Consider the following 46,435-nt stretch of genomic DNA (forward strand, 5'->3'; position numbering starts at 1 on the left):
AAAAAAAAAAAAAAAATGCTTGGTATAAAAAAATTTTAGGTTATAATTAAACTCACTTAAGAATAATTAATAAATTTGGATTTTAGAATTAAGGGGGAATTAGTGATGTTTTTTGTCTAAAAAAATCAGACAGTGCGAATTTTCCATTATATTTTTAAATATGATGGGATGCCTTAAATTTGACCGTTTAGAAATCTACAAATTTATGGCATTTGATTATTGTTCTTTCAAAACTTCATATATTTTTTTAGGCTCGATGTAAATAAAAACGAGTTTTCTATTTGCATTGAGTTTAAATAGTAGTTGTTTTTTTATGACTTTTTGCTTTTAAGTTTGTCTAATAAGTGATTAAAATCTAAATTATTTTCTGATTTTTTATCAGTTTCTTCGATAAAACCATTATTTTTCGTTAGTTCAAGTTTGGTGTTATATTCGATAGTTAATTCAGAAATAACCGCAAAAATAGAGTCAATTAGGTTTTTAAAGTAATTTGTCTGATTGGTTTGGTCGAGTTTCTCAAGAACTTCGTGTGGCAAAATTTTAGCAAAAACAGACTTAAGTGCATTTAAAACTTTGGTGTTGTTATGGTTTTTGTCAATAAACTTATACAAAATTGGTTTTAATTTTTGGGAATTATTAGACAATAAATTAAAAATTATGGCGTATAAATCGGGACTATTTTGATATTTATAATTATTAATCAAGAAAAAATCATCCATAATTGTGCTAATTAAATCACTTAATTCTTTAAAATTATCTTGTGCTAAGAAATCTGAAAAAGACTCAAAAATTAAATTTAAAGACTGATAATTTTCAGAATTTTTGTCAAGAATAAAGCTTAAATTAATTTTTGAAATAAATGGTAAAAATTTACCAAGTAAAGACTTAACAGAATCTATTTGTCTAGCTGAAGGAGAAAAAGAGATAATATCTTGGAAAAAATTATAAATATTGTCTTTATCTTTGATAAAATCACTAACTTTATTGGTTAAATTAGAAATAATATTAAAAAAGAAAGAAAAATCAGATGGATTATTGCTTATTCCGCTTTTTATTCCATAAATAACTTCGTTAGATAGCAAATTAATTAAATTATTAAAAGTTTTAGTATTAACTATTATATCGCTAGTACTTGTAATCAAAGTTATAAGTGAATTTATGTCTTCTTTTTCAATATTAAAGCCAAATTGACTTGATAAGGCGTTAAAAATAGTACTCAAAAAATTAGGTCTTTTAAGCGCTTCTATTACAAAACTTTTAATAAAAGCTACTGATTTATTGTAATTATTTGAATTTTGGAGAAATAAATACAAAATTTGACCAAAAGATTTAGCTGATATATAATCTTGATTATTTCGTATTAGTTCTGTAAAAATAAAAGTGACAAATTTTTGAACTGAATTAAATTGAAGTACTTCTTTTATTACTTGTTGAATATTTTCTTGACTTGAAATTGAACTAACTAGTAATTTAGAAATTGCCGGTTGGTTAAATAATAAATTATAAAATAAATTAACTGATTTAGTACTATGGGTCTGAACATATTCGCTAGACAAAATTTCGTTTAAAAGTGCAAGAATATTTTCCTGAGAAAGGACTTTTTCCTTCAAAAAACTTATTAAATCAGGGGATGTTTGTGTTTTATCCGACTCAGACAACTCAGAACTATCTTGCTCTGAGTTGTCGTCAGATTCATTTATTTCAACATTTTGGATGGAAGAATTTGCAATAAATTCTTGTGCATATTGTGTTATATTTGTGAAAAATTCACTTTTTAAAATTACTTCAACAATGTTATTAAATGCCTCAAAATTTGGTTCAGATTTATTACCAAAAGTGTTAATTAAACCTTTAAATAAGTCGGCAAAATCGCTCTGTTCAGAACCAAAAAACCCGACAAATTGATTCAAAGCGCTAGCATAATTTGTTGATTCTGGTTGCTGAAATGAAATTGTATGTAGATCCTTAATGCTTTTTTCTTCAAAACTAGAATTTTCACTAATAAAATTTTGAAGCGAACCATTAACAGTGATTTTTTCTAAAATTTCATTGTTGGAACCAAAATCTATTTGCTGAGACTCTAAATTATTAGCGGAAAAATTAGTTTGTAAAATTTCATCATTTTCATTGAGTTTTTTAGATTTATTAAGGTCTGTAGGAGATAAAGCTAATGAAATAATTAAATTTTGAGCTATTTGTTTGTTGGCTTTTATTTGAGGTCTGAAATCTAAATCTGTATCAAAAAATGGACCTGATTTTTCATCTCAAGATTTTTCAAAAAATGGGTTTATGAAATTAACGCCCATTTGTTGTGAAACTTCTTTTATTTCATCGTTTAGACGACTTACTGAAAGTAAATTAGGTTCAAATTCTGACAAATAATTTTTAAGCAAATCGTTTAAAAATTTATCAATTTTTGGATGCTCATTATAATATCCAATTAGATTTATGTAAGTTTCAGGATTAATATTTTTAATTAAAGTTATTAACTTTTTCAAGTTATGTTTAATTTTTATAAATGCGTAATTAATATTTGTTGTTATTGAATCGTATAAATTTCGGGGTGTATTGCTTGAAAGAATATTGTCAAAAAAATTACTATTAAATTCATTAAGAAAGTCTTTGAAACCAATTGAAATTGTAATTAAATTAGCGTTTCGAATTTCTTGTCTTAAGTTTGAGAAATCGCCGGTAAAATTTTCAAATACCGAACGAATTGTTTCGGCAAAATTTGAAGAATTGTATGTTTGAGCCCTTAAATTAGAAAGATTTTTATCACTTATAATATTATTTTTTGGGTCTAGAAGATATATTCAATCTAGAATTGAGGAATTATTTAGCGCTAAATTTTTAAAAGATTTTACAGAATTGGGTTGAATACTTTGAGCAAAATTGGCAAAAAAAGCAGGAAAAGAGATCCCGCTAATTGAACCGTTAGTCATTTTACCGCGCCCGTCAAGATTACTTTCTCAATCAAAACCTGAGCTTAGGGAATCACCTAAAGCTAAATAGTTTAATTCTTTTAACAACGCAGTTTCTGATTTTTTTAACAAATTTGATCCTAAATTAGTTTGTTTTGCACTAAAAAAAACTGCGCCCGAAATAATTCCAACGTTTAAGAGAATTGGCGTGGATGTTTGAAAGAGAATTTTTAAAGCTTTTTTCATTAAACCAAACCTCAATATTTAAAAGTAAATTATACTACATAACCGCTAAAAACGTATGTTTTTTATTTGATTATAAGAATTTTAATGATTTTTTTGAAAAAAGGGAAAAATTAAGGAATTGCTAGGGAAAAGGTTTCTCCTTTGTTTTCAAAAATTATTTTATCATCAAGTAATTTTTGAAAACATTGATCTAAATAGTCGCGAGTCTTTTTCTTTAAGAATGAAAAATCTGTTATTTCGAGAATTAATGAATATATATCCTCTTTTGAAATTGATTTAGTTTTTTCAATTATTGTTATAATCAAATCCTTAATTTCAAAATAATGTATGTCTCTTATTGGTCTTTTTGGTTCAAGGAAAAAATTGTATTTTGTCACATTTTTTAAAAAATAATGCGACGGACTTTCGAAAATAATGTTATTTTCTATAAAATTATGTGCAATTTTCACACTTTTTGCTTTTATAGAGTTGGTAATTTTTGAATTTCCGGATAATCAAAGAACAATTTTTTGGTGTTCTTGCTTGCTGAGAATTTTAACTCTATTAAAAATTTCCTCAAAAAAAGAATATTCAGTTTTAGTTTGATTTCATAAGTCAGTCAAATTTTCATCCGTAAATAAAAATCTTTTTTCAAAAAAGGATCTAAAATCAATTGGTTGTCTTTTTTTAATAATAGCTAATGGGGCGCTAAATGGTTCAGCTGTTTTTGGCGGTAAATCAGAAGGATTTTCTTCAACACCCAGCGGTTTTTCTTCTTGAGATTTAAGTTTTTTTATTATTTCTTTTATTTTTTTAAGTTGACTGCCTCTATTTTGGAATCAATCTAGCGACCAAATTCTAAGGATATTTCAACCTCGCGACATTAGGACATTTTTTCACAAAATTTCACGATCACGGGCATTTTTATGCTTTAAATAACCAGATCCATCACATTGAATTCCTAGTAAATAACTATTTTCGTTTTGTGGGTTTAAAACTGCTAAATCGATTTTGTAATCTGAATATCCGACGTTTTTTACAACTTTTAGACCCATATTTGTTAATTCTTTGTAGACAGAATCTTCAAAACTTACTTGTGAATCTGAAGTATTATCAGGTTTATTTTCTACAAACAAATTATGTTTAGCAATTTCTAGATATTTTTTAAGAAAACTTGCCCCGCGTGTGCGGACTTTTTCTAAATCAATTTGCTCAGGATCAAGTGATGTAACCATTATTGTTGAATATTTTGCCCGAGTAAAGGCAACATTTAGACGTCTGTAACCATTTTTTTGGTTAATGGCTCCAAAATGAAGTGAAACTTTGTTTTGCTCATTAGGACCAAAATTTAATGAAAAAATGATTATATCGCGCTCGTCACCTTGAACTGATTCAATATTTTTGACAAAAATTTCGGTAGATGATTCATCGCTAAAAAACTGGGAAAAATAAGGTTTATTTGCTTTAAATTTTTCTAATTTTGATTGAATGAGGTTTCGCTGTACTGAATTAGTTGTAACAATTCCTATCGAAAATTTGTTTTGATATTTTGTAAGAATTTGGTCTAGTATTTCAATAACAGTATCTGCTTCTTTTTCATTTCTTCGCTCTTTATAAAGCGCATTTTCAACTTTTACAAGCTTAATACCTTGTAAATCATGAGGTTTTTGACTTGTTGGAAAAGTGACTAAATCATTATTATAAATTTCAATGTTAGAAGGTTGAATCAATTCTTCAAACTTTGAGCGATAATGTCATGTTAGTCTGTAAGATTTTAAAAATGTTTGACTGACATCAAGAATTGAGAGATAATCTGAAACATTGAAGTCGGTAAAATCAGATTCTTCATCCTCGCTTTCAGGAATTGTGTCAAAAAAATTTGTTGGGGGCATTTGTTCTTTGTCACCAGCAATTATATACTGTTTTGCACGGACAATTGCTCCAATTGCGCTTTCAGGTTTTACTTGTGAAGCCTCGTCAAAAATAACAAGATCAAACTCCATATCACTATTTTTAATATAGGAACTTACTGAGAGCGGCGACATCATCAAACAAGGCTTTAATTTTCTTAATAAATTCGGAATTCTGACAAAAAGTTCGTGAAACGGCATTAAACGTCGAGATTTATTAGCTTCTTGTCTTAAAATTCTAATTTCTGGAGTATATTCAGAAACTGAGTCAATTTGGGGAATTTTTTCAAGAAGAATGGCATCAACTCTTTTTGCCGACAGTAAATCTAATTTTTCTTGGGCAAGTTCAAATTTGTTTTGATTTGAACTTAGTGTTTGTCAATCATAATTATTAAATTCGGCGCTAACTATTTGATCTATTAAAATTTTGTAAAATTTTTTTGCAAAAGTTTTATAAAAATCAATTTCTAAGTTTGCCTCAATTGCTTTATTTATAAAATCGTCAATTCCAAAATCAGATAAAAGGGAAATATTGGCATTAATTTGGGCAATTTCATGAATTTTATCTATTTTATATAGCTTTGTTTGAAGATTGTTTTCGAATCTCTTCTTTTCTAAGAAATTAAAATTAACCACTTTTGAATCAAATTCAAGCGAAAATTCTCGCCAAATTTCAACGAATTGACTAACAGGTTCAAATAATTTCTTATTCAAAAGCTCTCTTGTATACTTTGAATCAAGAAAAAAATCAACAAATTGCTTGTCTTGAACTTTTATTTTTGTTGAATCATTCAAGATTTTTAACTTTTTATAAAACTTTAATTGATAAAAATTTGACTGGATTTGGCTAGGATTTGTTTCTCCAGCTTTAAATAAAAGGGTTGAAAGCCATTTTTCAAGCGAGATTTTTTTATTTTTTAAGGTAATAATTTCTGATGAGTTTTCAAGAAAAGTTGTGTCAGAAAAATCTTTGTTAAAATACGGAGTTAATTTTTGTTTGATTTTTTTGTATCTAAAGTCTAAAAATTTAAGTTTTTTATTAAGATGATCTTCAATAATTTGACAACACTCTTTGATAGGAACATCTAAAGGAATTTGCTTAAAATGAACGTAAAGTTTTTTTTCTAAGGTAGAAATTTCTGACTGAATTTGCAAAATTTGTGAATATTTTTGAATTTCTTGGGACAAATTTTGTAACTTTTCCAGTTCAGGTAAATCAATTTTTTCCAGATTATTTAAAATTTTTAAAAAATCAAACAAGTAAAGAATGTTATTTAAATGTTGATCTGGATGCATCAAGAAAAAATTAAACTCTTTAATGTTATTGAAAATAGTAGAACTTAAATTTGTCAAGGTTAAAATTCAGGTTTTAAATTTGTCTTTTTTGAATTCGTCAATAGTTTTTTGACTAAAACCATATCAAGGGTGTTTTTTTAAATTAAAGTTAATAGTTTTTATTTTTTGAAATAAATCACTAAGCTCTCATTCAATTTTTTGAAGGGCCAAATAGTCAATTTTTTTTAGTTTTTCTTCTGGAATTGAAAATTCAAAATTTGGAATATCAATCAAATTTTGATATTCAGCAATTAAGTCATACACACTTTTTTGTAACGGAGGACGAATTTGAGTAAGTTTTTCACCGTAATTATTCAGTTTTTGACGTAATTCAATATAATTATTTTCAATTAAAGCCGACTCTGAAGCATTCAGTAATATTGAATTAACACCTTTTTCGAGCGTGGTTAAAAGATTGTCAACTACATCTTTTTTGTTAATATTTTCGTTGTGAATAGCTATAACTGAATCAGAAAGTCCGATTTTTTTAAGGTTTGAATAAACAACATTAAGTGCTGCTAACTTTTCTGAGACAAATAAAACTGTTTTATTTCTTGCTAAAAATTCATTAATTATATTAGTGATGGTTTGGGACTTTCCAGTTCCAGGTGGGCCATCAAGAATGAAATTTTCACCACGAATTGCAGCCTGAATTGCTTTTTCCTGAGATGAATCGGCTGGCAAAATATGAAAATAATCTGATGGGGCAAGATCATTATTAGAGCTAGAACCGACGACAGTTTCTTGATTATTTTCACCGATAGGGGCGACAGTATTATTTGGTTTGGGGGTAGAATTACCAATTATTTCATTATAAAAAGGATTATTAATTATTTTTTCTTCATTTTCAACTAAGTCAGTGTAAATTTCAATTTTACTATAATCAAAAAGGCTCAATTGAATTGAGCGAATTATTTCTCAATTTGAATTAGTGTTATTTTTGTGAAATAATTTTTCAAAATTTAGAAAATTTTCCCTAATTGAGATTGATGTATCGATTTTAAATTTAGATAATTGGCTGTCTAAGTTTAAAATTTGCAATTTTTTAAGAAGAGTTAAATTTATGCTTAATGATGAATTATCAAGAAATTCAAGTCAATATTTCTCTTTTCCTTGCTCTAACATTCGACTAAGTTGGGCAGGAAATAAAAAAATAGGACTATAATAAGGGGTTTTTTCATCATCTTTTTCAAATCATTTCAAAAATCCAATACCAAGATAAAGAATATTTATCGCTTTTTCTTCTTTAAAATTTTTGGACTTTGAGTACAAATTTTTGATAATTAAATTCTCTTGCTCAACGGGGAAGTCTGATATTATCAAATTTGAGATGTTTTTAGTACTTATTAATTGTTCTTGAATTTCTTCTAGTGTTAGAGGCGTAAAATTTTTAGGCTTTGATTTTGAAGTTGACTGCTTTTTAGCATTTTTTTCGGGGTACCGAAAAAATATTTTTACTTTAGGCTCTACAACATTATCAAGAAAATCATTAAAATTAGGCAATAAAATCCCGAGTTTTATTGGCCTTGTTTTTGTTGGGATGTTTAAATTAAAATTGATTAATCGATTTCTTTTGGAAACATCGAGCAATTTATTTTGTCATTTTTTTAGATCTTCACGAACATTATCAACTTCCATATTTCCCTTATTAAATCAAGTTTTATTATAGTATTATAAAATATTTTTTGTAATTTTATTTAAATTAGCTCGAAAATAAAGAATTGTTTCTTGCCTTTTTTAATTAAAAAGAGGTTGTTTTGATCAGCTAGACTAGTATTAATTTCAGAAGAAGATTCAATTTTTATACCGTTAATTTCGAGAGCTTTATGTGAAATAAATTCATTCAATTCACGTTTTGAGCTAAAAATACCAGATTCAATTAGACTATTTTGGTCAAAAAATTTTGCACTAAAATAGGGCAAAATTTTTTTTAGTTCTAATTTATCATCAAAAGTTATTTCAAAATAATTTATTTTATTAAATAAAATTTGGGTTATTTTTTCTGCAATTTCAAGTCCTTTTTGGCCGTGAATATTAAAAACAACCTCTTTTGCCAATTCTTTTTGTAAAATTCGGTCTTTTTTATTTTGATTGTGCAAAGAAATTAATTGCCTAATTGAATCTAGATCTAAAAACGACAGCCAGAGCATAATTTTTTCGGCCTGAGAATCGCTTTGATTCAACAAAAATTGATATAAATTAAAAGGTGAATACATATTTTTATCAAGCCAAATCGGTTTTCCAAGACTTTTGCCAAATTTTTCATTATTTTCATCAGTAAGTAAATTTGTTGTAAAAACAAAAGTCTTGCCCTTATTTTTTAGGTTTGATTTTTTAATAAAATCAAGGCCAGTCACCATGTTGCCTCATTGATCAGACCCCCCTGATTGGGCAATTATGTTGTGATTTTGGGCTAAAAATGTAAAATCTCACCCTTGAATTAGTTGATAAGAAAATTCTGTATATGAAAGTCCAGATTCAATACGCGAAGAAACAGAATCTTTTGCCAACAAATAAGCAATATTAATATTTTTACCAATATCACGCAAAAAGGTTAAAATATTCATATCTTTGTAAATTTCAAAATTATCAAAAACAGGTAAATTAAACGATTTTAGTTGGTTTTTGATTTTTTCAGTGTTATTTTTAACACTTTCAAAGTCAAGTAACTTTCGCTCATTAGGTTTAAATGACGGATCGCCAATCATTCCAGTCGCCCCGCCGACAACGGCAAGAACTTTAATCCCAAAATTTTGAAGACGTTGTAAAAGATTTATTGAAATGTAATTACCCAAATGAAGCGAGGGCGCCGTTGGATCAAAGCCGATATAAATTCCATTTTCAGAAGAAAGATTTGAAAATCTATCGGAATTAGTGATATCTTTTAAAATTCCTCTTTGCTTTAGCTCATCAAGAAAATCAATTTTATTTTTGTCAGACATAGAAAAACTCTCCAAAATTAGTGCTATTTTTTCAATAAAAGGGCGATTTCTTGATCATAAATTGGTTTATTATCAACATAAGGTGTTTCTAAAATTATTGGAATATTATCAAAAAGTGGGTCATGAACAATTTTTTGAAGAGTTTCAAGACCAATAAAGCCTTTGTCAATATTAGCATGACGATCTTTTTTTGAACCAAGCGGATTTGCTGAATCATTTAGATGAATAACTTTTATGTGATTTATTATTTTAGTTTTTATTAATTCTTGTTGAAATTCAGCATAATTTTTAAGATCATAACCAGCATCTCAGACATGACAAGTATCAAGACAAACCCCAATTCTTTCTGAATTTAAGTCTTGAATTATATCGACTATTTCCTCAAAACTTGAGCACATTTCAGTACCTTTTCCGGCCATAGTCTCAAGTAAAATTTCGACATTTTTTGTTTTTTCAAGTATAACTTTAAGTGACTTTACAAGCTGATTTTTTGCTTCTAATCTTGTATAGGTTGTGAAAAAACCTGGGTGCAAAACTAAGAATTTTGCGCCAATAAAGTTCATTTTTTCAATCTCTTTTACCAAAAAATCAATAGAAAAATTAGCTTTTAATGGATTAGCCAAATTTAAAATATAAGGAGCATGAACGACTATATCGGCAGGAGGAATTTGCTTGGAAAATTCAGCGACATACTCGTCAAATTTATAATTTTCAGGCTGAGTTCTCGTTGTTGACTGAGGTGGACCTAAAAAAATCATTGCTGTATTTGCTTTATTTTTTAGAGAAATATCGATTGCACCAAAAAGGTAATCTGGTTTTTTGAAAGGTACATGTGATCCAATTTTTATCATTTAATTTTAACCTCGCTTAAAATTTCAGGTAATTTAAAACTGTGAATTTCGATGTTTTTAAATTTTTCTTGTAATATTTGGGCAATTTTATCAGTAAAAACTTGCTCAATAAGGTGGGGAATTTCTAAAACTTTGATTTTATGATGCATGATCGTAAGTTGATCTGATCATTTGAGATCGGAAGTTATAACAAGATTGGCTTTTTGTTTTTTTGCTAAAAGACATGCTAAAATTCCACCTGAACCTGGAAGAATTGCCACTTTTTTTGGCAAAAAATCTTGTGAAAAATTAGCTCGAAAAGTCGCTAAATTACTATTTAGTGAAATTCTTTTTAAAATTTCAGAAACTTTTAAATTATTTTCAATTAGAATGTTAAAATCATCAATTTTTATAGCGCTACTTGCATCTAGACCTCACTGGTTGGCGATTGAAAATGCAGTTTGGTTGTTTGTTGAGTCAAAATTCGTGTGGAGCGCAAGCACGTTAATTGAGTGTTTCTTTAAAAGACTAGAAATTTTTTTCTTGTAGGGCGAATTTTGAAATTCTTCCTTTTTTGTCGGATAAAAAAAGAAAGGGTGATGTGAAATTATTAAATTATAATTATTTTTAATAGCAAAATCTAAAACACTTTTTGTAAGATCAATGCAAATAAGAACTTTGAAAATTTCAGAATCAAAAAAGAGATTTCAACCGCAATTATCTCAGTCTTGACAGTTTTCTAAGGGAAATTTTTCAAGCAAAAAATTGCCAATTACTTTTGTTTTCATACTTTTTTAGTTAAAATCACGTAGTGACCATCTTTTTTGAGGGGTTCTTAATTTTTTAAGAATTTTACCCTCTATTTGACGTACTCGCTCCTTTGTAACGCGACGCATCGCCGCCAGTTCTTCAAAACTATGAGCCTGATACGGAACGCCATTTTCATCAACGCCAACTCCGTAACGGCGTTTGATAAAATCTTTTTCATCATAGTCAAGTGTTGCCTCGATTATTTCAAGTAAAACCTTAGCTTTTTCCTCCCGCTCGGCATATTCAGCTGGCGAAATTATATTTTCATCCTTAATAAAATCAGAAAAAGAGCTATCTTCTTCTTTCCCAATTGCTTTGTCTAACGAAATCGGGTCGACATTTATTTTTTTAATATAACGGACTTTTTCGGCTGTAAATTCAGACCCAAGACGCTGAGCAATTTCTTCAGCTGTTGGATTTAGCCCTTTTTCTTGCTGTAATTCGCGTTCTGCTTTATTAATTTTATTAATAGTTTCGACCATATGAACCGGAATTCTAATTAGTCTTGCCTGATCAGCCACAGCTCTTGTGATTGCCTGACGAATTCATCAAGTTGCATAAGTTGAAAATTTAAATCCTTTAGTGTGGTCATATTTAGAAACGGCTTTGATAATTCCTAAATTACCTTCAGAAATTAGGTCAATAAAATTTAAACCACGGTTTTTATAGCGTTTTGCGCTGTTTACAACTAGTCGTAAATTACGTTTTATTAAGGTATCACGAGCTTTTTTACCAATTCGACCTTTAATTTGCATTTTACGGGCGAGTTCTTGTTCTTCTTCTTGACTTAATAATTTTCCGTATTTTCCGATTCAACGCATGTATCATTTGATCATGTCGTTTGTGTCGGTGAGTTTATTTCGGTAAACATCGTCGCTGTAAATTTTAGGTTTACGAAATTGACTTGAATTTTCATCATTAATATAATCAAGATCGTCAATATCTTGGATTCTTAGTGATTCATCAACCGAGTGGCCAAATTCAATTTCGCCACTATCATCTTGAGACAAGTCATCAAAATCTTCTTGGTCATCAAGTCTGTCTAGGCTCAAATCTTTATCATCATCTAAATTATCAAGATTTTTCTTTGTTTTATTTTTAGAATTTTTTTGACTAATCTGATCAACAAAATCTGAACTTGAAACATCTTCAAGATCTTCTTTGTCTAATTCATCGCTTATTATTTTTTTCTGCATTAAAATTTGAAAAAACTCGTCTAACTCGTCCTCTGAAACTGAAAGGTTTAAATTTTCGATATATTTATAAACTTCTTCATGGCTTAAAAATACATTTTCAGCAGTTTTTTTCGAACTTTTTTTTGTCGTTTGTTTCTGTTTTTTTTCTAATTGTTCTTGTAACTTTTCAATAACAAACTGATAACGTGACTCGGGACTATTAGCTGATTCTGAAAAATTATCAGAATTTTCTAGCTTGTGGTTATTTTCAAAAAGTTCTTTATTTTTAGAGGTTTTTTTCTCTTTTGCTGTTATTTTTGTTTGTTTTGTCTTTTTTTTGGGTTTTTCTAATTTTTCTTGTTCTAATTCTAAATCCTCATTTTTTGCGGTTTTAGATTTTGTGGTTGAAGCCACTTTAGCTTTTGCTTTTAAACTTTTATTAGTTGAGTTAATATTTTTTGATAATTGATTTAAAGTTTTAGTTCGAAATGCCTCAATACTTTTTAGAAAATCAGATTGATGCTTGGTTGTTTTAATAACATTAAAAAAATTCTCAATTTGTTCATATGAGTTTTTTCTTTTTTCATTAACGATAATTTTTTTTGAATTTTTAGCGTTCAAACTGTCAGAATCGACATTCAAATTTAAATTAGAATCTACTTGGACTTGCTCCTTTGTTTTTTTATGTGAAGTTTTTACTTTTTTTTCAGCGGTTTTAGTTGCTGGCTTTGTAGATTTTTCAGAAAAACTATAAGCTTTTTGGGAATTTTTAGGTTCTTGTATTGCCAATTTATTACCAATTTTCATTATCGGCGCCCCCTTGAATTTCGTCGTTATACAAATCAATTACAAAATCATTTTTATTATTTTTTAAATGCTGATGTAAAATATCGTTATTTATTTTTCTTCTTCTTTCATTAATATTTTTAACATAGTATTTAACGTCATCTATTGTTTTTTCATGTACATTAAAATTTATAATGTCATGATCTGATATTTGTGAATATTCATCTAATAAATATTTTTTTAATAAAGCGCCTGCTTCATCAATTTTTTGTATAGTTTGCCTGCAAATTTCGGGATTTTTTCTATCGCTAGAATATAATTTGTCAACAAACCTATTATTAAGTGGATTTGAAAATTTAAAATTTAACCTTTTAAACTGATTAAATTTTTCCCGATCACCTTCAAGAAAATCCTTCAAAATAATTAAAAATAATCTTAACTCATTAGATTGAAGTTGATATGGCCGGTTTTCATAGCTATTCCTTTTATTTTGTTGTCTATTTTCAAAAAGATCTTCATTTTCTTCAAGTTCCCGACCAGATTTAGATGGATACTGAATTTGTTTTATTCAGCGAAAAGCACTTTTTTCAATACCTAAGTCCTCATTAATTTTTTTCAAAAAAACGCCTAGTAATGGGCTATTTTGAGCATGCAAACTTTGCAAAAACGGCGTAAATTTGTTGACAAATTCGGTAATTTCATCGCTAGAATTTTCTTTGATTTGATTTTTGTAAAAACTATAAGCAAAATCAAAGCAATTTTTTCGGTCTGAAAGTTTTTCTAAAAAACTGTCAGCACCAAAATTATTTAAATACTCATCAGGATCTTTTCCGTCAAAACCTGATATAATGTAAGTTTTAATTTTGTTTTGCGAAAGTATGAGTGCCGATTTTAAGGTAGCCTCAAGACCAGCCCGATCACCATCAAGGGCAATGACAACTGTAAAATTATTCAATAATTCACAGTGTTTTTTAGTCAAAGAAGTGCCCATAAGCGCAATTACATTTTTAATATTGACCTTGTAAAATGCAATAACATCAAAAAAACCTTCAGTAATAAAAATTTCTTTGGGATTGTCAGCGATTGCATTTTTATAATTATAGAAAATTTCAGATTTAGAAAACAGCTTACTTGATGGTGAGTTTAAATATTTTGGTTCACATTTAGTATTAGGCAAACAACGACCTGAAAACCCGACAACTTTTCCTTCTAAATTTTCAATAGGGAAAACAATTCGATTTTGAAAAAAATCAAAACCTTGTTGATTTAAAAGTGAATAATCTTTCAAAGTTTCCTCATCAAATAATTTTGAATCAACAAGTCGAGGTTTTAAAAATGAACTTGGCGCAAAGCCGATTTTAAATTTTTCAATAATTTCGCGACTTAGCCCTCGCGAATTTATAAAGTTGTAAATTTCCAATTCTTGTCGGTTTTTAGGGCTTTTTTTGGTTTTTGATATAATTGTAAGTAGTTCTAAAAGATAAAGTGAGACCGAATTTTCAAAAGCGCGCAATGCTTGAAGTTCAATTTCAGAATAAACTTTTTCAGGAGCAAAATTATTTGCTAATTTAAGGTCTAAATTGTATTCTTTGTTAAGATATTCAATAGCTTGAAAAAAATTCAAATTTTTTCAAAGCATTACAAAGCTAACAACATTTCCACCTTTTTGACAAGAAAAACACTTAAAAATTTGTTTAGAAATTGAAACTGACAGTGATGGATTTGTGTCCTCGTGAAATGGACAAAGTCCAACAAATGTGTTTCTTCCATTGGGCGAAAGCTGGATTGCTTGTGAAATTAACCCGTAAATATCGGTGTTTTTTAAAATATGAGCTAAAATTTGCTGCTTATTCATTTGAAGAATTTTCCTCTATAAATTGGATAATTTCGGTGATTTTTATTCTTTTTTGTTCACAAGTATCGCGAAATCTAATTGTTACACTTTGATTTTGAATTCCTTCTTCATCAACTGTAATGCAAAAAAAAGTTCCAATTGAGTCTTGATAATAATATCTTTTGCCAATAGTTCCTGTATTTACAAAAGTAGCGGCGATTCCGTGGCTAACAAGCATTTTTCATATTTCTTCTGCTTGAGGTGAAAATTTCTTTAAAAGCGGTAAAACCGCAACTTTATATGGGCTTAAAATAAAAGGAAATTTAAGAAAATAACGGTCTTTTTCGATGTCGTGAACAAAATTTTGCTCTAAAATCGCTAACATAAGTCTGTCTAAGCCAATTGATGGTTCGATTATATATGGTAAAATTTTTTGACCGGTTGCAGAATCAACAAATTCAAGATTTTCGCCACTTTTAGCCATATGATTTTTAAGATCAAAATTTCCACGGTTAGAAATTCCGATTAGCTCACCTCAACCAAAATTAAAAAAATACTCAAAATCAGTGGTTGCTTTTGCATAATGGGCTAATTTTTCGGGTTGATGATTGCTAATTCGGATTGAATCTGGCGAAAAACCTAATTTAGATAAAAAAAGTTGAACTTTTTTTATTTCAGAGTGAAAAATTTCATCTGCTTGTTCAGGTCTAACGAAAATTTCCTGTTCTAGTTGAGTAAATTCACGGGTCCTAAAAATGAAATTTCCAGGTGAAATTTCGTTTCGAAACGATTTTCCAACCTGAGCGATTCGAAGAGGCAAAGCGTTTTTAGTAAATCTTAAAAGTGATTTAAAATTTATAAAAATTCCCTGTGCTGTTTCAGGTCGCAAATACAATGTTGTTTTTTCATTTTCAACAACACCTTGTTCAGTTTGGAATAAAAGATTGAAATTTTTAGGAATAGATCAGTCGGTTTTTGATCCATCATAATTTTCAATTTTAGCCAAATATTGCTGAATTTCTTGTTGATTTAATTTTTCAAAAATTAAATTTGGAAAATTATTTTCAAACAAATGGTCAACACGATAACGTTTTTTATTAATTTTATTTTCAACTAATAAGTCGCTGAAATTTTCAAGATGACCTGAGGCTTCTCAAACTTTTGGGTTTAGCAAAATTTTTGTATCAATAAAAAAGGCATTAAGATCTTTGTTTATGAAAAAATCAGCCCAAAAATTTTCAATATTTTTAGTTAAAAGAACACCAAGGTGGCCATAATCATAAGAATTTGCTAAACCTCCATAAATTTGTGAACTAGGAAAAATAAATCCTAAATTCTTTAGATAATTAATAAAAAATTGGTAGTTTTCAAATTTGGCCATAATTTATCCTTTTAATTTTCTTTTTTATTTAAAAAATGAGTCAAAATTAATATTTTTTGATGAAAATTCAGACATTTTTTTAGACATTGATTCAAATTCACTAATTAAACGGTTAAATTCAGCACCTGTTCGACCTGAACCGCGAATAATTCGATTCCTGCGAGATGGATTTTTTAAAAGTTTTGGTTTTTTGCGCTCTTCAAGAGTCATTGATGAAATTAAAATTTTATAAAGTTTCATTTTTTGCTCGACATCATCAATCTGACTTGCATTAATTTTGCCCGATAATCCAGGAATCATTTTTATTATTTTCGAAAATTTTCCAATTTTTTGAATTTGAGCAAGACTATTTAGAAGGTCATCTAAATTAAATTGACCAGAAAACATACGATGAGACAGTTTTTTAACGGTTTGTTTGTCAATATTTTCTTCGGCTTGTTCTAAAAGTGACATTACATCGCCCATACCTAAAATTCGATCGGCAATTCTGTTGGGATGAAATAGTTCTAAGGCAGAAATTTTTTCACCTGAACCGATAAATAAAATCGGAATTTTAAGCAAATGTGTAATTGAAAGTGCCGCCCCTGCACGTGCATTTGAGTCTAATTTTGTAATAATTGACCCTGTTAAATTAATTTCTTTATGAAAAGTTTCAGCAACATTTATTATATCTTGACCAGAAAGGGCATCAAGGACAAAAAGAATTTGATCAGGTTTTACAGCTTTTTTAATGTCAGCTAATTCAGTCATCAATTCAGAATTAATTGAAAGACGACCTGCTGTATCAAAAATAACAAGGTCATAATTGTTATTTCTGCTATAAATTAGGGCATCTTTTGCGATTTCAACAGGAGTTTTTTCAATATAAAAAACATCAATTGAAACTTGTTTCCCTAATTGTTTCAATTGATCAATCGCAGCAGGGCGGTAAGTATCACAAGCTACTAGTAAAATTTTTTTTGAAAAATTTTTTTGACGAGCATAAACTGCAAGTTTTGCCGTAGTTGTAGTTTTTCCTGAACCTTGAAGACCAACTAGCATTATTGTTGCTGGTTTTTTAGCAAAATTAATAGCTTTTGCACTAACTCCAAGAACTGAAACTAAATTTTGGTGTAATATTTTTAAAAATTCTTGCTGGGGATTAAGTTTGGAAGTCAGCCCGTTTGTTAAAACCTGATTTTTAACCTGAGCAATAAAATTTTTAACAACTAATAAATTAACGTCAGCTTCAAGTAAAGCAAGACGAATTTCACGAATAATTTCTGCTAAATCTTGCTCATTAATGGTTACAGATTTTTGAATTTTTTTTAAAGATGACTGAATTCTATTGGTCAAAAAATCTAACATTTTAAAAATAGAAAATTTTTCCTAAAAAAACAGGAAAAATTTTATACCTTTCTTTATATTTTTTGATTTAAGTTTAATAATTATTTAGCTTCTTTTATTTGTGAATTAACTTCTGTATAAAAATCCACAGCTTGTTTTTCAATACCTTCACCAACTTCAAAACGAACAGCTTGGACTAATTTAGCAGAATTTTGCTCTAAATATTTACCAACAGAAATGGCACTATCCGTTGCTAAAGGTTGAAACTCAAGAACGAATTCTGACAATTCTTTTTCAATCTTACCACGTTTAATTTTTTGCTTGATTTCTTCAGGTTTCTTTTCAAAATTCTTATCTAAGGCAAGTGAATCTTCAACTTTTTGAGTGATTTCTGCAAGTCTTTCTTGAGTCACATCGGATTCAAAATTAAATTCTGGATTTAGAGCTGAAACATGCATAGAAATATCTTTTGCAACAGTGCAATTTCCACCATCTATAACAACAACAGAAGCAATTTGTCCGTTAGAATGTGTATAAAGACCAACTTTTTGTCCTTCTAAAATTTTGGTTTTTAGTACCCGACGCAAGGTTATTTTTTCACCCATAGTTGCGGTAGATTCGATTAACATTTCTGCAATTGTACGAGAATCGGGGTTTTTAATGGTCAAAGCATTTTCTAAATTATCAAAGTCATTTTCTAGAAGTAATTGGGCAATTTCACCTTGAAGTTTTACAAAGTTTTGATTTTTAGCAACAAAATCTGTTTCCGAATTAAGTTCAAAAATTAAAGCATGTTTTTGGCATTTAGTTGCTAAAACTAAACCTTCTGCAGCAATACGGTCAGCTTTTTTTAGTGCTTTTGACTTACCATTTTCGTGAAGTCATTTAATAGCCGCTTTTATTTCATAATCAGAGTTTTCAAGAGCTGTTTTGCAATCAACAAAAGGAGCATCCGTAATTTCTCTTAATTCTTTAATTTTTGCTAATTTATCTATTTTTAACATTTTTTACTCCTTTTTTATTAATTATGCAATTTTAGATTCGCTAGACTGGCTAGGGTTTTGTACTTTTTTATCGCCTGGTTTGGTTTTAGATTTATCAAACTTTTCAAATTTGTCAAATGAATTACGGCGAAATCTTAGTTGTTTTTGTTCTTTGTCAGGATCTTCTGGCAAAATAATTTGCTCATCAGGCTGATATGCAAAAAGTTTTTTACCACCTTTTGCTGATGAAATTGCATCAGCCAAAATAGTAAAAATTAATGTGATTGATTTAGTTGAATCATCATTAGCCGGAATTCCAAAATCAACCAAAGATGGATCGACATTTGAATCTGTTATTCCGATAATTTTAATTCCTTTTTTACGAGCTTCTTTAACTGCGATTATATCTTTTAAAGGATCGGCAACTAACATTATTAATGAAAAAAGTGGAACGTCTTTTAACCCTTTAATTCCGTTAAGATTTTTTTGTAATTTAGCTAATTGTTTTTGTTTTGAAAGTATTTCTTTTTTTGTATAACCTTCAAAATTTTCTGCTGTTTGTTTTTCAAGTTCTTCCATTGCTTTGAGACGTGACAAAATTGTCCGACTATTTGTTAAAGTTCCGCCTAATCAACGACCAGAAACGTATATTGAATTTGTACGGATTGCTTGTTCTTCAATGGCTTTTTTTGCTTGTTTTTTTGTACCTACAAAAATAAATTTAGCACCTTTTTGGGCAAATTTTTCAACTAATTTATAAGCAATTTCTAACATTTTTTGAGTTTTCAAAACATCAATAATGTGAGTTTCATTACGCTTTCTTTTTAGTAAAAATTGTGCCATTTTAGGGTGTCACTGTGATGATTTATGACCAAAATAAACACCCGCTTCTAATAGTTTTTGCTTTGAAACGATAGGAATTTCCGCTGAATTTTCAGTAGAAATTTCGCCAATGTTCAACATTTGGTTATCTTTTTGTTCGATATTTTGGTTTTGTTTAGCTGTTGTTGCCTTATCCATGTAATATTTCCTTTTGTTTGTTGTTTCTACTTAAAATTTCTAACAGACAGAACTTAAAAAAGCACATCTATCTGAATCCATTTTAATGATATTTGAGCTAATATAAATTAAAAATTAAATTATACCATAAAATAAAAAATAAACAATAATTTAAACCATTTGATCAATATAAGTAATAAAATCAATGATTCCAGGGTATGTAAGTGTAATTTCTATCCCTTCTTTTTCTAAAAAATGAGCAGAAATTGACTTTTTTGAAAAATCTATTTTGTCGACACTTAAAATGTAAAATTTTTCAAGTTGTTTGAAAAAAATGATGAAAAATGCACAACCAAAATGTTTTCTAATTTTATGTAGATAATTGATTTGATGGTCTGGAATTTGCTTTAAATTTAAAACGTTTTCATTGGTACTTTTGGCCTCAAAAGCAACAAAAATTCCTTTATAAATTCCATAATAATCAACGGTTGACTTTTTTAATACAAAAGCATCATTTAAGGTCAAATCTTTTTGGACAGCTTTAAAACTAATATCTAGATTTTTTTTATGAAAAATCGCAATGTCGTTTTGATAATAAAATTCAATTGTGTTATTAATAATTTTTTCAAGAAACATTCCGCGGTTTTTATGATTCATATTTTTATTTAAATTTTTAATCTTTTTTTGACCAAAAAAAGGAAAAAAATGGGAAAAACAAGCACTTTTTCTCATTTTTAGCTTAAAATTTAAAAATTTATTAATATTAAGCGGGAAGCAGCTCCCCCTGAGTAAAAATTAAAACCTCAGATTTAGAAGCATATATAACACCGTCGGTAATTCTAAATTTGAGTTCTTCTTTTTCGTTTAAAACATACAATACCGATGGTGCAATTATTCCGCAAAAAGGTGTTATACCGTATTGGGCAACACGGTATCCTAGTTGTGTTTTTGCAGTAACTGAAACTGGTTGGGATTCTAAAATGATTCCTTTTTGACTAAAGATTTTAAGATTAATTGTTTTCACTTCATCCCATCTTTTTTGCCTTTTCTAATGCTTGATTAATTGTCCCAACGTATAAAAATGCTTCTTCAGGGACATTATCAAATTTGCCAGATAAAAGTTCGCTAAAATTATTAACTGTGTCTTCAATTTTAATAAACTGGCCTTCAATTCCTGAAAATTTTTGAGCTACAAAAAACGGTTGGGATAAAAAATTCCTAATTCGGCGGGCTCTTGCAACAACTTGTTTATCTGACTCACTAAGTTCATCAACACCCAAAATTGCAATAATATCTTGTAATTCCTTGAATCTTTGTAAAATTTGGACTACTTTTTTAGCTACTTCATAATGCTGTTTTCCAACAACGCTAGGATCTAAAGCTCTTGAAGATGACGCTAAAGGATCAACTGCAGGATAAATTCCCAAAGCAGCAATCCCACGATCTAAAACTGTTTTGGCATCAAGGTGTGAAAATGTAGTTGCAGGAGCAGGGTCTGTGATATCATCAGCAGGAACATAAACGGCTTGAACTGAAGTTATTGATCCTCTAATTGTTGATGTAATTCGCTCTTGAAGTTGACCCATTTCAGTTGAAAGTGTCGGTTGATAGCCAACAGTTGATGGAATTCTACCTAAAAGTGTTGAAACTTCTGAACCTGCTTGAGTAAATCTAAAAATGTTATCAATAAAAAGTAGAACGTCCTGATTATCTTGATCACGAAAATGTTCGGCCATTGTCAAAGCAGAAAGAGCAACTCTCATTCGCGCACCAGGAGGTTCGTTCATTTGACCAAAAACTAAAGCAGTTTTGTCTAAAACACCACTAGCTTTCATTTCAAAATAAAGGTCATTTCCTTCACGCGAACGCTCGCCTACTCCAGCAAAAACTGAAAGTCCACCGTGTTTAGTTGCTATATTATTAATAAGTTCTTGAACTAAAACGGTTTTTCCAACTCCTGCTCCTCCAAAAAGACCGATTTTTCCACCTTTTACAAACGGAATTAATAAATCAATAACTTTAATTCCTGTAACTAAAATTTCACTTACAGCTTTTTGTTCTAAATATGTCGGGGCAGGTGAATGAATAGGTTTTTTTTCAACTGAATCAAGAGACGGACCGCTATCAATTGGATTTCCTAAAACATTGAACATTCGTGATAAGACTTGATTTCCAACCGGGACTGAAATTTGTGAACCTGTGTCTTTTACTTCTAAACCTTTTGATAAATTATAAGTCATTGACATTGCAATTGCACGGACAATTCCCTCGCCTAAATGTTGGGCAACTTCAAAAACAATTTTTTGATTGTCAACTTCAACTTCAAGGGCTGAAAGAATTGCAGGCATATGCTCGTTTGGAAATTGAACATCAATAACTGGACCAAAAATTTGAACTATGTGACCTATATTATTATTTTTTTTCATTGTTTTACCTACTTTTGCTACATTTTTCCGCTAATAATTTCGATAATTTCTTGGGTGATCATCGACTGGCGGCTAGAATTTATTTCAAGTTCTAATTTTTGAAGAATATCTTGGGCGTTTTCTGTTGCACTTTCCATTGAAGTTCGACGAGCAGATGTTTCAACTAATTTAGATTCGATAAATATTTTTTCCAAAAGGGATTTAATATAAAAAGGAATTAGTTTTTTGAGTACTTCAACTGCATTAGGTTCAAATTCAATTCCATACCCCTCTTGTTTTGTTTTGTTTTTTGCAAAATCAAATAAGTTAATGATATTTGGCTTTGATTGAATTATATTTATAAATTTATTATAACAAATGAAAATTTTTTTATATTTTTTATCAGAAATTGCCTTATTTATTAAGTTTGTCACTTCAATAATTGGTTCAGAAAAATTTGTCTCTTCAACTCCGGGAAAATATTTGATAATATTTTTAGGATACCTTAATGATATGTAATTATAAATTTTCTTACCAAAAATAATGATTTCATCATTTTTTGTTAAATCAGGAGTGATTTTTTTTAAAATTTGATTATTAAGGGCACCGCAAAAACCTAAATTCGAACCAAAAACAATGTAAAGATTTTTTTCAGAGTTTGTTGTTGTTAGCTCCTCGGGTGTTTTGCATAAATTTGCCAAAATATTTTGCATAATATAGTCTAAATTCTCAAAATATTCTTGAGATGACTTAAATTGACGTTTAATTTTGGGAATTTTTGAATTAGCTATCATTTCCATAACGCCAGTAATTTTTTTTATATTTTGAATTTGACTAAATCTTGCGCGAATTCTGTTTAATTTAGGCATCTTTACTCTCTTTTATAAAAAACAAATTAAAAACTTCGACCTGAATTAAATTTTTCAATCAAATTTGTTACTGAATTTAAAATTAAATTTAGATCATCTTCTTTTAAAACAACATTATGATCAATTTTTTCTAAAATTGACTTAATTTCAGAATCTGTATCTAAATATTTAAGAAAAACAGATTTAAACGATTGCATAGATTCAAGTTGCAACTGATCAATTAGATGTTCTTTAATCAAAATTAACATCATTACTTGTTGAATTTGAGAAAAATGTTGTTGGTTTTCTTGTTTTAAAAGTTCATAAATTTTGTTTCCGCGATCAAGAATTAACTGCGAACTTGGTCCTAAATCAGATCCAAATTGTGCAAAAGCCTTAAGTTCATTATATTGTGCCAGTTCTAATTTTAATGATGAGGAAGCTCATTTCATTAATTTAGATTGAGCCGCTGAACCTACCCGCGAAACTGACAGTCCTATATCGATTGCCGGTTTTTGCCCTGAATTAAAAAGATTATCACGAACAAAAATTTGACCGTCGGTAATAGATATCACATTTGTAGGAATATAAGCTGAAATATCTCCGGCTTGAGTTTCAATTATTGGCAAAGCAGTAATCGAACCACCACCTTTTTCATCAGATAATTGTGATGATCGTTCCAAAAGGTATGAGTGCTGGTAAAAAATATCACCAGGGAAAGCTTCTCTTCCTGGCGGCCTTCTTAATAAAAGTGAGAGCGTTCTATATGCAATAGCATGTTTTGATAAATCATCATAAATTATCAAAACATCTTTGCCTTTATGCATTCAATATTCGGCAATTGAGGTTCCAGAATATGGCGCTAAATATTGTAAAGGTGATAATTCACTAGCTCCAGAAACAACAACTGTTGTATAATCAAGTGCGCCTTTTTTTTCAAGAAGAGCGACAATTTGGGCTACACTTGAATTTTTTTGGCCAATTGCAACATAAACACAATAAACATTTTTACCTTTTTGGTTTAAAATTGTGTCAATAGCGATTGTTGTTTTTCCAGTTTGACGGTCGCCAATTATTAACTCACGTTGTCCTTTTCCAATTGGAACTAGTGAGTCAATTGCTAAAATTCCGGTCTGAAGTCCACGGTCAACGCTTTTTCTATCCATTATTGAAGGTGCGTTTGTGAAAATTTCAGATTTTATACTATTATCAAATTCACCTTTTCCATCAATTGGAAGACCAAGGGCATTAACAACACGACCTAAAAGTTGATCACCAACTATAATTGAAATGACAGACTTTGTTCTTCTGACGGTTGAGCCTTGAAAAACAGAGTTTTCATTTCCCATAATAACAACACCAATTAAATCTTGTTCAAGATTAAGTGCAATTCCAAAAACACTATTTTCAAATTGAACAAGTTCACCAAATTTTACTTTTTCAATCCCGGAAACAAGCGCAACTCCATCTCCAACAACAATAACTTTTCCAATATCATCATGTTGAATTTTGGATTCGAAATTTTTAATTTCATTTTTAATTATTGCGGTTAAATTTATATCTTTGTTCATGTCAAAAAACCTTTAAAATCTATATATTTTTTATGAGTTTTTGCTTGAGTGAGCGCAACTGTGATGAGAGTGAATGTTCAAAAACATGGTTATCAATGGTTATTTTGATTCCAGAAATTAATTTTGGATTTATTTTTGGTCGCAAAACTATTTTTTTATTTAATTTTTGGGAAATTAAGTCTTCAAACTTAGTAATTTCTGATGGTGATAATGGAAATGCGCTTTGGATTTGACCTCAACTTTGGCCTAAATAAGCATTTGCAAGCTTTATATATTTAATTAAAATTTGATTATAATGCGAAAAAAGATTGTTTTTGCATATTACTTTAAGAAAATTTATCATATAAACGTCAATTTTAGATTCAAAAATTTTCTCTATCAAAGTATATTTTTCAATTTTTGAAATAAAATGTGAAGTGAAAATCGAAATTAAAGAAGGATTGGCGCTAACTAAATCAATTATATAAAAACTATCTTTTATAAATTGATCTACTTTTTTTTCAGATATTGAAATTTCTAAGAGCGACTCAGAATATCCATAAATATTTTTTACCTGTGGGTGCATTTTTTATTCTCTAATATTTTTCTCAGATTTTAGCAAATTTTCTAGATCTAAAACCAATTTTTCGTGTAAATCTTTATTGTTTTGCTCTTGATTTACCAAAAATTTTTTGCTTATATCAGTAGCAACATTAATAATATTTTCCTGATATTTTTTTACAATTTCTTTTTCGTATTCGGTTAAAACTTTTTGACCTTCAGAAATAAGGCGACGCGCTTCTTCGGTTGCTAATTTTTTAGAGTTTTCGATAAGCTTGTTTGCCTCAAGTTGAGATTCATGCTTTAAATCAATGCAATATTGCTTTGTTTCTTCTAAATGATTTTGCGATTGTTTTGCTAATTCTTTAGCTTCATTATTTGATTGAATTGTTGAGTCGATGTGATTTTGGAGAAAAGCCTTACGTTCTTTGATATATTTTTTAAGTGGACGATAGACAAAATAAGTCAAAACCAAAAATAAAATTAAGAAACTAGTAAGTGTTGCAGCAACTACATAAACATTAGGGATTATCCCTTTAAACAATTCGCTTAATGATTGATTAATACTTTGCATTTCTACAAATTTAGGATTAACCTTGTACGAAAATTAGGATAAAGGCAATTAAAAGCGCGTAAATTGATGATGTTTCTGAGATAGCTGTTCCAATTATTAACACACGAAAAACTTTTTTTTGCGCTTCAGGATTTCTTGCAATAGCATCGCAAGCTTTTCCAACAGCATAACCTTGACCGGCACCAACACCGATAACTCCGATCATCGCAAGTCCAGCACCTAAATATGCAAATGCAGACGCATTTAGTCCTGAATTAGTGGTATTGACAGCAGTTTCTTGAAAATTTTGAACAATTTGTTGCGAGAAATTTATAACAGATTCCATTTTTTTTCCTTTTTTTATAATAAATTTATAATAACTTAATTATTTTGTAGACAAAATAATTAAGTTTGAACAATGTTCAATGCGTTTTGTTCAATTTTTTGTTTATTTGGTGGGTGATTTACTTCCATTCCTCAATATGAAACAGTTAGAATTACAAAAATAAATGATTGTATCAACGAGCCGATAATATCAAAATAAATAAGAAACGGTGGGAAAATTAATACAACCGGTAAATTAAAATTACCAAAAACACCTAACGGGATTTTTTGGTAAAGTCAAAGAATTCCTGAATAAATAATCAAAAAGAAAACGGAACCTGAAATTATGTTCCCATACATTCTGAAAGAAAGTGAAATTAAGGGAGCCGGTACTCCTATTATTTTGAGTGGATTTTTTCCAAATTCAAGCAAATAATGTCATTTTGCATAAATTGTTCCAACAACAAAAATCCCTAGTCAGCTAATTACGGCCAAACTTAGGGTTACCGAAATTGAAGTAGAAATTGGTTCAAGACCTGCGAGTGATAATAAATTACCTAATAAAAAAAAGGTAAAAAGTGAAAAAATGTAAGGTTTTGCTTTATTTACATAACCTTCACCAGCAGATTCAACAAGATCATCAATAAATAAAAAGTATGATTCTGCAAATAAAACTATTGCTGAGGGAGCTTTATCAACTTTTGCTTTTTTTATGTGAAAAAAGATAATAATGGATAAAATTATTACAAAAACTACTAAGATAAAAAGAGTAAATAATTGCGGTTGATTTCAATCTGAAAAAAAATTCATTTTTACTCCTTTATTTTTTTATGCTTTGACATTAAATAATAAATTATAGCACTAATTGGAAAAATTGTATAACCAAAAATAAAAGAAATTATATTTATTGGTGTAAGTAAAAAGTCAAAACTATTTTTATCGACTGTTTGGAATGATTTATTAATGAGAAAAATAGCTAACAAAATTGTAGCTTGAAACAAGATTAATATAATATAAACAAAAAAAGCAAAAAATGAAGAGGTTTTTTCTTTATTTTTTGCTTTTTTTGTTATGATGCTAAAAAATAAGTTTTTTGAAAGCAAAAAGGATGCAACACTAAAAAAAGAAAACAATCACCCTAAAATTAGTGTGTAATTTCAAATTGCAACCAAAGATAAAATTAATGCAATTACTAAAAAAATCTTAAAATAAAAGTAATAAAAATATTTCATTGCTTTAAATAGCCTAATTTTTAAATGATTTTAGCACAACTAATTTTTTTAAACCTATTTTTTTATTTACGCTTGCAATAATATTCTTAACTTTTTGATTAGTATTTAACATACTTTTATCATAATCAGAAATTTTTGACAAACAAATTCCAAACCCTAATAATAATGAGAAATCATCAATTTTGTTTGCAAGTGCAACTAAATTATTGTACAAAAAATCATAATTATTTGAAGGTTGAGATAAATCTGTAAAAAAACGGTTTTGTTCTTTGTTTTTTAACTTAAAATATATTTCAACACGGTTTGCACCTTTGTTAAACTGGTCTAGTTTGGCAACTAAACTTGGTAAAAATTCTGAAATTAAAAGTAGTGTTTCTGTTTTTGTAAGTGTGTCACAATGAGAAAAAGTGCGAAAATGTGAGACACTTTTGAAATTTTCTGGCTTGTTTGAAACAATGTTGTCTCCTGTTGAAGTCAAAGATTGAAATAGTTCATGACGCTGAACACCTAAAACTTGAATAATTTTTTCATTATCAACTCCTGCTTTTACTAGATCATTAATGGTAAAAATTCCAATATTTTTTAGTTTTTGAGCTGTAACCATTCCTATTCCAAAAAGCTTTTCGATTTTTTGGGAATAAATAAGTGGTTTGATTTTATTTCTTGGAATAACAGTGATTTTTTCTGGTGTATGTTTTGCTAAATTAGTGGCCATTTTTGCTAATAATTTATTGTGAGAAACGCCTATTGAAATTGGTAATTTAAGTTCTTTTTGCACTTTTTTCTTAATATGGTACAACATTTGGTAAATTGTATTAAATTTGTTGAGATAATCACTCAAATCCAAAAAACACTCGTCAATCGAGTAAATTTCAATTTTTTTTGTAAAATTTTTAGTGATAAAATCAAAAAATTGCCTTGACAAAAACCGATAATAAGCCAAATTTGGTTCAATTACAACCAAATTTGGGATCTTTTTTTTAATATTTATCGTTTTATCGGTAATTTTGAAACCTTTTTCTTTGACCTCTTTAGAAATAGAAACAGCCATTGCAAAATCCTCTTTTCGAGAAATTGCAATTGGCTGCCCTTGTAATGTTGGATCAAGTCTAATTTCTGATGAGACAAAAAAAGTATCAATATCAATGTGGGCAATTATTTTTGGCATATGACAAAAATAATTATACTATTATTTTATTTTTTTACAATTTAGCGCTAAATATCTTGATACAAGCTAATTTTATAATTTCTATTTAATTTATTTTTTTTATATTTTCAGAGAATTTCAATATAAATTGTTTGCTGATTTTCATCAATTTTGTACCGAAAATTCAAAGATCCAAATGATACTTTAACTTTTGAAATAATTTCCTTGATAACATTTTCAACTAATCACTCATCAATATAAACTTTTCCTTGTTTTACTTTTATTGTATCGTAAAAATCATTAGCATAAATATTGGGAAAAACATCGTTATCTTTGTATTCTGATTCATTTTTGACTTCAAAATCTAGTTGTTTTTTTAAAGGTGATAGTGATTTTTCAACTCTAGAATTATACAAATACCAACCTAGAATTCCACCGCCGACAATAATCCCTGTTGCAAGAAGACCTGATAAAATTTTAGCAGTGATTTGCATCTATTCTTCTAATTGATTTTCCTCATCTTCTTTAAAATTAGTAAAAGAAAGATCTCTTAGCTGCTCAATTGTTAAAAAATTAGTTGCAACATATTTAAAATCTTGATTAGAAATTTTAATTTCATCAGATTTTATAAAAGGGGTTGGATAATTCATGATTTTCAGACGGTAAATTCCTTTTTTCTTTTCATAGTCAATCAATTTTTTGTGTATTTGTTGAGAAAAACCAACACTAATTTTCTCAAAATCAGAATTAATAGACATTTCAACTTTTGGATTTAAGGATCCTGAAAAATTATAAGGAATAATGAATCCTTGTTGGGAAATTTGTGAATTTCCACTAAAAACAACCCGTTCTTTTGAATCATAAAAAGTACTTGAAGTTATAAAAATATCCCCAATTATGTATTTTCCTTCAACAATTTCAGGTTTTGTGTTTTTATTATAGATATCTGGGCGAAATTGAAAGGATAAATTTAAAAAATTTTTTGCTGCTGTGGTTGATTTTATTGGCAGATTTGTCAGTTTTAAATCAGAAATATTGATTTGGCGATCGATATTTCCGGCATGAAAAGTCTCAGGATCAACCCCAACCTTAAAAATATTTATATTGTGTTTTTCTTGAATAAATTTAACAGGGAAAAAATAAACTGTTTGTTCGTCGATTTTTTCATAAGTTTTAGAAAATTCACGTGAGGCGTCAGCTCCTAAATTTGCCATTTTTATTGATTTTAAGAGCTTAAAACCAATTCCTTGATTTTGGATAGAATATTCTTTGCGTACATCTGAAAAGTTGCGGATTTTTACCACATTATCAAGCATAATTTGTTGCTCGTTATCTTTTGTCAAATACACTAAAATATTATCTATTTTTTGAAATTTGTCAGTATTATCTTTGCTTTTTTGGCCATCAAGACCACCAAAAGTAAAAATTGCTTGATTAAATCGCTCGGGTAATAATTCTAAAACTTTTGGGCCTGAAGGAATTGAATTATTTACTTGAACATAAGCATTCACTTTTCCGGGTATTTTTGAAAAAACAGTGACAATTACTGTATATCTGTTTGAAACAATATCGCGTTCGATTTTTACAAATTGTCTAATTCCATTAGGTGATGAATTTGATGCATAATTAAAGGAAATTTGGCCATAGCTTCTTGCAATTTGAATTTCAGGGCTTTGGCTTGGAATAAGATCTAAATTCATAAACTAAAGATTCAAAATTATAATAAATTGGTCGATTGCTTTGTGCATATTTTTATAATATGTAGATTTTGACCAGTATTTTTTAATTCAATTACGGTCATTATCGATAAATTCTTTGATTAAAAGTTTAGTGTATCTAGGTTCTAAGAGTGAAAGTGCTCTTTCGATTGCTGAAATTGGTAAATCATCATTTTTATTTGCAATTCCTAAAGTTTCATAAACTTTTTCTTTTTGTGAGTGGAGTTTATTAGTTTTATGATATAGGAATAAAAAAGAAACTAGTGATTTTTTTTGAACAAATGTCCATTCTGATGGATCTTTTAATTTTTTACGCAATGATCTTGCAGGTTTACGGAAATTATCCATTTTTGTAACTCCTATTAAGAAAAATATTTAAACTCAAAAAAAATTAATAAATGTTCAAAATATTTTAACTTCATTGAAATTCAAAATTATAAATTTTAACAGTGTCTCCTGATTTTATTCCTAGTTTTAAAAGTTCGTTTCACAAGCCTATATTTTTAATTTTCGAGTTAAATCTAAAAATATTTTCCTGAGAATTTAATGGTATTTTATTAACTATTTTTTTAATTAACTCACCAGTAACCTCGTAAAATCCTGGAAATTTATTAGTAATTAAAAATGGTGCCTCAAGATTATATTCAACAAAATCTTCCTTTTTGTCTGTTTCCTCGATATTTTCAGTTTGGTTTGCTTGCAAAATAAGTTCAAACATTTTTCTCTTTATATTTTGAATTTCAGCGCTATTATTTGAAATCAAACTAGCTTCAATTACGGGAATTTCGGGAAATTCTTGTTGAAAAAGATGAATATTTTCTTTAAAACTGGGCAAATCAGATTTATTTGCTATTATTATTTGGCTTAGTTTTAGCAATTTTTGGCTAAAATTAGCTAGCTCGGCATTAATACTTTTAAAATCATCAATCGGGTTTTTTTCTTGGCTACCAAAGTCAATCACATGAGCAATTGCACGGCAACGTTCGATATGCTTTAAAAAAACAATTCCCATTCCTTTTCCCAAACTTGCTCCTGAAATTAAACCAGGTAAATCTGCGACAACAAATGAATCATTGTAAGATTTTACCATGCCCAGTTGCGGAACAATAGTTGTAAATTCATAATTAGCAATTTTGGGTTTAGAGTTAGAAATTAATGATAAAAGTGTGGATTTTCCGGCATTTGGTTTACCAACCAGGCCGATATCAGCCATGACTTTGAGTTCAAGTTGAAGAACTAATTTTTGACCTTCTTCACCGTTTTCAGATATTCGAGGTGCTTTATTTCTTGAATTCTTAAAACGGGCATTGCCCTGACCGCCTTTGCCGCCACGGGCAATTAAATATTTTTTTTGAGTAACTACATCACAAATCAAAGTGTTTTTTGAAAACACTTGTGTTCCAAGGGGGACTTTTATAAAAATATCCTTACCATTAGCTCCGGTCCTATTTTTTGATCTACCATTTTCACCGTTATTTCCGAAAATTTTTTTAGTTTGATAAAACGGAAATAACGAATTTAGACCAGAATCTCCAATAAAATAAATAGAACCTCCATTACCACCGTCTCCGCCATCTGGCCCACCTTTATCAACATGAGCCTCTCTGCGAAATGATATTACCCCATCACCACCCCTACCTGCCTGAACTTCTATTGAAACTTGATCAATAAATCTCATTTTATTCCTTTCATAATTTATATTGTTCGTATAAATTATCTAATTTTTCCATGTAAGGGGTGTCATCAAAGTATTTAGTTTCTTGAGCATTTACTCATAAAATTATAAGGTAAAGAACGAAAATTCTATGCAATAATATTAGTTTATAATTTAGTTTTCCATAGAAATTAAGAAAAGTTTTTTCCTGATCATTATCTAACCTTGCAGATTCTATAAAATATGCAAGATCAAAATGTATGTCGCCTTTTGATGCATATTCTCAATCTAAAAAATAAATTTTTCTGTTTCTTTCAACCATATTCATTAATCACAAGTCATTATGAAGTGGTTTAGTTTTATCCATATTTATCAAAATTTCATTGATAAATGGGTTATATTTTTCAATTGTAGGGTTTTTTATCCCTTTTTCGGATAGAGTTTTTAAATATTGTTCTACTCGAAATGCATGGTTAGATGGCGGAAAAACTAAATTTGAATTATGAATTTGTCTTAATTGAAAAGCGATTTTTTCAAGCGATTCAGTGGTAATTTCAACATCAGATCCTTCAATTCATTCTCAAATAATCTGTTCTTTTGAATCAGATATTAATTTTGGAACAAAATCAAAATTTGATAAAATTGAATAATCAATTTGGTGATTCATTCCATTATAAACTTTTTCTTGAATAAATTGTGAATCCTTGCGAAAAGATTTATTAGTAAAACCAATTGAAATTTTTTTCATACTATAAATTTTATTAGATTTTTAGGATTTTAAGCTAATAATTCTTGCTAGGACAAAAATAAATGTATCTTTTTTCCGCCCTAGCGTAATATTTTAAGAAAAACTACTAATTTTTTCTTAAAATAGGAAAAATGGTCGATTTTTCCTACTTTTGAAGTTTTTTTACAAAAAAAATTAAATTAAAATAAGAAAAAACAAAAAAATTATTTAACCTAATATTAAAAAGGACAAAAATGACTGAAATAAACGATAAATCACTATTAAAACAAGCTCTAAGTGATATTAAGAAAAAATTTGGAAACGAATCTATCATGGTTTTAGGTGAAAAACCACCGATTGACACTGAAGTTTTTTCCTCTGGAAGTATGGTTATTGATATGGCACTGGGAATTGGCGGATTCCCAAAAGGTAGAATTATTGAAATTTATGGCCCTGAATCATCAGGAAAAACAACTATTACCTTGCACGCGATTGCCGAAGTTCAAAAGCGCGGTGGAATTGCGGCATTTATTGACGCTGAACACTCGATTGATTCTCAATATGCAAAAAATTTAGGAATTGATATTGATAATTTAATTCTTTCTCAGCCAGATTCGGGTGAACAAGCTCTTGATATTGTCGACACATTAGCAAAAACAAAAGCTATTGACTTGATTGTTGTAGATTCGGTTGCCGCTTTAGTGCCAATGGCCGAACTGCAAGGCGAAATGAAAGATCAAGTAATTGGGGCACAAGCGCGACTTATGTCAAAAGCGCTTCGAAAAATAACTGCATCATTAAATAAAAACGGTACAACAGTTATTTTTATCAATCAAATACGTGAAAAAGTAGGAGTAATTTTTGGAAATCCTGAAACAACACCAGGTGGAAGAGGGCTAAAATTTTATGCTTCAATTCGACTTGATGTTAGAAAAGTTCAACAAATTTCAACAGGAAATGATATAACAGGGCATAGCGTAAAAATAAAAGTTGTTAAAAATAAGCTTGCAATCCCATTTAAAACAGCATTAGTTGAAATTGTTTTTGCAAAAGGTATTTCAAAATCTGCCGAACTTATTCATTTAGGAGAAGAATTAGGTATTCTTACCAGAAAAGGATCGTGATTCGCATATAAAGGCGAAAATATTGCACAAGGAAAAATGAATTTGAAGCTATTACTTGAAAACAATGAGAAATTATTTAACGAAATAAAGGAGGAAATTACTGAAAAACTAAACGAAAATCAAAAGGAAAATACAGAAATATAGTAAAATTATACCATAATGTTCAAAAGAGCAAAATGGATTTTTTACTATTTTTTTTTATTAATTTTCCTTGCGGGTTTTAGCGGGACTATTTACATAATTTATGTTTATCTGTCTAGAAATATTGATTGAATAGCGATTTTAACATTTGTTTCGGTTTATAGTTCTACTTCCCTCTTTAATTTATTTATTTTGCTACAAAGAAGAAGACATGAAGCAAAAATTTCATGGCTTATTGCTTGTTCTATTTTGCCAATAATTGGTCCAATTGCTTATATTTTTTTAGGGCGTAAATACTCAAATCACCAAGATATTAAGCATTATTTTTCACAATATCAGTATTTTATTAGCCCAAATAAAACTGATGAAAAGTTATTAGAAAAAATCCCTAAAACTGACCGAGATTTATTGGTTTATTCAAGCGAATATTTTTTATCACCTGTTCAAAAATTTACCGGCGATTTACTTGTTGATGGTCATAGTTTTTTTGAAAAACTTTTTAACGACATTCAAAAGGCGGAAAAATTCATTTTTATTGATATTTATATAGTAAAAAACGACTTTATTTGGAAAAAATTAAAAAAAATGCTAATTAATAAACGCAAACAAGGTGTAAAAATTAAGATTTTGGTTGATTCTTTTGGGGCTTATTACATAAAAACACGGCAATGACTTGAATTAAGAAGTCAAAAAATTGAAATTCTTTTGTTTAATGCGCTCAAATTACCTTTTATTTCAGGTCAAAGTTTTTATAGAAACCACCGAAAAGTATTTCTAATTGATGGGAAAATTGTATATACTGGTGGAAATAATATTTCTGAAGAATACTCAGGTTTTGACAAAAATTATGGCTATTGAATGGATTTAAATCTTCGACTTGAAGGTGAAATTGTAGAAACTTATTGCCGAAACTTCCTATTTCATTGGTCAAAATGAGGTAAAAAAAATATTTCTAAATCTGAAATTAATAATTTTTGTAAATTTGAAGAAAACAGCATCCAATCTACTAAAATTAAAAATTTAGGGGTTGTTATTCAAAATGGGCCAAATTTACCTGACTCATTGATTGAGGGTTTTATTTTAAAAAGTATTTATTCGGCCAAAAAAAATATTAAAATTTTTACACCATATTTTGTACCAACACAAAAAATTATCGACGCGCTCAAGGATGTTTTACTTGCAAAAATAGAGGTAGAAATTTTCATACCTGGCAGAAACGACATTATAATGATTAAAAGTTTTAATCATTATTTTGCATACAAATTGTTAAAAAAAGGCGCTAAAATTTATTTTTTTAAGGAAATCTTTTTTCACGGGAAATCAATAATTATTGACGATAATATTGGAATGATTGGGACAGCAAATTTAGATGCTAGATCCTTATTTTTCCAGTATGAAACCAATTTATTTTTTAAAGGTAAAATTTTAAACAAGTTCTTAAATCACATTGACTTACTTAAAAAACAAAATATTATTGATGAAATAAAAGCATTTAATAAAATTTCTAATATTTTTAAGTTTTTAATTTTCTTTTTGAAAACTTTGGTTTAGAAATTAGCTTTTTTATAGTATAATTGAACTTACTTTTGGTTATTAGTCATGTTAAAAACGGTTTTAATTATTTTTATTGCGATTTTTGGTTTCCTAATTGTTTTAGTTTCGCTAATTATGTCGCCACATTCAAACTCATTCTCAGGAGCACTAATCGGATCGAGTGATTTGGATTTATTCCAAGTTTCAAAAGAGCGTGGTATCAAAAAGTTCACAAAATGATCAATGTTTATATTGGGCTTTATTTTTTTAGCTCTGTCGTTAGTAATTAGGTTGTTATAAAATTCATGGAAATTATATCTCAAGAAAAGCTCAAAAATTTTCTTCAAAATGAAAAGACTTTTATTGAAATTGTTAGAAAATTTAACGTGCCTTTTGACTTAAATCAACATTTGACACACCAAATAAGTAATTTAATTGAAAATTTTCAGATTTTCAAAACTCTAGAAGGCAAATATTATTGGCCTAAATTTATAGAAACAAGGGTTGGTATCTTTCGCGCTACACAATCCTCATTTGGTTTTGTTGAAAATAAACAAAATCCGACCCAAAAAAATAATGTTTTTATACCTGGAAGATTTACTGCAAATGCTCTTGAAGGCGATGAGGTCAAAATTAATATTTATGTTGATAGATTCAAAAGCGATCAATTTTTCGGTGTTGTTACTAAAATTATTCAGCGAAACACTAAATTTTTAATTGGAAAAGTTGTTAAAAATGATAAATTTTGAGATTTTGAGCCAATTAATTTTAAGGGTAATTTTTTCTTTCGTTGAAATTCAACTGAAGATTTAGAAATCAACAATTTTTACAAAGTAAAAATTGTTGATTATCAAAAAAATGTGCTAAAATTGGCTGTTATTCAAAAAATCGGACACAAATCAGAGCCTTTTTTACATGTAAAAATTCCTATAATTGAATCAGAAATCACCGATACATTTAGCCCAGAAGTTCTGGCTGAATCTTCAAAAATCGAACAAGAAGTAAAAAATATCGACAAAAATAGGGTAGATTTGCGAAATCAACTTGTGATAACAATTGATGGTGATGATACAAAAGATTTCGATGATGCCATTTCAATTGAGCAAACAAAAGAGGGAAATTTTCTCTTAAAAGTTCATATTGCAGACGTAGCCCATTATGTAAAACAGGATTCAGCAATCGATATTGAAGCCCAAAAAAGGGGAACTTCAATTTATTTGCCTCACATGGTAATTCCTATGCTGCCTGAAGAATTATCAAACGGAATTTGCTCTTTGATGCCTAATGTCGATAGATTTACTATCACAATGGAATCTCTTATAAATAAAAAAGGTGAAAATTTATACATTAAAATTTACCCTTCTGTAATTAATTCAAAATGGCGTCTAACTTATGAAAAAGTAAATAATTTTTTTGCTGGTTCATTTTCATTTGGTGATACAGATTTAGAAAATATGTTAAAAAAGTGTTTAAATTTAAACACTATTTTGTCAAATTTCAAGAAAAAACAAGGTTATATTGACCTTGCGCTTGATGAAGTTAAAATTATTTTAGACCAAGAAGGATATACACAATCCCTAAAACTAAAACGAAGAGGAATTTCTGAAGAATTAATTGAAAATTTTATGATTAGGGCAAATGAAAATGTTTCGGAATTTTTAACCAAGAAAAAAATTCCGATTTTATACCGAATTCATGCGAATCCTGATCCTGAAAAAATAACAATTTTCAATCAAGTTATTAAATCTTTGGGCATACAACACAGCTTAAAATTGAATCCTAATTCTAAAGAGTTTGCAAATAAAATTAATCAAATAAAGTTAGAAAATAATGATAATTTTCTTAAATATTCAATTTTAAGAACAATGCAAAAAGCAATTTATAGCACTGAAAACGAAGGTCATTTTGGTCTTGCAGCTAGTTTTTATAGTCATTTTACTAGCCCTATCCGTCGTTATCCTGATTTATTATTGCATAGAATTATTCATAACTTTTTGTTTCAAAAAAATGATGACATTGAAACTTATAAGGAAATTTTGGAAAAAAATTCCTATACAACAACCGAATTAGAACAAAAAGCATTTAATTTAGAGAGAAAAATTATAAATATAAAAAAAGCTGAATATGTACAAAATTTGATTGGAAAATCCTTTAAAGCACAAATAACTTCTATTATTAAATCTGGTTTTTTTGTTGAAATTGACGGAATGTTTGACGCCTTAATAATTAATAAAAGTCTTCCTGATAGCGAAAATGATCCTTATGTATTAGCAGAAGATAATTTTTGTTTATACAATAAAAAACACCGATTTAAATTAGGTGAATTTATCGATGTTAAAATTGAAAGCGCCAATATTTGAGACGGAAAAATTAGCGCTGTTTTAACAAATTATTAGTCTTATTTATTAAAAAATGCTGTAATTTACAGCGCTTTTTTTAATTTTTATTTTTTTTCTTAAAGATTTTATTTTTTAGTCTTTTTAAAATTCAAGGCCCGGCTTGATCATAAAGAGAGATAATAAAAATTCCAATGGGGCCAACAAAAATAAAAATATCTGCAAAATTAAATGTCCCACTTGAGCTTACAAATGGCAGAAAAAGCAAGTCTTTTACGTGATTATCGTCCAAAATTCGGTCAATTTCGTTACCTCAATTCCCACCTAATAATATGGCCATAAAAATTGTCAAGGAGTATTTTCTTGAAAAAGGAATCAAAATCAAAAGTATTAAGCTTAATAAAAAGGCAAAAATATGAATACCTGTAAAGCCAATAATGTTATTAATTCCCGAAGTTACACCTCGATGCAAAAGTGGGCGAAAACCAATAAAACCTCATGAAATACTTTTGACAAAGCCTTTATCGGTTGATTCTCGATACTCTTCTCAGGTAAAAACTAAATTTTTTGATAGTTGATCAATTAATAGAGTAATGAGAATAACCAAAAAAGCAATCAAAATGTTTATTATTAAACGTTTTTTGCCGATTTTAATATATTTTGAATTAATATATTTAATAATGGCATTATTTTTTGTTTTCATTCAAAACCTCAAAACAACGGTCACAAACATCCTGAATTTTTTCAAAATGATTTCAACATCTTGGACATTTAGGTCAATTAAGATTATAAATGCTTATTTCATCCTTAAATTCGACTTTTGCAACCATTAATAATTTCACAAGATCAAGTGATTTTAGAAAATTTGAGGAATTAGAATCTAAAACAACTGCAATTTCATTTGAACGATTTATTTCTTTTGATTGAATTTTTTGCTCAATTAGTTGATAAACAGAATTTTTAACATCAAAAAATTCAGTTCATTTTTCGTCTAATTTTGAATCAAAATTAGACTTTTTAAAGAAATTTTCCAGGTGGATTGATGTTTGTTTGTCACTTTTTTGAACAAATTGATAAATTTCTTCAGCTGTTGTTGGCATAATTGGCGCAATTGCAATATTTAAAACCAATAAAAGTTCATAAAAAACGTATTGAATTGAGCGTCTTTTTACTGAATTTTTTGAATCTGCATACAAAATATCCTTAACAATTGACAGATAAAAATTAGAAAATTCAATTATAAAATTATTAATTATTTTTACAACACGGACAAAGCGATATTCATCATAATACTGAATTATTTCATTTTTTAGCTTTTGAATTTTATTATATATAAATAGGTCAACTTCCTCTAATTCATATTGTTTTGGTTCAAAATCTGCTAAATTTGTGATTAAAAATCGAACTGTGTTGCGAATTTTACGATAAATTTCAACATTTTGTTCAAAAATTGACTCTGAATAAACAATGTCGTTGTAATATTCGCTATTTGCAACTCAAAGTCGAAAAATATCACAACCGTACTTGTTCAAAATTACAAGCGGGTCAACTCCATTTCCCTTTGATTTTGACATTTTGTTCCCTTTTGAATCAACAACAAAACCATGAGACAGTAATTTTTTATAAGGTGAAAAACCAAAATATATCACCGAATTTATTAAAGATGAATTAAATCAGCCGCGATATTGGTCAGATCCTTCTAAATAAATATCAAAAGGAGGATTTTCGTTGTTAATATTTGCGGCAAGAAAACTAACGCCTGAATCAAATCAGACATCCAAGATATCGTTTTCTTTTGTTCAACCTAAATTTTGATATTTAGGAGGCAAAAGTTCGTCAGCTGTTTTTTGGTATCATATTGAAGAACCAAATTCCTGAACTTGTGAAATTATATGATCAAAAATTTCTGGCTTATCTAAGACCGGATTTTTATTTTGATCATAAAAAATAATTAACGGGATTCCTCAACTTCTCTGGCGTGAAATTAGTCAGTCCTTTCTGTCAATTATCATTTTTGTTAAGCGGTTTTTGAGCCATTTTTCAGGAAATTCAATTTCATTTATCGCTGTTTCAAGTTCTTTTTTAATTTTTTCAACAGAAACAAATCACTGAGGTGTACCACGATAAATTACAGGTTTTAATGTTCGTCAATCATGAGGGAATGAGTGAGTGATAAAATTTAATTTTAAAAGTGATTGTTTTTCTTTGAGATATTCGCTTATTGATTTATTTGCTGAATCATAAAATTGACCAGAAAATTGTCCTGCTTTTTCATTAAATTTTCCATCATCTTCAACGTGCATAACCATTTCAAGATGATTTTCTCGACCAATCCAATAGTCATCCTCGCCAAAAAGTGGCGCAAGATGAACAAGGCCCGAACCAGCATCCAGGGTAACATGGTGACCTAAAACTATAGGGCAAATCTTGTCAAAAATAGGATGAAAATACTCGAGATTTACAAGGTTTTTTCCTAAAAATGTGTCAATAATTTCATAAGAATTTCAGTCAAAACTTGAGGCTAATGTTTGTAATAATTTTTCTGCTAAAATGTAAAAATTTGATCCAACTTTTACTCTAACATAGTCAAAATTTAAACCAACAGCAACCCCTGAATTTGCAATTAGTGTCCAAGGGGTTGTTGTTCAAATAATAATTTTATCGCCACTTTTTACAAAATTGTTGCCATTTTTAACATCAAAAGCAACAAAAATAGAAGGAGACCGGTGATTCATATATTCAATTTCGGCTTCAGCTAGGGCACTTTGACTTGAAGGAGACCAATAAATTGGCTTTAAAGCGCGATAAATTAGACCTTTTTCAGCGATTTTTTTAAATAATTTGAGTTGCTTTGCTTCATAAGCTGGGTCATTTGTTTGATAAATTTGACTAAAATCTGTTAATAAATTTAGTTTTTCAAACTGTTTTTTTTGAACTAAAATTTGCGAATTAGCAAAATCATTGGCTTTTTGGCGAATTTCTAATGTCGATTTTGACTCAATTTGGTTAATAATTTTATTTTCAATTGGAAGACCGTGAGTATCTCAGCCTGGGACAAAAGGTGAATAAAAACCAGACATTGATTTATATCGAACTATTATATCTTTTAAAACCTTATTAAGAGCATGGCCAATATGAATGTCGCCGTTTGCATAAGGTGGCCCATCATGAAGAATAAATCTCGGATTATTAATATTTTTTTTTAAAAGATTTTGGTAAACGTCTTCCTTTTTTCAAAATTCAGTAAAAAATTTGTCCTTCTGAGGCAAATTAGCCTTCATTGAAAAATCTGTGGTAAATATATTGAGCGAATTTTTATAGAAATTTTTATCCATTGTTTATTCCTTTTCAATCTTTTCAAGAATGGAATTTATGTCAATTTCACTTATTTCTTGAAGTTTAGTCTTTAAAATCTTACTAGAATTTGCTTGATTTTGATCAATAAAATTTGGTGAATTTTCATTTTTCTTATCACTTGTTAAAAATAATTTATAATTTTTTTTAGGATTAGGGGCAAAATTGATAAATTTTTGGACTGGAACAATTTTTAAAGTGGTGTCAAAATCAAAAACTTGCAAATTTTCACTATAAATTTCGACACTTTTTGGAATTATAGAAAAATCCAGTTTTGTTTCAAAGCTTTTGGGAGCAATTGATCTATTACCAAAATGTAGACTTTCTGTCGAAATTTTTTCAAAACGCGAATAATTATCAATAACCGCAATTTCTTCAGAAGAATTAATTAAAACAGATGCAACAATTTTTTCATTTTTTTGAAGTTTTAAAATTTTTACTCCTGAGGAAATACGCCCATAAATCGGAACATCTGAAGCGCTTATTTTTAGTGCGCGATTTTGTGATGTGATTAAAACGATATTTTTTAATTTATCTTCTAAAAAAATGCTAATTAATTCATCGCCTTCCTTGGGTTTAAAGCAATTTATCATATTATTTGGTCTAATTTTTGCTATTTCTTTTAGTTGCATTCTTTTTGCATAACCAAATTTAGTTATAAAAAGCAAAAAATGATTAGAATCTAGGTCATCAAGAAAAAAAGAATTAATTAATTCGTGATCATTTTTAAGACCAAGAGAAATTTTTAAGTTATTTGGGTTATTTTTTAGCGTTAATTCCTCAAGTTGATGAGCTAACAACATGCCAACATCACCTTTATTTGTTAAAAAAAGTCCTTTTTGACGTTGATTTATTTTACCTTGAAAAATAAAAAAATCTTCTGAAGGTAATTGAATTTTTTCAATTTCCTCAACTGCATGATTTTTTATATTCATTTTTTTAAAAAGGCCGTTCTTAGAAACTCAAAAATAAAACTGTTCATCCTTAATTAAATCTTGATGGTTGATTTTTACTTGCAATTCTTTGTCAACTATTTTAGTTTTTCGCGGAGAACCATAAATTTTAGCAAAATTTTCTAGCATAGAAATTAAATGAAGATCAAATTCTTCTTTATTTTCAATAAGTTTTTTAAATTCTTCAATATTTTGGGCTAAAGTTTTAGACTCATTTAAAAATGACTGCTGTTCAATTTTAGATAATCTATACAAACGCATCGAAGCAATTGCTTCAGCTTGAACTTCGGTAAAATTTAAATATTTAACTAAATCAGCTATTACGCCCGCTTTTGAATTATCAGATTTACGGATAATTTCAATTACTTCATTAGTTATATCGGCAACTTTTAAAAAACCTTCTATAATTTCAAGCCTTTTTTTGCTTTTAAAAAGTTCGTAATTAAATTCGCCTAACTTAACTTTTCTTAAATGATCAAGAAAATAACCAATCATTTCTTTAATTGACAGTAATTTTGGTGAATTATTACAAATTGCTACGGAATTATAGGAATAATAGATTTGCATATCTGTTTTTTGCAGCAAATAATTAAGAATTAATTCGGCGTTTGCATCTTTTTCAAGTTCAACAAAAATAAGCACACCATTTTGATCAGATTGATCAATTACCTCTTTAATTCCGCTAATTTTTTCTTCAAATCGGATTGTGTCGATTTGTTGAATCAAGCTAGCTTTTGAAATTCCAAAAGGAATAGAAGAAATTTCGATCACTTTTTGCTTGTTTTTTTCAGAAATTTTGTATGATGATGAAATTTGAATTTTTCCTTTTCCGGTTTCAAAAGCATCTAAAATTCCGGCTTTTCCATAAACTATTCCGCCTGTGGGAAAATCAGGACCTAAAATAACTTTAGAAATTTGCGCATTTGTAATTAAAGGATTTTTGATCATTAAAATTACAGCTTGGATTACTTCAACTAAATTATGAGGAGGTATTTCTGTTGCAAAACCACTTGCAATTCCGATTGCACCGTTAATTAGCAAGTTAGGAAAAATTGCTGGCAAAATTGTAGGCTCTTTTTCACTGTCATCAAAATTAGGACAGAAATTTACGACATTTTTTGATAATAATTCAAGCAAATGTTCACTAATTTGGGCTAGTCTAACTTCGGTATACCTCATTGCAGCAGGAGGATCATCATCAATCGAACCCTTATTTCCGTGCATTTCTACAAGTGGAATGTTAATTTTTCACTCTTGAGACAGCCGAACTAGCGCATCATAAATCGATGAATCTCCATGTGGGTGAAATTTACCGATTACATCTCCAACAACTCTGGCTGATTTTTTGTAATTTTTAGTATTTTTTAGACCAAGCTGCCACATTGAATAGAGAATTCTTCTTTGAACAGGTTTTAGTCCATCGCGAACATCAGGAATTGCTCTGTTTTGAATTATATATTTTGAGTAGCGCGTAAATTTTTCAGCCAAAATTTGATCTAACTTGGAGTTAATGATTAAATCTAAATTTTTACTCATAGACTGGCTCCTTTAAATTGTCAATAAAACTGTCTTCAAGTGAAAAGTCAACATTTTCTTGAATTCAATTTTTGCGCAAATCAGCTCTTTCTCCCATTAAAATGCGGAAATTTTCCTCAACTTTTTCAAGGTTTTCGATTAAAACTTTTTCTAAAATTCGTTTTTCAGGATCCATTGTTGTCTGTCAAAGTTGAGAAGCATTCATTTCACCAAGACCTTTATAACGTTGAATTTGAGCATTAGGGTGTTTTTTTACATATTCATGGAATTCTTTTTCATCCCAAATATAAATGTCTTTTTTATTTTTTTCACTAATTCGGTACAAAGGAGGTTGGGCAATATAAACAAAACCATTTTCAATCAAGGGACGCATATGATAAAACAAGAAGGTCAAAATTAAAATTTGAATGTGAGCACCGTCATTATCAGCATCAGTCATAATAATTATTTTGCCATAATTTAAGTTTTTAAGGTTAAAATTCTGACCAATTCCAGTTCCTAAAGCGCTAATAATGGCAATAATTTCTTCATTTTTCAAAACTTCGATCAAACGAGTTTTTTGTGAATTTACAATTTTACCTTTGAGCGGTAAAATTGCTTGAAATTCACGATTTCGCGCAAGTTTTGCTGAACCACCGGCTGATTCACCTTCAACTAAAAAAAGCTCGCGATTCATAGCTTTTTTTGAATTAGCAGGGGTTAATTTTCCTGATAATATCCGTTTTTCTTTTGCCACTGACTTAGAAATTTTTGTTTCTGTTAGACTTAATTTTAACTTTTCTTTTTGCTGATAAACATTTAGTAAAAAAGTAATAATTTTTTGAGCAGTTTCTTTATTTTGAATAAAAAAAGACATTAAATTTCTAAAAACAACCTCTTCTGTGACTGTTTTTGCCAAGACTGTTGCTAATTTATTTTTAGTTTGACCGACAAATTCCAAAATTGGCTCAGGAATTCGCAGCGATAAAATTAAGGAAAGTCCAACTTTTACATCATTAAAGTCAAAAATTTGCTTATTTTTCAGCAAATTATTTTGTTGACCATAAGTATTAATTGCTTTTACGATACCAGCTTTTAGGCCATTTTCATGACTTCCTCCCAAATTTGTTTTTACGTTATTAACAAATGAGATAATATTTTCTTGTTGAGAATCAACATACTGAAATGCAAATTCTACTATGATATCTTGACTTTTTTCTTTAAAAGCGATAATTTTGTCATGAATTTTTTGGTTGTCTTTGTTTAAAAATTCAACAAAATTTTCAATCCCCTTACTAAATTGAAAAGTTTTTTCAATACTGTTTTTTAGATCAACAAACTCAATTCTTAAATTTTTAACTAAAAAGCAAGTTTCCTGCAGCCTTGAAATTATCATGTCAGGATCATATTCCTTGTGAGAAAAAAATGAAAAATCAGGCAAAAATACTATTTTTGTGCCACTAATTTTGCTATGCCCTAATTCATGGGTTCTATTTTCAATTTTTCCACCATTAATAAAAGATGTATAAAACAATTTTTGGTTACGAGAAACAAGAACTTCCATTTTTTTAGATAATGCATTCACAACTGATGAGCCAACTCCGTGGAGTCCGCCGGCGGTTTTATAAATTTCATCAGAAAATTTAGCTCCTGAATGAAGTTCTGTAAAAACTAATTCAACACCAGTTTTACCGGTCTTTTTGTGAATTTCAGTTGGAATTCCACGACCATTGTCGCTAATTTCAACTGAATTGTCAGCATTTATTACCACTTTAATTTCATTTGCATAACCAGCAATTACTTCATCAACTGCATTGTCAAAAATTTCTCAGATTAATTGGTGAAGTCCGTTAATGTCTGTAGAACCTATATACATTCCAGGTCGTTTTTTTACAGCTTCAAGCCCTTTTAAAAGTTTAAGTTTCTCAACTGAATAAGTCATATAAGCCTTTCTGGGTTTTATACTAAAAATTTTATACAAAAATAAAATAATAATTGAAATTTTAAAGTAAACTACTAAGAAAGTGGTAAAATTTAATATAAAAAAAATTTTAGTCAATTTTTTTAAGAAAATTAGACTAAAAAAATCAATGAAATGAGGAATAAAATGAAAAAAATTGCAATTAATGGCTTTGGAAGAATCGGTAGATTAGCACTTCGCCAACTTCTAGATGTTAAAGATGAAAATTTAGAGGTTGTTGCAATTAATGATCTAACTGATGCATCTGTTTTAGCTCACCTTTTTAAATACGACTCTGCTCAGGGAAGATTTCCTGGAAGTGTTAGCTTTTTAAAAGAAGATGACAAAAATTATCTTGTAATCAATGACAAAAAAATTCGGGTTTTTTCAGAAAGAGACCCTAAAATGTTGCCTTGAGGACAACTAGAAATTGATTTAGTTCTTGAATGTACAGGACTTTTTGCATCAAAAGCAGGGGCTACTTTACACCTTGATGCTGGTGCAAAAAAAGTTCTAGTTTCTGCTCCTGCTGGAAATGATGTAAAAACTATCGTTCATAACGTTAACTGCCACACTGTTGATGAAAATGATAAAATTTTATCTTCAGCATCATGTACAACAAATGCGCTTGCTCCGCTTGTAAATGCGCTTGATAAAGAATTTGGAATAAGCCATGGATTTATGACAACAGTTCATGCTTATACTGCCGACCAAAGACTTCAAGATGCGCCACATAGAGACCTAAGAAGAGCTCGTGCAGCTGCGGTTAATTTAGTACCTTCTTCAACCGGTGCTGCAAAAGCTATCGGTCTTGTTGTGCCTTCCTTAACTGGAAAATTAGACGGAATTGCCATAAGAGTGCCGGTAATTACAGGTTCTTTTGTTGACTTAAGTGTTGAATTAAAAGCATCTCCTTCAATTGAAGAACTTAATAGAGCAATTAAAAAATACGAAAGCGAATCTTTTGCTTATTGTGACGAACCTATCGTTTCTAGCGACATTATTGGAGACACACATGGTTCAGTTTTTGATGCAACCTTAACAAAATTTGTTGAAGTTGATGGCAAAAGATTATATAAACTATACACTTGATACGATAATGAATCTTCATTTGTTGCACAATTCGTTAGAGTTATCAGATACTTTATTCAAAAATAGATAATTATTTTATTCAAACAATTGAAAAAGGCAAATGAGAATTTGCCTTTTTTTTATAGAGATTTTTTTATACCGAGTTTGGCAGTTTGATGAGATAATTTTAAAAAAGCGTCGGGTTTTAGGTGCTTTTTTAACTTTTTTGGCAAACTCAGAAAAAATAATATCAAGGCAAAAACACTGAATTT

General features: G+C 28.8%; 35 protein-coding genes. 5 read left to right on the forward strand and 30 right to left on the reverse strand.

The genetic code is table 4. From position 1 onward, the window contains the following. Nucleotides 1-311: 311 nt before the first annotated feature. The 26 genes from MOSC01_RS04090 to MOSC01_RS0100915 all read right to left on the reverse strand — a co-directional run bounded on the left by MOSC01_RS04090 (nt 312) and on the right by MOSC01_RS0100915 (nt 32,197). Nucleotides 312-3,167, reverse strand: a complete 2,856-nt coding sequence (locus MOSC01_RS04090; protein WP_010320926.1) for a hypothetical protein — start codon at nt 3,165-3,167, stop codon at nt 312-314. 110 nt (nt 3,168-3,277) lie between these two features. Further along, nucleotides 3,278-8,029 carry a DUF4011 domain-containing protein gene (locus tag MOSC01_RS0100790; protein ID WP_010320927.1) on the reverse strand — a complete coding sequence of 1,584 codons (4,752 nt, stop codon included), beginning with the start codon at nt 8,027-8,029 and terminating at the stop codon, nt 3,278-3,280. Nucleotides 8,030-8,088: 59 nt separating this feature from the next. After that, nucleotides 8,089-9,333, reverse strand: a complete 1,245-nt coding sequence (gene tyrS / locus MOSC01_RS0100795) for a tyrosine--tRNA ligase (protein ID WP_010320928.1) — start codon at nt 9,331-9,333, stop codon at nt 8,089-8,091. Nucleotides 9,334-9,356: 23 nt separating this feature from the next. Continuing rightward, nucleotides 9,357-10,184, reverse strand: coding sequence for a deoxyribonuclease IV (locus MOSC01_RS0100800; RefSeq protein ID WP_010320929.1), 828 nt, complete (start codon nt 10,182-10,184; stop codon nt 9,357-9,359). Beyond that, on the reverse strand, nt 10,178-10,951 hold the full coding sequence (locus MOSC01_RS0100805; protein WP_010320930.1) for a Nif3-like dinuclear metal center hexameric protein: 774 nt from the start codon (nt 10,949-10,951) through the stop codon (nt 10,178-10,180). The genes MOSC01_RS0100800 and MOSC01_RS0100805 overlap by 7 nt, the downstream gene beginning before the upstream one ends. Nucleotides 10,952-10,957: 6 nt before the next feature. Next, a complete protein-coding gene (locus MOSC01_RS0100810; RefSeq protein WP_415926553.1) occupies nt 10,958-12,331 on the reverse strand; it encodes an RNA polymerase sigma factor in 1,374 nt (457 codons plus the stop codon). 610 nt (nt 12,332-12,941) lie between these two features. Further along, nucleotides 12,942-14,789, reverse strand: coding sequence for a DNA primase (gene dnaG, locus MOSC01_RS0100815; protein ID WP_010320932.1), 1,848 nt, complete (start codon nt 14,787-14,789; stop codon nt 12,942-12,944). Beyond that, a complete protein-coding gene (locus tag MOSC01_RS0100820) occupies nt 14,782-16,149 on the reverse strand; it encodes a glycine--tRNA ligase (RefSeq protein ID WP_010320933.1) in 1,368 nt (455 codons plus the stop codon). The genes dnaG and MOSC01_RS0100820 overlap by 8 nt, the downstream gene beginning before the upstream one ends. Before the next feature lie 24 nt (nt 16,150-16,173). Then, the gene (gene ffh, locus MOSC01_RS0100825; protein WP_010320934.1) at nt 16,174-17,496 is read right to left on the reverse strand and encodes a signal recognition particle protein; all 1,323 of its coding nucleotides are present in this window, start codon (nt 17,494-17,496) and stop codon (nt 16,174-16,176) included. 80 nt (nt 17,497-17,576) lie between these two features. After that, nucleotides 17,577-18,479 carry a translation elongation factor Ts gene (tsf, locus tag MOSC01_RS0100830; RefSeq protein ID WP_010320935.1) on the reverse strand — a complete coding sequence of 301 codons (903 nt, stop codon included), beginning with the start codon at nt 18,477-18,479 and terminating at the stop codon, nt 17,577-17,579. Nucleotides 18,480-18,500: 21 nt separating this feature from the next. Further along, nucleotides 18,501-19,478 (reverse strand): 30S ribosomal protein S2, encoded by a 978-nt coding sequence (rpsB, locus tag MOSC01_RS0100835; protein WP_010320936.1) that lies wholly within the window; start codon nt 19,476-19,478, stop codon nt 18,501-18,503. Nucleotides 19,479-19,628: 150 nt separating this feature from the next. Beyond that, nucleotides 19,629-20,114, reverse strand: a complete 486-nt coding sequence (recU, locus tag MOSC01_RS0100840) for a Holliday junction resolvase RecU (protein ID WP_029513066.1) — start codon at nt 20,112-20,114, stop codon at nt 19,629-19,631. 106 nt (nt 20,115-20,220) lie between these two features. After that, nucleotides 20,221-20,481: a hypothetical protein gene (locus MOSC01_RS0100845; RefSeq protein WP_010320938.1), complete on the reverse strand. Its 261-nt coding sequence runs from the start codon at nt 20,479-20,481 to the stop codon at nt 20,221-20,223. Continuing rightward, a complete protein-coding gene (atpD, locus tag MOSC01_RS0100850; RefSeq protein ID WP_010320939.1) occupies nt 20,468-21,883 on the reverse strand; it encodes a F0F1 ATP synthase subunit beta in 1,416 nt (471 codons plus the stop codon). Before atpD ends, MOSC01_RS0100845 begins: the two co-directional genes overlap by 14 nt. Nucleotides 21,884-21,900: 17 nt before the next feature. Next, nucleotides 21,901-22,731, reverse strand: coding sequence for an ATP synthase F1 subunit gamma (gene atpG, locus MOSC01_RS0100855; RefSeq protein WP_010320940.1), 831 nt, complete (start codon nt 22,729-22,731; stop codon nt 21,901-21,903). A 26-nt stretch (nt 22,732-22,757) separates the two neighbouring features. Further along, the gene (gene atpA, locus MOSC01_RS0100860) at nt 22,758-24,281 is read right to left on the reverse strand and encodes a F0F1 ATP synthase subunit alpha (RefSeq protein ID WP_010320941.1); all 1,524 of its coding nucleotides are present in this window, start codon (nt 24,279-24,281) and stop codon (nt 22,758-22,760) included. 19 nt (nt 24,282-24,300) lie between these two features. After that, the gene (locus MOSC01_RS0100865; RefSeq protein ID WP_010320942.1) at nt 24,301-24,846 is read right to left on the reverse strand and encodes a F0F1 ATP synthase subunit delta; all 546 of its coding nucleotides are present in this window, start codon (nt 24,844-24,846) and stop codon (nt 24,301-24,303) included. Between the two features lie 3 nt (nt 24,847-24,849). Next, nucleotides 24,850-25,395 carry an ATP synthase F0 subunit B gene (locus tag MOSC01_RS0100870; protein ID WP_010320943.1) on the reverse strand — a complete coding sequence of 182 codons (546 nt, stop codon included), beginning with the start codon at nt 25,393-25,395 and terminating at the stop codon, nt 24,850-24,852. Nucleotides 25,396-25,411: 16 nt separating this feature from the next. After that, nucleotides 25,412-25,720 carry a F0F1 ATP synthase subunit C gene (locus MOSC01_RS0100875; RefSeq protein WP_010320944.1) on the reverse strand — a complete coding sequence of 103 codons (309 nt, stop codon included), beginning with the start codon at nt 25,718-25,720 and terminating at the stop codon, nt 25,412-25,414. 59 nt (nt 25,721-25,779) lie between these two features. Beyond that, a complete protein-coding gene (locus MOSC01_RS0100880; protein ID WP_010320945.1) occupies nt 25,780-26,508 on the reverse strand; it encodes a F0F1 ATP synthase subunit A in 729 nt (242 codons plus the stop codon). A gap of 435 nt (nt 26,509-26,943) precedes the next feature. Further along, entirely contained in the window at nt 26,944-28,098 is a 1,155-nt protein-coding gene (locus tag MOSC01_RS0100890; protein ID WP_010320947.1) for a Y-family DNA polymerase, read from the reverse strand. A gap of 47 nt (nt 28,099-28,145) precedes the next feature. Beyond that, complete coding sequence (locus tag MOSC01_RS0100895) at nt 28,146-28,571, reverse strand: MHO_1590 family protein (RefSeq protein WP_010320948.1); 426 nt, start codon at nt 28,569-28,571, stop codon at nt 28,146-28,148. Next, the gene (locus tag MOSC01_RS0100900; RefSeq protein ID WP_010320949.1) at nt 28,572-29,777 is read right to left on the reverse strand and encodes an MHO_1580 family protein; all 1,206 of its coding nucleotides are present in this window, start codon (nt 29,775-29,777) and stop codon (nt 28,572-28,574) included. Between the two features lie 3 nt (nt 29,778-29,780). After that, on the reverse strand, nt 29,781-30,143 hold the full coding sequence (locus MOSC01_RS0100905; protein ID WP_010320950.1) for an MG284/MPN403 family protein: 363 nt from the start codon (nt 30,141-30,143) through the stop codon (nt 29,781-29,783). A gap of 64 nt (nt 30,144-30,207) precedes the next feature. Next, on the reverse strand, nt 30,208-31,473 hold the full coding sequence (gene obgE / locus MOSC01_RS0100910; protein ID WP_010320951.1) for a GTPase ObgE: 1,266 nt from the start codon (nt 31,471-31,473) through the stop codon (nt 30,208-30,210). Between the two features lies 1 nt (nt 31,474). Further along, nucleotides 31,475-32,197, reverse strand: a complete 723-nt coding sequence (locus MOSC01_RS0100915) for a phosphotransferase (protein ID WP_010320952.1) — start codon at nt 32,195-32,197, stop codon at nt 31,475-31,477. A gap of 233 nt (nt 32,198-32,430) precedes the next feature. Between MOSC01_RS0100915 and recA the strand changes: the two genes are divergently transcribed. From recA to rnr, 4 genes are read left to right on the forward strand one after another with little or no spacing between them, the layout of a single operon-like run. Continuing rightward, complete coding sequence (gene recA, locus MOSC01_RS0100920; RefSeq protein WP_010320953.1) at nt 32,431-33,444, forward strand: recombinase RecA; 1,014 nt, start codon at nt 32,431-32,433, stop codon at nt 33,442-33,444. A 15-nt stretch (nt 33,445-33,459) separates the two neighbouring features. Continuing rightward, nucleotides 33,460-34,992 carry a phospholipase D-like domain-containing protein gene (locus MOSC01_RS0100925; RefSeq protein ID WP_010320954.1) on the forward strand — a complete coding sequence of 511 codons (1,533 nt, stop codon included), beginning with the start codon at nt 33,460-33,462 and terminating at the stop codon, nt 34,990-34,992. A 48-nt stretch (nt 34,993-35,040) separates the two neighbouring features. Then, nucleotides 35,041-35,274, forward strand: a complete 234-nt coding sequence (gene secG / locus MOSC01_RS04510; protein WP_010320955.1) for a preprotein translocase subunit SecG — start codon at nt 35,041-35,043, stop codon at nt 35,272-35,274. Nucleotides 35,275-35,279: 5 nt separating this feature from the next. Further along, nucleotides 35,280-37,370, forward strand: coding sequence for a ribonuclease R (gene rnr / locus MOSC01_RS0100930; protein ID WP_010320956.1), 2,091 nt, complete (start codon nt 35,280-35,282; stop codon nt 37,368-37,370). Between the two features lie 40 nt (nt 37,371-37,410). Here the strand turns inward: rnr and MOSC01_RS0100935 are convergent, their stop codons facing one another. From MOSC01_RS0100935 to MOSC01_RS0100950, 4 genes are read right to left on the reverse strand one after another with little or no spacing between them, the layout of a single operon-like run. Beyond that, a complete protein-coding gene (locus MOSC01_RS0100935; protein WP_010320957.1) occupies nt 37,411-38,013 on the reverse strand; it encodes a signal peptidase II in 603 nt (200 codons plus the stop codon). After that, nucleotides 37,997-40,645, reverse strand: coding sequence for an isoleucine--tRNA ligase (gene ileS, locus MOSC01_RS0100940; protein ID WP_010320958.1), 2,649 nt, complete (start codon nt 40,643-40,645; stop codon nt 37,997-37,999). The genes MOSC01_RS0100935 and ileS overlap by 17 nt, the downstream gene beginning before the upstream one ends. Before the next feature lie 3 nt (nt 40,646-40,648). Beyond that, entirely contained in the window at nt 40,649-43,153 is a 2,505-nt protein-coding gene (locus MOSC01_RS0100945) for a DNA topoisomerase (ATP-hydrolyzing) (RefSeq protein ID WP_010320959.1), read from the reverse strand. After that, nucleotides 43,146-45,074, reverse strand: a complete 1,929-nt coding sequence (locus MOSC01_RS0100950; RefSeq protein ID WP_010320960.1) for a DNA gyrase/topoisomerase IV subunit B — start codon at nt 45,072-45,074, stop codon at nt 43,146-43,148. Before MOSC01_RS0100950 ends, MOSC01_RS0100945 begins: the two co-directional genes overlap by 8 nt. Before the next feature lie 165 nt (nt 45,075-45,239). On the opposite strand from MOSC01_RS0100950, the gene gap reads away from it, so the two are divergent. After that, the gene (gap, locus tag MOSC01_RS0100955; protein ID WP_010320961.1) at nt 45,240-46,250 is read left to right on the forward strand and encodes a type I glyceraldehyde-3-phosphate dehydrogenase; all 1,011 of its coding nucleotides are present in this window, start codon (nt 45,240-45,242) and stop codon (nt 46,248-46,250) included. Nucleotides 46,251-46,435: the final 185 nt, after the last annotated feature.

The sequence above is a fragment of the Mesomycoplasma ovipneumoniae SC01 genome (assembly GCF_000218525.1).
Taxonomy (GTDB): domain Bacteria; phylum Bacillota_I; class Bacilli_A; order Mycoplasmatales; family Metamycoplasmataceae; genus Mesomycoplasma; species Mesomycoplasma ovipneumoniae_A.